A 44,944-nucleotide genomic window follows, 5' to 3' on the forward strand; every position below is an offset into this window, starting at 1 on the left:
GTCGTTAAGCCTCTCTGGGCCAATGGTACTTCGTCTTAAGGCGCGGGAGAGTAGGTCGCCGCCAGGTCTACCAAACGGATGAAGACAACAAACCCTTCAACTCACAATCAAACACCCTGACGCGGGGTGGAGCAGCCCGGTAGCTCGTCAGGCTCATAACCTGAAGGTCACAGGTTCAAATCCTGTCCCCGCACCCAAGGTTCAAAGCAAAAGCCCCCTGGATCACTCCAGGGGGCTTTTGCTTGTCTGCGATCGGCAGCGCCATCGGCCCGAACCCAGGCCTCAAGCGTCCGACATTTCAGGTATTCCGCAGATCAAGTTCGTGGCAACGGACAGTTCTTGGCCGCCGTTTTCTGGAGCTGATCGATGCCGCGAGCCATTGCTTGGACTGTAGCGGTCGTCGCCGCCCTGGCGGGCTGCGCCAGTAGCGACGAGGCCAGGGAAACCGCCGCCTCAAGCCCCAATCGCCAGTGCTTCTTTGCGGCCAGCGCGATGTCGTTCGCGGCTTCCGATACGCGAACGGTCAACGTCCGGGTCGGCGCAAACCAGTCTTTCGGCTCGACCTGATGTCGCCGTGCCGGGACGTGACCTGGTCCACCACCCGGATGAGCTTGTCGTCGCGCGGCAGCACCTCGATCTGCACCGGACCAGCGCTCAACACCAGCCTGGCGACCCGCGGGCCGTCCGGCCAACGCCGCTGCACGGTGAGAAAGGAGGCCCTAGCCTCCCGAGCGCGGCCCTAGGAAAGGCGTTCTGGTCACGGACTTTTTCGACGCAGCCGGGTTTCCGGGCCGCGATCACCCGCCTGCGGGGCTAGACTGAGGCGCGCGGGCAGATTCGCAGCCCACAGCCCGCGACGGAGGCCCGAATGATCATCGCCGGTTGGATTCTCGCGATCCTGGGCCTGGCCCAGGTGGTGTTCGCCGGCACGATTGAGGTCTCGCAACTCACCGAGGGCAACCGACTGATCGGCCTGGCGCCCAGCGTGGTGGCCAATGTCGACCTGGTCGGCCAGCGGGCGATGATCCACACCGGCGGTTGCGCCACCTTCCTGGCGGGAGTGATCTTCATCGGCGCCGCCTATCTGAAGCCGGCGCCGGCGGGACAGGAATCCAAGACCTGGACCGGCATTGCGGCGATCGCGGCTTTGGTGCTGACGGTGGGCGCGCTCGGCGGATTTGGCGGTTTCCTCTACGCGTTGCACGTCCAGAACTCCGACCAGCGGCTGGTCGACGAGATCCGCGCCCGCGAGGCGCGCAACCTCTCGACCGAAGAGCTGATGAAGGAAGCTGACCGGCGGCTGCAGAATGAGGCTGAGGCCGCAGAGGCCGCGCGCTGACGCAAACGCTCTTGCGCTGAAGCTCGACGGCTCTCATGGAGAGGCCATGAGCTCGCCCCTGTTCTTCGACCTTCGCGCCACCCACAACCCGCACCGCTGGTACCTGCCGCTGACGCCCGCCGTATGCGTCGGCTCGCGCGACAATCTCTTCATGTTTGGCGGGGTCGGCATGGCCTCGGCCATCGTCGCGCTGGAGCGCACCTGCGATCGCCCCGTGATCTGGGCGACGGCGCAGTATCTTTCCTATGCCCGGCCGCCGAGCGTCGTCGACCTCGACGTCTGGGTGCCGGCCGCCGGCAAGTACAACAGCCAGGCCCGGGTGATCAGCCACGTCGGCGACAAGGAGATCCTGACTGTCAACGCCGCGCTCGGCGCGCGTCCGAGCGAGCTCTCCAAGCAGTGGCTGGCGATGCCGGAAGTGGCGCCGCCGGAGGACTGCGAGGCGGCCGATCATTGGCGCGGCGGCGGCGATGACCTGCACAGCCGCATCGAGGTTCGCGTGGCCAAGGGCCGCTATGGCGGCACCGATGCCAGCGACGGCGCCGACGACGGCCGGCTGCTGCTCTGGATCCGGCCGCGTGACGGCGTCGCCATCGACGCGGGGATGCTGGCGATCATGGCCGATTTCATTCCCGGCGCGATCGGCAACGCGCTGGGCATGAACGCCGGCGGCAACAGCCTCGACAACACCATCCGCTATCGACGCATCGTGCCGACCGAATGGGCGCTATGCGACATCCGCATCACCGGCGTGCATGGCGGCTTCGGCCACGGGGCGATGTACTTGTTCGCCCAGGACGGCGAGCTGATGGCCACGGCCAGCCAGTCGCTGATCGTGCGCGTCCGCGGCGACAGCTAGGCCAAAGCTTCCAGCAGCGCGACTCGCGCCAGGTCCTTCGGGCGCCCGAAGCGCCGGCAAATCGCCGCCTGTTCGCTAGCTGTCGGCGTAAACAGCGCGCCGGCCCTCCAGGGGATGTGGTGGCGAGTGGCGGGGACCACCGCCGACCAACCGCCGTCCGAGAACGCCTCGAAGCCGGCCATCACCTCGATGGGGATCGGCGCGATCTGAGCCTTGGCGAAGATCGTCGAACGAAAGAGCGGGGAGGGCGCGGCCGGCACGCGCTCGGCGTCCCATAGCTCGATCAAGGTCAGAGCGTCGCGCTCGGACACGATCAGGTCGACGTCGGGCGGCGAAAGGTCGGGCACGCCGACCAACGCCATGCCGGCGCTGCCGAACACCCACCACGGATCGAACAGGCCTGGGCCGCTGCGGGCGATGACGTCGAGCGTCAGTTCGAGCAGCGGATTGATCTGCGGGCTCGCCATGTCGGTCTCCTAGATAGGTTCACGAACCGGCTCAATCGGTTGTAGGGCTAGGCGGGCGCCAAGCGGGGGCGCAGGAGTAGGAGCGCGTCGATGGATATGGTTCGCAAACACGGGCCCTGGGCCCTGCTGGCCATGCTGGGCGCGGCTTCGCTCGCGGTGCTGGCCACCGCGCGCGGCGAGAGCGTCAATGCGCTGTGGATCCTGACCGCCGCGGTCTGCGTCTACCTGGTCGCCTATCGCTACTACAGCCTCTACATCGCCCAGCGGGTCATGCGCCTGGACGGGGCGAGGCCGACGCCGGCAGTCACCCGAAACGACGGCTTGGACTATGTTCCGACCAATCGCTACGTGCTGTTTGGCCACCACTTTGCGGCGATCGCTGGCGCTGGACCGCTGGTTGGCCCGGTGCTGGCCGCGCAGATGGGTTATCTGCCCGGCGTGCTCTGGATCTTGTCGGGCGTGGTGTTGGCCGGGGCTGTGCAGGACTTCCTGGTCCTGGTCATCTCCATGCGCCGCGACGGGCGCTCGCTCGGCGAACTGATCCGCGAGGAGCTGGGCCCGATCCCCGGGGTGATCGCCCTGTTCGGGGCGTTCATGATCATGGTCATCATCCTGGCGGTGCTGGCCCTAATCGTGGTCAAGGCGCTCACCGCCAGCCCCTGGGGAACCTTCACTGTCGCAGCCACCGTGCCGATCGCCATCGTCATGGGGCTCTATATGCGCTTCGTGCGGCCAGGTCGGATCGCCGAGGTCTCGGTGTTCGGGTTCGTCATGCTGATCCTGGCCATCGTCGGCGGGCAGAAGGTGGCGGCCTCGCCCGAGCTGGCCGCCCTGTTCACCTTCACCGGCCTGCAGCTCTCGTGGATTCTGATCGGCTACGGCGCGGTCGCCGCGGTGCTGCCGGTCTGGCTGCTGCTGGCGCCGCGGGACTACCTGTCGACCTTCCTGAAGATCGGCGCGATCCTGGCCCTGGCCATCGGCATCGTCATCATGCGCCCAACCCTGCAGATGCCGGCCATCACCCAGTTCGCGGCCGGCGGCGGGCCCGTCTGGTCGGGGACTTTGTTCCCGTTCCTGTTCATCACCATCGCCTGTGGCGCGGTCTCTGGCTTCCACGCGCTGATCTCGTCGGGCACCACCCCCAAGCTGATCGACAATGAGGTCAACGCCCGCTTCATCGGCTATGGCGGCATGCTGATGGAGAGCTTCGTGGCGATCATGGCGATCATCGCCGCTTCGATCCTCGACCCCGGCGTCTACTTCACGATGAACAGCCCGGCCGCCGTGGTCGGAACCACGGCCGAAAGCGCCTCTGCGGCCGTCGGCGCCATGGGCCACCCGATCAGTGCTCAGCTCATCGAACAAACGGCCAAGGATGTTGGCGAGACGACGATCATCTCCCGCGCCGGCGGCGCGCCGACCCTGGCGGTCGGCATGGCGCACATCTTCTCTCACCTGCTCGGCGGCAAGGCGATGATGGCCTTCTGGTACCACTTCGCCATCCTGTTCGAGGCGCTGTTCATCCTCACCGCGGTCGACGCGGGCACCCGCGCGGGGCGCTTCATGCTGCAGGACTTGCTCGGGACCTTCATTCCGAAGTTCAGGGAAACCGCGTCCTGGACGGCCAACTTGACCGCGACAGGACTCTGCGTCGCGGCCTGGGGCTACTTCCTGCACCAGGGCGTGACCGATCCGCTCGGCGGGGTGAACACGCTCTGGCCGTTGTTCGGGATCTCCAACCAGATGCTGGCGGCGATCGCCCTGATCATGGCGACCGTGGTGATCTTCAAGATGAAGCGGCAGCGCTACGCCTTCGTGACGATCATTCCGGCCGTCTGGCTCTGTATCTGCACCCTGACGGCAGGCTTCCAGAAGCTGCTGTCGCCCGATCCGGCGATCGGCTTCCTGGCCCATGCACGCAAGTATGGCGCGGCCCTGGCAGAGGGGCAGGTGCTGGCGCCGGCCAAGAGCATCGCCGACATGAACAAGATCGTCTGGAACGACCGTATCGACGCGGCGCTCTGCGCGGTGTTCATCGCCGTGGTGCTGAGCATGATCTGGTTCGGAATCGCCGCCTGCCTCAAGGCCTGGCGCACCGACGGCTGGACCGCCAAGGAGTTCAATCCCGACGCAGTGGCGGCGGAGTAGGGCGATGCCGGCGCCAAATCCCTTCGCCCGGTTCGCTCAATGCCTTTGCGACGGCGCGCGGCTGATGGTCGGCGTGCCCAACTACGAGGCCTATGTCGAGCACATGGCCCGCACCCATCCGGGGCAGGCGCCGATGACCCACGCCGAGTTCTTCCGCGACCGGCAGGACGCCCGCTATGGCGGCGGCAAGGGCGGCTTCCGCTGCTGCTGACCTAGACATGCGAAAGGCCGGCGTCGCCGCCGGCCTTTGCTGTACGCGGTACTGAGAGTTTTGAGGCTTAGCGCGCGGCCAGGGTCGAGTTCGACTGGGCCTGAGCGGTGGCGTAGCTGTCCAGGCTGGCCTTGGTGGTGTCCTTCACGCAGCGGGAGAAGGCGTCCATGACCAGGGTTTCGGTGCGGGTGGCGCGGAAGCAGACGGTGCGAGCGGCCTTGGCCACTTCAACTTCGACTTGAGCTTGCGACTTGCCGGCGAGCGGAACGCGGACGGAGCCGGCTTGAGCGGGAGCGGTGACGGCGAGGGCGGCCACGGCGGTCAGAGCAAGAATACGGATCATAATCACTTTTCCCGGAAAGGGGTTGAAACCAACCACCTCCCGGCGTTTCCCTTCAGACGGCGGTTCAAATCTAGTCGCGACCGCTTCGCCTGACTCTCTCCTGCCCTGTGCAGCTCAGGCTTTCAAGCTTTTATGGTGCGGTGCAACCGCGCAGTGCTGCACTGCAACCCGCATGGGCGCCGGGCGCCTCTATGCGAGCAGCACGTCCGCGAGGCTCACCGCCGGGCACGGCGATTGCGGTGGAGAAGCCCGACAGTTCCGGAATGAAACACTTGCCATCTGCGGAGCTTCACTTTTGAGTAACCTTTGTTAACCGCCGAGGCTCCATGTTCCTGACCGTTCTCGCCGCCGCCACTGCGATCGCCGCTTCCTACGCGCACCCGCAGCCCGCGCCTGTCGTCCCGGCGGTTCAGGCCGTGCTCGTCGATTGTCAGATCAGCGGCGCCAATCTCACTGACTGCAAGGCGGTGGACGCCGTTGGCGACCAGGCTGTCGAAGCCGTGAAGCTGGCGGCGCAGGTCGAGGTGTCAGAAGCGTTCGCCCTCGCCAATCCGGGCCGCATCCTCGTCAAGATGAACATCACGCCGTAGGGCCCACTGCGCTTCACCTGGCTGAAAGGCGCTTTAACCAGTTGACCGAAGCCCTGCCGTTGTCGCCTTCTCCCCGGCGGTAATCAGGTGAGGAGCGGCGGATGGATAAGCGTCAACTCGGTGAGTTCGAGGTCTCGGCTATCGGCCTGGGCTGCATGAGCCTTTCTCACGCCTACGGCCCGCCGCCGCCGCGCGAGCAGGCCGAGCGCGTGCTGCTTGGCGCCCTCGACGCCGGCTACACTTTTCTCGACACTGCCGCCGTCTATGGGTTGGGCCACAATGAAACCCTGGTCGGCGAGGTGCTGAGGCATCGCCGCGGCGACTATGTCTTGGCCTCCAAATGCGGCCTGACCAATGGCGACCAGCGCGAACTGAACGGCCGTCCCGAGGTGCTCAAGGCGACCTGCGAGGGCAGCCTGCGCCGCCTGCAGACCGATGTCATTGACCTCTACTACCTGCACCGCTGGGACAAGCGGGTCCCCATCGAGGAAAGCGTCGGAGCGCTCGCCGACCTGGTGAAGGAGGGCAAGATTCGCGCGATCGGGCTGTCGGAGGTTTCTGCGCCGACCTTGCGCCGGGCCCACGCCGTCCATCCGATCACCGCGCTGCAGACCGAGTATTCGCCCTGGACCCGCAATCCGGAGATCGCTGTCCTGGAAGCCTGCCGCGAACTCGACGTGACCTTCGTCGCCTTTAGCCCGGTGGGCCGCGGCTTCCTGGCGGGCGGGGTCATGGATCCGGCGGCGCTCGAGGACGGCGACTTCCGCAAGGCCATGCCGCGGTTCCTGGGGGATGCCTTCGCGGCCAACCTGAAGATGTTCGAACAGTTCGCGGCCCTCGCCACGGAGGCCGGTTGCACGCCCGCCCAGCTTTGCCTGGCTTGGCTGCTGCAGAAGGATGAGACGATCGTGCCGATCCCCGGCACCACCAATCCCGACCACATGCGCGAAAACGCCGGTGCGGCTCCGATCCGGCTGTCGGACGCCGACATGGCACGCGTCGAAGAGCTAGTGAATCCGCAGACCGTCACCGGTCCGCGCTATGCGCCGGCCATGCAGGCCTCGGTCGATACCGAAGACTAGAGGGCTGGGCTTTCAAGGCTGTTGGCGGCCGATCGCAGGGCCGCCTGGGCCATCCGTCGTGCTCGGTCGGCGACTTCGTCGGCCGGCAGGTCCTGCAGGCCTCGCGGCCGCGGCAGGCTGACCTGCACCGTGATCCCATCATCGGTAAGGACGGACACCCCGACGATGGTCGGGCTTACGGTCACGGACGGCGGCAGGGACAGATCGGTCATGTCGAACTCCACATTTCCCACCCGTGCCGGATTTGACCGCCGGTCCTGGGAAAGTCCAGGCACGCTTTTATGAAATCTGGCAGCTGGAACCGGCATTCCTCAATCGCCAGCAAAGCGGAGCCGAGTGCGATAGAAATCGTTGCAAGCGCGACAGTAACCATGGCGAACTATCGGTAGTTTCCCTGATAACGGGTAGATTGTTTCGCCACGACATCGTGATATAAAATTTCCAAGTTCAAATCTCATTGCGTAGCTCAGCTTTTGCGCAGCTCGGATGGAAGCGCCAAAGTGAAGTTAGAACAGTCAAACAACTTCGGGCGTCCGCCGCTCCTGCACAACATGCTTGCCGTATCGTCGCAGTGTGATCGTGACTGCCGAGGAATTGCATCTTCCGCCGGGAACCGGGAAGTCAGGTTTGCGTCTGACCAATGGCCTGTTTGTGGGAGGCCGTTGCGCGCGGCTGAGCGGGCGGCTGTGTAACGCCGCCTGCCCGATATAATCGCGACCTCTGCGAGTGTGAGTATATCGCAGATAGTAAATTTGTTCGTTAGTGATCCAAGCGTTCCGCGGTAGCGTAATGCGGTCGTTTAGTGCGGCCATGGGTGGCCTGGGGCCAAGTGTAGCGTTGGAGATTTACTTTGTGATCGCGGTCGAGTCGGGCTGCGGGGAAGCAGGCTGTTGCGATGTCAGTGTCAGAGTTCGAACGCGGTGTTGTGGACATCATTCCACAGCTGCGCGCCTATGCCCTGGCGCTGACGCGCTCGCGGTTTGAGGCGGACGACCTCGTTCAGGACGCCTTGATGCGCGCCTGGAACTACCGGGGCGCGTTCCAGCCGGAGTACCGGCTGAAGCCCTGGTTGTTCAAGATCCTCCGCACCTGCCTCTACACCAACACCGCCCGGCGCAAGATGATTGTCCAGGACGTCGATGGCCGTCATGCCGGCGAACTGGTCCACCCGGCCGAGCAGGAATGGTTCGTCCAGTATCACGAGCTGCTCGGCGCGCTCGAGGAACTGAGCACGGAGGGGCGTGAAGCCATCCTGCTCGTCCTTGCCGCGGGCCTCACCTACGAGGAAGCGGCCCATGTCTGTTCCTGCCCGGTAGGGACCATGAAAAGCCGCGTGAACCGTGCGCGGACCCAGCTGGTCAACCTGCTTGATCCCGTTTCGAAGACCCCGGCGTCCGGGCCCGAGGGCTCCTCCGACGAGGTCGATCACCTACCCTGGCCCGGCTGACGGTCCGTGGGGGCTCCACCCGTATTGGAGGCACGATGAGCGATGCGCTTGTGAAGGGGTTCTACGTCCGCCTGCTCGCGGGCGGTGTGCTGGCCGCCGTCTGCATCTCTCCCGCCTGGGCGGCCGGCCCGGCTCCGGCCCCGGATCTGGCCCAGATCGAGGCGCGTCTCCGACAGCAGGAAGTGCGGATCGACGAGCAGGAGCGACGCCTCGCCGAACAGGGGCAGGTGATCGAGGCGCAGGGTGCCGAAATCCGCGCTCTGCGGTTCCAGCGCGACGAAGCCCTGGCCGACATCCGGGCAGGCCATGCCGCGGCGCTCGCCGCCGCCGAACCCGGCGCGGCGAGCAGGCCGATGCAGACAGCCGCCCTCCAGGCTCCACCGACCAACGGCCAAGCCCTGCCGAGCAAACCGGTGGGCGAGGCGCCCGCGCAACCTAGCCGCCGCCTCGAGGCGGACGCTGCGGCCTTGCCGCAGGGCATGGGCGTGCTGACGCCGGACGGCAAGCTGATCGTCGAGCCGACCCTGGAGTTCGTCCGCGCCAGCGCCAACCGACTGGTGTTCCGCGGCATCGAGGTCGTACCGGGAGTCCAACTGGGGGTGATCGAGGCCAATGACGCCGATCGCGACTCTGTGGTCGGTTCGCTGGTCGCCCGCTACGGCCTTGGCGGCAAGTTCGAGATCGAGGGACGCATTCCCTACGTATACAGGCACGACCGGGTGACGACCGTCGCCCAGCGCGATGAGACGGTGACCCGCACCATCGACCTGGAGAGCCACGACATCGGCGACGTCGAGGTGTCGGCCCGCTACCAGATCACCAAGGGCATGCCTGGCGATCCGATCTTCGTGGCGGGGCTGAGGGTCAAGCCGCCGACCGGCGATAGCCCGTTCGAAATTCCCTACGACGAGTTCGGAGTCGCGACGGACCTAGCCACCGGCTCGGGTTTCTGGGGGACGGAAGCCAGCATCACCATGCTGTACCCGACCGATCCTGCCGTGATCTGGGGCGGTTTGAGCTACCTGTACAACGTACCCGACGACATCAACAAAGAGATCGGCGACGTCTTCGTCGGCCGCGTCGATCCGGGCGACACCATTGCCTTCAACATCGGCTTCGGCCTGGCGCTGAACCCGCGCTTCTCGATGTCGCTGGGCTATAGCCACAACTTCATCCTGGGCACTGAAACCGAGCTGGGCTCGACGACGCAGAAGTCGAACAGCCTGCAGGTGGGGGCGCTGCAGTTCGGCATGTCCTACCGGCTGACGCCGCGGATCAGCATCCTTAATAGCTATGAGTTCGGTGTCACCAGCGACGCGCCGGACATGCGGATGATGATCCGGGTTCCCTACACCTTCTAGGGTGGGTCTAGGGCGCGGCCGCGTCTCGCAGGGCGATCCGCAAGGCGTCCTGCAGGCGCAGATCAAAAGCCTGCTTGGCGATGTCCTGCTGCATCTGGGTGAAGGCCGGGATGTCCAGGGTTATGTCGGTGGACTGGCGGATGTCGCGATTGTTGGCGTTGTTGATCACCAGATGGGTGATGTGCTCGCTGCTGACCGAGTGAGCGATCGCGGTGACGCCACCGTCGCCGTTGACCACCACGCCTTCCAGGCCAGGGCCGTTGAGGAACACGCCGCCGGCGGCGGCCGCGGTGGTGATGTCCGGGATCGTGGCGCCGTATTCGATCGTCTCGACCGGGCCGGTCTCGGTCCAGGTGAAGCGGGTCTGCAGCACCAGGCTGCCGTCGACAAAGGTGCGCACCACCGCCCCGAAGCCGATGTCGAGACCGTTGGGCGTCTGCAGGCCGCCGCGGACATCCTCCAATTCCTCCACGCTCATGACCTGGCTAGAGGTGAAGTCCTCCGCCTGAACTTGGGCGCTGGGCCAGACCGCCGCGAGGGCCAGGCCTGCGCAAAGGAACATGCGGTGCAAGCGTTGTCTCATTGGAATATCGGATCGAGCGAGATGCGGTCCGTGATCTGGTAGGTTGGCGGCAGCTCACGGGTGAACGACGAAATCGAGATCTCGGCCCGCATGGCTTCGTCCAGCGGCGCGATGGCCCACGGACGCCACTCCTCGGCCAGGTTGAACGTCGAATTCAGCCCGGGCTTGGCATGGATCGCAAAGACGATGCCGTTCCACATCTGCATGAATTCGTCGCGGGTGTAGCGCCTCAGGCCAAGCGCCGGATCGCCGATCAGGACCTTGTCTCCGGTGATGCCCTTCATGACCACGAAGTGGCGATAGGAGCCGGTCTTGATGACCAGGATGGCGGGCACATTCGCCTCAGCGAGTTGTTCGTAGGTAGCGCGGTAGCCGTCGGCGGAGAGGCCGCGGCCGTCGAGATAGCGCTTCATGTCGAGCAGCGAGAAGCCGACCGCCTTGATCTTCTCGTGGTCGCCCTTCTCGTACATGGCCTTGAAGACCTGGCCCTCGCTGACCTGCGTTCCGTAGTGGTAGGTGAGGAGGGTCGCAACCGCAGCCGAGCCGCAGCTGTAGTCGTACTGCTGGCGCACAACCGAGCGGAACGGGATGTCCCGCACCGTCAGGACGTTGAGCTGGTAGATCGCGCCGCCTTGACCGAACATCACCTGCGCGCCGGCCGGGGCGCAGACGAGCGTGGCGGCGAAGGCCGCGCCAATCACTAGGGCGTGGCCTCGCGGCGATTTCATTGCATCGGGCCGGTCACGATGTTGACGCTGATCGAGCCCTGCAGGTTGCTGTTGTTGCCGGTGTTGATCACGAAGTTGCCGATCCCGGCGAAACCGTTGAGCGCCGCCGTAGAGAACGCGACATCGCCGGTTTGGATCGCGCCGCCGGCGATCACGGAATTACCGCTGTTGGTGGCGTTCAGCTGCTGTTCGGTCATCGCCGTGTTGCTGACCCCTTGCCCGCTTTCGGCGGCGAGCATGTCGACCGACATCGGCTCGGGCTCGAAGTTGGCGCTGACGAGATCGGCGGGGGCGGCCTGGATCGCCGCAGGCGCCGTGTCCGGCGTGGCCTGGCTGAGCGCGGGGGCGGCATAGGCCGATAACGTGAGCGCGATGATCGCCGTGAGTATCCTCATGGTGGGCCTCCCCTGGAACAAAGGGACGCCCAGCCTGGCGGGGCCAGGCTGGGTGTCAGGACCTCTTTCTTTCGGTTCTACGGAGCGGAGCCGAAGGAGATGTTCGCATTCGCCGACAGAGCGGTCGCCGCCTGGTTCAGCGAGCCGACGCCGGAGTTGGTCCCGGAGGTCTGGATGCCGGCGAAGCTGGCGAAGGAGCCGCCGTCATAGGTGATGGCGCCGGTGGCGAAGCCGCCAGCGTCGCCTTCAAACGTCACGGTGGTGCCAGTGACGGCCGCGTCGAGAGACTGAGCGGAGAGGGTGACCGTGGTCGTCGTCACATTCGCCTCAGTATAAACTGAGTTATCGGTGTTGTTGGAGTCGTAGGTGTTGCCGGCATCGGTCGTATTGCCGGAGTCAGAGGTATTGTTGGAGTCGTTGACCGAGTTGTCGGTGTTGTTGGAGTCGTAGGTATTCCCGGCGTCGGTCGTATTGCCGGAGTCGTTGGTCGAGGCGTCTGTGTTGTTGGTCGTGTAGGTGTTGCCCGAATCCGCCGTGTTGCCGGAGTCGTTGGTCGAGGCGTCGGTGGTCGTGTAGGTGTTGCCGGCGTCCGTCGTGTTGCCCGAGTCATTGGTCGAGCTATCGGTATTGCCGGAATCTGCGGTGCTGGTGGCTGTATTGGTCGTTGTCGCTGTGCCACCATCGCCTGCCCAGGCTCCGGCGGATCCGTTAGATCCGTCGATTTGCGCGGACGCGGCGCCCGCCAAGGCGACGGCGAACACGAAAGCCGACGCCGACGCCATCAGTTTAATCGTCATGGAACACCCTCCAGGAATCTCTGAACGTTCGGGGACAATTCCCTCCGAAGGCCAGTACCGAGGCGGTCTCATATTGGTTCGGATCACGTGTCCGTGAGGACGAGGGCGAGAGGCTCAGGCTGGCGGAGCGCTCGCTCAGGCGGGTGCGTCAGTCGCGAACAGCTCTTCGTGCTTGGCGCAGATAGCCGGCCACAAGCTGGCGGCCTCGGGGAGGTCGAGGCTGAATTCTTCTCGCAGGATGGCAACCAATTCATCAGCTGTTTCAATAATTTTCGACGTTTTGTGATCTGGAGTCACCTGATTCAGAGTGCGCCCCAGCAGCACACGCACGCCGCCCGGATGGTGGCGGAAGGCCAGCGCAGTCTGGGTGAAGATCGACTCCGGCGAGGTGCGCAGCCAGTGCGACGTCGCTTCGAGCTGGGCCCGTTGCGCCGGCGCGTCCTGGAAGTCGAAATAGGCTGCCCCGCCCTGGGGGTGGTTGTGGAAGCGCAGCCAGCCGTCTTCTAGCTGCTCGATGCGGAAGTCGAACCCGGCGCAATGGTAGTTCCCCGCGCTCAGCGGCACAGGTTCCAACGTGCCGTCGCCGAATCCGACATCGGCGATGTAGGGCTGATCGAGATCCACGCGTAAAACCAGATGGTTGCCATGAGAGCTTTCGCCTCGCTCTGACCGCAGAACGGCGCCGGCCATTTCTGTGACGGTGAAGCCGATCTCGCGCAGCATGGCCGCCAGCAGGCCGTTCATTTCGTAGCACCAGCCGCCCCGGCCGCCGCCGACGATCTTGTCGTAGGCGCGCTGCGGGTCGAGGGATCCTGGCCGGCGCAACTGAACGTCGAAATTCTCGTAGGGGATCGCTTGCAGGTGCCGGCGATGCAGGTCCCGCAACGTCGCTAGGTCCACGCGCGGGATCCCCGCGTAACCGATGCGGTCGAGATAGGCCTGCACGTCCACGCTCGGCTACTCCTTCGGCGGCTGGGCCGCGCCCTGGATCATGGCGACGATCTCGGGCCGGATGTTCTCGGCTCCTTTCTCCATCATATGCGAGACGATGCGCGCGCCGACCGCCGCCCGCGTCTGGGCGGTGAATTCGGTCTTGTTGGCCCGCACCCAGTTCATCGAGGCTTCGCGGTTGACGTTCAGCTGCTGGAAGTGCGGGACCACGTATCGGGCGATCATCTCGTAGGAGCGCTTGGTGTCCTCCCAGCGCGCCCAGTTGTGCGCCATCAGCAGGAAGCAGCCGAAGCCGCCGCTTTCCTCGACCAGTTGCTGGATGCGCTCGATCGCCTCGTCGGGCGTGCCCACCACCGCCTGGCCCAGCGCCAGGTAGGCTTCCACCGGGTCGCCTTTGAAATCGTCAGGCACCATCGGCAGATTGGCGATTTCCTTGAAGTAGTAGATCCACTTCTCCAGCCCGAAGCGCACCTGCTCGATCGCCTTGTCCTTGGTCTCGGCGATGTGCATCTGACCGACCAGCCGCCAGGCGCTGCGGTCCATGGTCTGGCTGTTCTGCTGGGCGATGTCCTCGGCGATGCCCCAGTTGGCGGCCAGCGAGTTGAAGCCGGCGCTGGTGGTGGCGCCCAGCGACAGCAAGCCCAGGCCATGCTTGCCTGCAGCGCGCGCACCGGTGGGCGAGACCTGGCTGGCCACGGCCATCTCCACCGAGGGCCGGGAATAGGGCGACATCTGCAGGCGTGCGTTGACCAGACTGAACCAGTCGCTCTCGTGAGTGACCTCTTCCCCGCGCATCAGCCGGACCAGCACGTCCAGCGCCTCGTCCATGCGGTCGCGCTGCTTGGCGACGGGAATGCCCATCATGAAGGCGTCGGAGGAGAGCGCTCCTGGCCCGACTCCGAACATCACCCGTCCGCGGGTCATGTGGTCCAGCTGGTTGATGCGGTCGGCCAGCATCATCGGGTGGTGGTAGGGCAGGGACGAGACGCCGGTTCCGAGGCGGATATGCTTGGTGCGCTCGCCGGCGGCGGCGATGAACACCTCAGGGGAAGCGATCAGCTCGTAGGCGGCCGAATGGTGCTCGCCGATCCAGGCCTCTTCATAGCCAAGGTGATCGAGGTGCTGCACCAGTTCCAGGTCGCGCTGGATGGCCAGGGTCGGGTTCTCGTCGAGCGGATGGAACGGCGCGATGAACGCCCCGAAACGCAGCTTCTTCCCGAGCATATGAGCCTCCCTGGGCGATTTCCCGGGAGGCTACCTCCCAACCGCAGGGCAATGCCAGACTGACGTACCGTCAGCGCGAGGCCTCCTGCGCAGCTTCGAGGAACCGCAGTACCGACAACTCAAAGGCGCGCGCAGAGCTGCTGGCCTTCAGGGGCAGGGTCCCGCGTTCATAGGCCTCCAGCACCAGCGGATGGATGTAGGAGCCGCGGCACACCGCAGCGGTGTTGCCGAGCAGGGCTGCGGCCGCCTTCACGGTCAGCACCACGCGCCGATGGGCCTCCGCCGCGTCCTTGGCCGGCGGCTGCTCGACCAGTCCGCGGGCCGCGCAGAGCGTGCCAGCCCAGGTGCGGATGTCCTTGGCCGAGAAGTCCTCGCCGATCGCGGCGCGGATGTAGGCGTTGACGTCGGCGGACTCCACCGCGCGCCGTTCGCCGTCGTCGTCGAGATATTGGAACAACCTCTGGCCGGGCAGGTCTTGGCAGGCCTTGACGATCCGGGCCAGGCGCCGGTCTCGTACGCCGGTCCGGTGCACCTTGCCGCTCTTGCCGCGGAACTCGAACACTGCGCCGCCGGTGGTGATTTCCGCGTGCCGGTCGCGCAGGGTGGTCAGGCCGAAGCTCTTGTTGGTCTTGGCGTACTCGCTGTTGCCGACCCGGATCAGGGTCAACTCCATCAGCCGCACCACCGCCGCCAGCACCTTGTCGCGCGGCAGTTCGCGCAGCGCGAGGTCGCTGTCGACCTTGGAGCGCAGCTTGGGCAGGGCGCGGCCGAAAGCGATCAGTCGGTCGAACTTGACCTCGTCGCGGGCCGCCCGCCAGCCATCGTGATAGCGGTACTGCTTTCGCCCGCGGGCGTCCCGGCCGGTGGCCTGGATGTGGCCGCGCGCCGAGGGGCAGATCCAGACATCGGTCCAGGCGGGCGGCAGGACGAGCCCGGCGATCCGTTCCAGGGTGGCCGCATCACGGACCACATGGCCGTCGGCGTCGCGATAGCCAAACCCCGTCGCGCTGGCCACCCGGCGAATGCCCGGCTCGCGATCATCGACATAAGAAAGGCCGCGGGGTGTCGGCTCTAGATCGCGGGGCATGGACCGCCCTTGGGGGACATGGCAGGAAGCGCCGTGCCTCGAACGGGGCCGCCACGCCTCGGTTCCTGCAAGGACAAGCCTTTGAACTACCGCCACGCCTTCCACGCGGGAAACTTCGCCGACCTGGTCAAGCACGCGGCGCTGCTGCAGTTGTTGGCCTGGATGCAGGACGGGGCGCTGGCGGTGTTCGATACGCACGCCGGCCGTGGCCTCTATGACCTGTCGGGCGAGGAATCCCAGCGTTCAGGCGAGGCGCAGGCCGGGATCGTCCAACTGATGCAGGCCAGCGACTTGCCGTCGGCGCTTAATCCACTCCGCGAAGCGGTCTCCAGGTTGAACGGCGGCGGCGAGACCAGGCTCTATCCGGGGTCGCCCCTGCTGGTGGCCGGGGCGTTGCGCAAGGGCGACAGCTATCTTGGCTGCGAACTGCGGCCCCAGGAGCATTCGGCGCTCTCGGACGCCCTGCGCGCCTGGCCGGCCGCGCGCACCGCCTGCGCCGACGGCTATGTGGAGGTCCCAGCCCGCCTGCCGACCGACGGCCAGGCGCTGGTGCTGATCGACCCGCCGTTCGAAAAAAGCGACGACTACGAGCGCTGCGTCGGAGCCCTGCGCGCCATCACCCGCAAGAACCCGCGGGCGGTGGTGATGATCTGGCTGCCGGTCAAGGACCTGGAGACCTTCGACGGCTTCCTGCGCGAAGCCGAGGATTCCTATGAGGGCCCGCTCCTGGTGGCCGAAGCGCGGATGCGGCCGCTGACCGACCCGATGAAGATGAACGGTTGCGCCCTAGTGCTGGCCAACGCGCCGGCCGATTTCCAGGCGTCGCTCGAGGAGATCTGCGCCTGGACCGTGGAGCGGCTGGGACAGGGCGGCAAGGCCCAGGTCTGGACCGCCGACTAGAGCGGATGCTGCGCCCGACTGAAACCGTCATTTTGCGCCTGCGAAAAGCTGGGGTACGGTTTGCTGCATCGCACAAACCTCAGCAGTTTGGAGGCGTCTCATGGCTCTCAGCATCTTTGACGAGGGGCCTTCGTCCCTCGACATGCGCAAGGCGCTCTATGCGCCGCTAGGCGCGGCCTCGCCGCTCTGGTTTCTGTTCGGAGGCGCCGCCTCGGCGGGCCTGGCCTACTGGTGGATGACCCGCTGGACCGACAGGAGCCATCTGGAAGCCATGTTCGGCGCGCCCGCGCCGGCGCCGATGGCCTTCTTAGCCCCCACGACCGTGGCGTTGACGCCCGAGATCGAACCCGAAATCGAACCTGACCCCGCGCCCCAGCCGATCCCGCCGGCCGTCTCCGAGATTCTCTCCGAGGCAGCCGAGATCCTTGAAGGGGTGACCGCCGCCGCCATCGAGGCGGTGGAACAGGCGACGGAGACCCTGCTCGAACCGCTGGCCGAGCCCGCCACCAAGCCGAAACCCAAGGCCAAGCCGCCTGAGGAGCCGCCACCCGGCCTCTAAGCTTGGCGCGGCGCCCGCGCCCGCGGTATGCCTTGCCGATTGCGGACGGCGAGGGGACTGCGGGTGGCCAAACGGGCCTTCGACATGCTGGCGGCGTTCGTCGGACTGATCGCGCTCTCGCCCGTGCTGGCGGTAGTCGCGCTGGCTGTGCGCCTGGATAGTCCCGGTCCCGCTGTGCACTGGTCCAGCCGGGTCGGGCGCTACAATGTGATCTTTAGGATGCCCAAGTTCCGCACCATGCGGCCGGGCGCGCCGAACGTCGCCACCCATCTGCTGAATGACCCGGATGCCTGGATCACCCCGCTAGGCCGCTTTCTGCGCCGCACCAGCCTCGACGAATTGCCCCAGCTCTGGAGCGTGCTGATCGGCGACATGAGCCTGGTCGGTCCCCGACCGGCGCTGTTCAACCAGGACGACCTGGTGGCGTTGCGCACGGCGGCCGGCGTCGACGCCCTGCGCCCGGGAGTGACCGGCTGGGCCCAAATCAACGGCCGCGACGACCTCCCTGTCCCCGAGAAGGCGCAGTTGGACGCCGACTACCTGGTCCGCCAGCGGCTCATCCTGGACCTGAAGATCATCGCCCTGACCTTGGCGATGGCCTTCAACGGCCGCGGCGTGCGGCACTAGCCGGCCCCGCAAGCCAACCGACCCGCCCGTCGCGCGTTCTGGAGTGTCCGGAGCGCAAGTTTGGCAAGCACCAGCCTCAGCATCGGCACCGGCCGCTTCGGCGACTGGGTGCGCAATCATCGCAAAGCGATCCTCTGGACCAGCGGCTCGCTGGTCGCGCTGGTCGGCGGCATCTTCGTGCTGCTGGCGGTGCTCGACTGGAACCAGCTGCGCGGACCGATTTCCCGCTACGCTTCGGCCCGCACCGGTCGCGAGATCGCCATCCTCGGCGATCTGGACGTCAAGCCGCTCAGCCTGCAGCCCAGCGCCACCATCAACCAGCTGCGGATCGGTAATCCGGCCTGGGCGGGCAAGGACCGCATGGCGCAGATCGCGCGCGTCCATGTGCAGATCAAGGCGCTGCCGCTGCTCGTGGGCAAGGTCGACATCGTGCGCCTGGAAATGACGCGGCCTGAGGTCTCGCTCGTGCGCGACGGCCAGGGGCGGAACAACTGGAACTTCTCCAAGGACGATCGCAAGAAGGACAAGCCGTTCAAGCTCCCGCCGGTGCGGCGCTTTGAGGTCGACGATGGCCGGCTGAAGTTCTCCGACGCCAAGCGCAAGCTCACCCTCGACGCGACGATCAACGCCACCGAGGGGGTCGGCGCGGCCAATCGCGGGTTCGTCCTGGCCGGCCGGGGTTCCATCAACCGCGAGCCCTTTGTGCTTGAGGTCACTGGCGGTCCGCTGCTCAACATCGACCCCGACAAGGCCTATCCGTTCGACGCGGACGTCCGCGCCGGGGCCACTCGCATCACCGCCAAGGGCGCGATCCCCAAGCCCTTCGACCTCGGCCGTTTCCAGGCTAACTTCACCGCGCGAGGACCCGATCTGGCCGACCTCTACGAGCTGATCGGCGTGCCGCTGCCCAATACGCCCCCCTATCGGCTCTCAGGCCGCCTGTCGCGCGAGACGCGGCTTTGGAAGGTGCAGGGACTGGGCGGGCGGGTCGGCGACAGCGACATGGCCGGCGCCCTCTCGGTCGACACCTCAGGCGCGCGTCCGTTCCTGCGCGGCGAGCTGCGTTCCAAGCTGCTGGACTTCGATGACTTGGCCGCGGTGTTCGGCGGCGCGCCTTCGGCTGCGCCGGGCGAGACCGCCTCTGCCGAACAGCAGGCCGTCGGACGTCAGATGGCCGCCCAGCGCCGCCTGCTGCCCGACGCCACCCTGAAGGTCGATCGCATCCGGGCCATGGACGCCGACGTGAAGTACAGCGCCGCCAGCGTGCGGGCCCGACGCCTGCCCGTGCGCGCGGCTTCCGTCCACATCAAGCTGAACAACGGCCTGCTGGTGGCCGATCCGCTTCGCTTCGACCTGCCGCAGGGCTCCATCGCCGGCCTAGCTCGGCTCGACGCGCGCAAGTCCGTGCCGGTCAGCAGCATTGACGTGCGCATCTCCCGCGCCCGGCTGGAACAGATCGTGCCGATCCGAGCCGGCGGCGGAATGCCGCTCACTGGCGGGTTGGTCGGACGCATCAAGCTGACCGGGTCCGGGGCCTCGGTGCGCGAGGCCGCCGGCAACGCCGACGGCGAAGCGCTGGTGGTGGTGCCGGGCGGCGAGATTCGCTCCGCGTTCGCTGAGCTGATGGGCATCAATGTCACCAAGGGCCTGGGCCTGCTGCTGTCGAAGGACCAGTCCAAGACCGACCTGCGCTGCGCTGTCGCCCACTTCCAGGCTCGCGACGGGGTGCTGACCGCCGACCGCATCGTCTTCGACACCGAGCCTGTGCTCGGGACCGGGACAGGCCGCATCGACCTGCGCTCCGAGCAGATGGACTTCCGGATCTCCGGCCACCCGAAGGAAGCCCGACTGATCCGGCTGATGGCTCCCGTCACCATCCGTGGGCCGATGTCGAAGCCGACGCTGGGTGTCGAGCCGGGCCGCGCCATCGCGCAGGGCGGGATCGCCGCGGCGCTGGCCACGCTGGTTAGTCCGCTGGCGGCCATCCTGCCGTTTGTCGATCTGGGCCTGGCGAAAGACGCCGCCTGCGGCGCGCTGATCGCCCAGGCCGGCAAGCAGGGGGCGCCGATCCCCAAGTCCGCGCGTCCGGCCGATTGACGCGCATCCAAGCGGCGCCCACACTCCAAAGTAGTTCGTCAAAAGGGGAGGGGCTGATGCCCAGCATCACTGCCAAGACCGCATCGATCGCTATGGTTCTGGCCCTGACCGCGACCGGGGCCATCGCCGCCTCCGCGGCCGAGACGGCGATCGCCACCCGCCAGGCCGGCTACAAAAAGATGGGCGCCGCCTTCAAGGCCATCAACGAGGAGCTCAAGAAGGACGCCCCTGACGCAAAGCTGATCGCCGCGAACGCCAAGGTCGTGAACGCCCAGGCCGCCCAGGTCCCGGGCTGGTTCCCGAAGGGCTCAGGCCCGGAGGCCGGTTTCAAGACCAAGGCCAAGGCCGACATCTGGGCCGATCCCGCCAAATTCGCGACGGCGGGCTCCAACCTGAAGGCCGAAGCCGCCAAGCTGCAGTCGATCTCGGCGGGCGGCGACCTCGCCGCCATCAAGGGCCAGGTTCGCGCTGTCGGCGCCGCCTGCAAGAGCTGCCACGAACCCTTCCGCGCCGAGGACTAGACGTGCCGTTCGACGGAGGGGCCGGTCCCCCACGGCCGCTCTGGGATCTACCGACGCGCCTCGTTCATTGGTCGCTGGTGGTCCTGCTGCTGGTCTCCTGGCTTAGCGGCGGCGAAAACATGCAGTTGCACCGCTGGTCGGGCTATGGCGTGCTCGGTCTGCTGGTCTTCCGGCTTTGGTGGGGCGTGGCTGGCGGCTCGACCGCCCGTTTCGGCCACTTCCTGGCAGGTCCGAAGGCGACGCTCACCTACATGCGCACGCTGGGGCGGCGCGCGCCAAGCGACGCCGGCGGCCACAATCCGCTGGGGGCCTGGAGCGTGTTGGCGATGATCCTGGTCATGCTGGTCCAGGTCGGGCTCGGCCTGTTCGCCAGCGACATCGACGGCCTGGAGTCCGGACCACTGTCGCATCTGGTCGACTTCGACGGCAGTCGTGTCGCCGCCGAGCTGCATGAGACCAGCTTCCGTGTGCTGCAGGCGCTGATCGTCCTGCACATCCTGGCCATCGGCTTCTACTGGTTGTGGAAGCGCCAGAACCTGGTCGGCGCGATGATCACCGGCAAACGCGCCTTCATCGGCGAGGCTCTGCGCCCGGGCAAGCTCTGGAGCCTGCTGGCGGGGGCGGTGCTCGCCATCGGCGTCGCCTGGGCGATCGCGAAGGGATTGAGGTTCTGACTTAGTAGATCCTCCCCTTCTGGGGGAGGCGGATAGGCGCGCAGCGCCGAGACGGAGGGGGACTGCTCTCAAGCTGAGTCAAAGTCCCCCTCAGCCAGCCATTTGGCTGTCAGCTCCCCCAGAGGGGAGCAACTCGTTTCTCTACCCGCCGTTGGCGGCGCCGCGCAGGCAGGTCAGCCAGGCGTCTTCGCGAGCCTTTTCGGCCTGGCGCAGCTTGTCCTCGGCTTCGCGGACGCCGGCGTCATGCTTGCGCCATTCCAGCACCGCGCCCTCACGGGCCGCACGAGCCGCTTCCATGGTCGGGAAGCGCGCCAGCACCGCGCGGACGCTGTAGTTGACGGGCGGGCCCACGGTCTCGCGGTCCGGATAGAAGCCGGTGATCGAGTCCGCCGTCTCGCTCTCGATATGGAAGACGTCGGCCCAGCCCGCGTGGTGGCGCATAAGGGCCCAGGGGCGTTCGATCCGGTCGCTCATGAAAAACTCCTAGAATCCTGTGCCGCAAGCTAACGCGGGTGGGCAGGCGCTTGCTACCCCCACAGCGCCGGACGGCGGTCCTTCCACGGCGCTTCTTTCTCCAACTGCGCCGCAAGGCGGAACAGGGTCGCCTCGTCGGCGAACCGGGCCGTGAACATCATGCCGATCGGCAATCCGCTGTTGGACATCGCCAGCGGCAGCGATAGCGACGGCTGGCCCGAGAAGTTGAACGGCGGCGTGAACGGGAAGGCCTCGCTCTGGCGGCGGTTCATCTCCCGCGGCTCCAAAGTCACCGGGTCCATGTGGCCGACCTCTGGCACCGGCGTGCCCAGCACCGGGCAGAGATAGACGTCCCAGTCCTCGAAGAAGGCCAGGGTCTTGCGGTTCAGCACCCGCAGGTCCTGCCAGCCGCGGAACGCCTGCTCGCCGGTCACCTTGCGGCCGCCCTTCAGCGAGGCCCAGGTCAGCGGCTCGAGCTCATGCTCCGCCGGTTCGCGGCCCAGCTTCTCGATCAGCCGGCCCATCTCGGCCGCGAAGTTGGCGCCCGAGACCGGGGCGCGGGCGGCGTAGAGCGCGCGGTAGTCGATCCCCAGCCCCTTCTCGACCACCTCGTGGCCAAGGCGCTCCAGCAGTTGCGCCGTCGCTTCCAGCGCCGCCTGGATCTCCGGGTCGATCGGCCGCCCTGACGGCGTCTCCGACGACCAGGCGATCCTCAGCTTGCCGGGGCTCTGCTCGATCTCCTCCAGATAAGGGCGTTCCTTGTGCGGCGCCTCGAACGGCGCATCGCTGCGAGCGCCGCCGGTGGCGTCCAGCATCGCGGCGCTGTCGCGGACCGTGCGCGTGACGACGTGGTCGACCGAGAAGCCCATGGCGTAGTGCGGGTCTTCCGAGGCGTTGGGGTTGCGGTCACGGGTGACCTTCATGCCGACCAGCCCGCAGCAGGCCGCCGGAATGCGTATCGAGCCCAACCCGTCGCTGGCGTGGGCCATCGGCACGATCCCCGCCGCCACGGCCGAGGCGGCGCCGCCGGACGAGCCGCCGGAGATGTGGGCCGGGTTCCAGGGATTGCGGCAGGGGCCGAGATAGGCGCCCTCGGTGGTGCCGGTGATGCCGTACTCGGGCGTGTTCGTCTTCCCCAGCAGGACGACGCCGGCTTCGCGATAGCGCTGCGTGAGCGTGCAGTCCTCCGCGTCGACCGTTCCAGCCACGAAGCGCGAGCCTTGGCTACGCGGCCAGCCGGCCACCGGCACGCCCAGATCCTTGATCAGGAACGGCACGCCGCGGAACGGGCCCTCGGGCAGGGCGCCCTTGGCGACCGCGCGCGCCTCGTCGAACGCCTTGTAGACCACCGCGTTCAGGGTCGCGTTGTGCCGCTCGGTGCGCGCGATGGCGGCGTCGACCAGCTCCAGCGGCGTCACCTCGCCCTTGGCGACCAGCCCCGCCAGCCCCACGCCGTCATAGTCGGAATAGTCGTCCATCGTCCTACCTTTGACTGCTTGAGAGGAAGGCCAGCTTTTCGACGGGGGCCAGGCCGGGCGCCTGGCGCTTCAACGCGGCGAAGGCGCCCTCGGCGGCGTTCAGCACGCCGTCGATGTCAGCGTCGGTCATCGCCGCGCAGAGGAACATGTTGTGCCAGGGATGCAGGTAGACGCCGCGCTCCAGCATCTCGGAGGCGAAGCAGAAGCCTTTGCGCAGGTCCGGGTCGTCATCGAACAGATAGAGCGGCATCTGCCCCGGCCCGCTGCTGCGTAGGCCAAAGCCGGCGGCCGTCGCCCGCTCGGTCAGCCCGGCCGCCAGCCGCTCGCCCATCGCCGTGATCCGCTCCAGGTAGTCGGTGGTGCGCGCCAGGCGCAGGGTCTCGAGCGCCGCGGCCATCGGCGCGGCCTGGAACCAGAACGAGCCGGTCACGTAGATCGAGGCCGCCGCCTTGCGCGCCTTCTCCGAGCCCAGCAGCGCCGAGATCGGATGGCCGTTGGCGATGCACTTGCCCCAGGTGGAGAGGTCCGGCTCCACGCCCAGGACCGACCATGAGCAGTCTCGCGCCACGCGCAGCCCGGCCCGCACGTCGTCGACGATCAGCAGCGCGCCGGTCTGGTCGGCCAGCTCCCGGGCGCGGCGGGCATATTCGAGGCTTGGCGGCGCCTGGTCGATGAAGGCGTCGTGCTTGAACGGAGCTGCGAAGATCGCGGCCAGGTCGTCGCCGGCCTGCGCTACGGCCGCCTCCAGGCTGGCGACGTCATTGTAGTCGCAGAACAGCTGGTGAGCGCGGTCGGTGTCGGTGGTGCCGGCTGGGCGGGGCGTGCACCAGGGTGCGGCCCCGTGATAGGCGCCCTTCGCCCGAACGATGGTCTTGCGCCGGGTGTGGGCGCGGGCGGTGACCAGGGCCATGGTGGTGGCGTCGGTGCCGTTCTTACAGAACATCGCCCAGGCCGCGTGGCCGACCATGGCGGTCATTTCCTCCGCCAGCCGCACCATCAGCTCGGTCGGCCCGGTCAGGGTGTCGCCGATCCCGAGCTGGCGCACATAGGCTGCGTCGATCTCAGGATGTGCATAGCCGAACAGGTTCGGCCCATATGCGCACATCAGGTCGAGATAGCGATTGCCGTCCGCGTCCCAGATGTACGCGCCCTCGGCTTTGGCGAAGAACTGCGGGTAGTCGTCGGGCAACAGTCCGGTGGCCTGGTGGCCGTACATCCCGCCGGGGATCACCGCCGCGGCCCGTTCGCGCAGGGCTTTGTCGAGGCTGTTCGGACGCGTCATGGCAGGTCTCTCCGCCGCAGAAGCTCGCGGCTAGACCTTATCCTGCCTCAGCGCGTCGGCAACGGCGTTCAGAACATCCCAAACAGGGTGGCGAAGAAGGCGAGGATCGCCGCCAGGATCGCCTTGGACAGCACTGCCAGCAGCAGGATCGAGAGCACCGCCGCGACCCAGCCGATCAGCGCCGCCACCCCGTCGCGCTCGGCCCCGCCGATGGCGAAGGCGGCGATGGCGAACGAGGGCAGCATGTTTCCGAACGGGATCGGCAGGAACACGATCAGCGACAGCACGAAGCACAGCGCCCCGACCAGCCGGTCGCCGAGGGGGTTGTACATGAAGGTCAGGCGCGGGCGCAGGCGCCGTTCCAACCGCTCGAGATGCGGCTTCAGCTTGGCCGCCAGCGAGCGGAAATCGGCCATGCTCATTGTGCGTGACAGCAGCGCCTTGGGCAGCCACAGGGTCTTGCGGCCCATGGTCCACTGCGCCGTAATGAAGATCAGCGGCGCGCCGAGCAGGGCCGAAACCCCGGGCGGCATCGGCAGCACCAGCGGCGCCGCGAAGACGAACATCAGCGCCCCGAAGGCGCGGTCGCCGAAGGTGTCGAGCAGGTCGCCGACCGAGACCTTGCGCCCCGGACGCTCCGCGATCTGGTCGAGAAGCTCGGTGACGCTGGCGGCTTTCTGGTGCTCGGACATTTCAAGCTTGGCGCTAACACGGCCCGGCGCCGCAGCGGAAGGACAAAGCCGCGCGCGGGGGCGGCATGTCACGGGAATGTTGCCGACGACTCGCACTAGGCAGGGTTCGTCATGTCCCAGCCCGTGCGCCTTGGTCTGTTCTATGCGGCCCTGTTCATCGGCACGGGCGCCAGCTCACCGTACATTCCGGTCTGGTTCGCCTCGCGCGGGCTCTCGGGCGCCGAGATCGGCCTGATCCTGTCCGCCCCGATGCTGGCCCGAGCTGTCACCGCCCCCGGCATCGCCATGTGGGCCGACAGCTTCAAGCTGCGCCGCACGCCGCTGATCCTGATGGGCCTGGCGACGGCCCTGGCCTATGGATTGCTGGCCGCGCCGTTCGGCTTCGCCTGGTGGTTCGGGATCTGGTTCCTGGCCAACACCATCCTCTCGACCATGGTCCCGCTGACCGATGTGATCGTGTTCCGCCGGGCCGGGCGGGACGGCTTCAACTTCGGCTGGCCCCGCGGCATCGGCTCGGTCGCCTACATCGTCGCCAACATCACAGTGGGCGCCCTGCTGGTGAGGCATTCGCCCGAGCTGGTGCTGGTCTGGATCACCGCCGCTGCGATGGTCGCCGCGATCAGCGCGCGCGGCCTGCTGCCAGCCGATCCGGTCCGCGAGGGCGGGGTGGCCAGCAAGCTCGCCGATCGGTTGGCCGGGCTCGGCGACCTGCTGCGCGACAAGCACTTCATGCTCGCGGTGGTGTCGGTCGGCCTGATCCAGTCGGCCCACGCCTTCTATTACTCCTTCTCGGCGCTCAGCTGGAAGCAACAGGGACTGCCCGAGAGTCTAACGGGTCTGCTCTGGGGGCTCGGCGTCGGGGTCGAGGTGCTGTTCATGTGGTTCATGGAGCCGTGGCGGCGGCGGATCGGCCCGCGCAACCTGCTGCTGCTCGGCGGGCTGGCGGCCCTGATCCGCTGGAGCGTGCTGGCCTTTGGCCCGCCGCTCTGGGTCGTGCTGCCCGTGCAGGTGCTGCACACCTTCACCTTCTCGGCGACCTTCCTGGCCTCGCTGCAACTGGTCGAGAAGCTGTCGACCCCGTCCAACGCCTCGGCCGCGCAGACCATCAATTCGGCCCTGTCCGGCGGGCTGCTGATGGGTGCAGCGACCATCGGTTCAGGCTGGCTCTACGACGTGGTCGGCGCCAAGGGCTACCTGGCCATGGCGGCGATGTCGGCGATGGGCCTGGTCGGCGCACTGCGGCTCTACGGGGTCAAGCGCCTGGACGCCTAGCACCCCCTTCCGCCACGACAGTCTTGCAGCCCGGCGCGAAGGGGCGACTATTCCCGCAACGAAAGACGTGGGGAGAGACGCATGCGGGCCTTGGAAGTTTCAGCGCCGTGGGGCCTGGACGCACTGAAGGTTATCGAGACGCCGGACCCGACGCCGGGACATGGCGAGGTGCTGGTGCGCATGCGCGCGGTCTCGCTGAACTATCGCGACATGCTGATGGTGGGCGGGATGTACAGCCGCGGTTCGGCCAATGCCGGCGGCGCCATCACGCCCTTCTCCGACGGTTGCGGCGTCGTCGAGGCCGTAGGGCCGGGCGTGACCCGTGTGTCCGTGGGCGACCGGGTCTCCACCCTGTTCTTCCAGAACTGGGTCGGTGGTCCGCCCAATCTTGAGAAGCTGACCTCAGCCCTGGGCTTCCCGATCCCTGGCGCAGGACGCGAACTGGCGGTGTTCAGCCAGCAAGGTGTTTCCAAGGTCCCCGACTTCCTGACCGACCAGCAGGTGGCGACCCTGCCTTGCGCGGCGCTCACCGCATGGCGCGGCCTCTTCGAGGATGCACGGCTGGAGCCCGGCTCCAGCGTGGTGCTGCAGGGCACCGGCGGGGTTTCGATCTTCGGCCTGCAGTTCGCCAAGGCGGCCGGCTACCGCACGATCATCACCTCGTCCTCGGACGAAAAGCTGGCCCGCGCCAAGGCGCTCGGGGCCGACCATCTGGTCAACTACAAGACCACGCCCGACTGGGCCGCCGAGGTCCGCAAGTTCACGGGTGGGCTCGGGGCGGACTTCATCATGGAGGTCGGCGGCGCCGGCACCATCCAGCAGAGCCTGCGCGCCGTTCGCATCGGCGGGCATATCGCGGTCATCGGCGTGGTGGCCGGGGCGGGCGAGGGGGTGAACCCCGCTGTCCTGGTCGGCAACAGCGCCAAGCTGCAGGGGCTCAGCGTAGGGTCGCGCGAAACCTTCGAGGCCATGTGTCGGGCCATGGAACAGCACCGCATCGAGCCGGTAGTCGACAAGGTCTATCCGTGGACCGACGCGGCCGCGGCGTTTGCAGCCATGCAGGGCGGCGAGCATTTCGGAAAGATCGTACTTCAGTTCTAACCCACGAGGAGCGGGCGATGCATACGACCGGTATCAACCATCTGGCTCTGGTGTGTCGCGATATGCAGGAGACGGTGAAGTTCTACACCGAGATCCTCGGCATGCCGCTCTTCAAGACTGTGCAACTGCCGGACGGCGGCCAGCACTTCTTCTTCGATTGCGGGGGCGGGGACGCCGTCGCCTTCTTCTGGTGGCCTGACGCGCCGCCGGCCGCGCCGGGCATCGCCTCGGTGAAGTCGTTCCCGCACGAACCGAAGTCGGCCATCGGCTCGATGAACCACGTGGCCTTCAATGTCCCCGAGGAGAAGCTGGACGAGTATCGCCAGCGCCTGGTCGACGCCGGTGTGAACGTGCTGCCGAACATGGTGGTCAATCACGATGACAGCCCGATGGGGGTCAGCGCCGACATGCATCCCGGCGTCTTCGTCCGCTCTGTCTATTTCACCGATCCCAACGGCATCATGCTGGAGTTCGCCGCGACGACGAAAACCTTCGGGCCCGATGACATCAGGCACGAGCCCGCCAGCGCCGCTCGCGTGGAGGCGTAGAGGCGTGCCGCGCCTGCGCCAGGTTCCCCGCGCCGAAGCCGACTCCAAGACCGTCCAGCGGACCTATGAGCTGTTGTTCGGCGACCGTGACCCGGTCGCCGAGCCGGGTACCTCGACCGGCACCTCGGGGGACTGGTGGACCGTGTTCGCCAACGTCCCTGACGTGCTGGAGCACTGCAATCGCGGCTTCGCGCTCTATCGCAGCCCGGAGCGCAAGCTCGACCCGGTGCTGCGCGAATTGGCCCAGACCCGGGTGGGGTTCACCAAGGGCAGCCAGTTCGTCTTCTCACAACACTGCAAGTCATTGCGCGGCCTGAACGTGTCGGAGGAGCGGATTGCCGCGGTCCCGCACTGGCAAGTGGCCGATTGCTACAGCACGCAGGAGCGGGCGGTTCTCGCCTATGCCGATTGCCTGTCTTTGCAGAGCGGCCGCACGCCCGAGCCGGTGTTCCAGGCGCTGAAGGCGTTCCTCAGCGACTACGAAATCCTCGAGCTGACCTACATCACCTGCCTGTACGACATGCATGCGGTGATGAGCCGGGCCCTGCGCACCGAGTGGGACGACCGGGACGACCCGGTCGTCGAGGTTGCCGCGCCCGAGGACTTCAGCGGCCGCGACTTCCTGGACATCGGCCGCCGGCCGGAGTGACTCCCAGAACTCAAATGGCATCCTAGAAAGCGCGCAGCATCCCGGTTTGCCCAGCAAACCGGGATGACACTTTGGGCTGGCAAGCCGCCTACTGGGCTGTCGCCGGCTCGGCGGATATCTCTTCGAGTGTCTTGCCGACGGCCTTGGCGCCGTAGTCGAGGGCGACGTCGCCCAGTGACAGGATGCCCGCCAGGCGGCCGGCGTCGTTGTAGACGACCAGACGGCGGACCTGGTGGTTGCCCATCTTGGCCGTGGCGTCGGCCAGGTTGTCCTCGGCCCCGCAGGACTGCACGTCGTCGCTCATGATCTCGGACACCGGGCTGTCGAGCGAGCCGCCCTCGGCGACCACGCGCACCACGATGTCGCGGTCGGTGACCAGGCCGAGCACCTTGCCGTTCTCGGCGATCGGAATGACCCCGCTGTCGATCTCGGACATCGTACGAGCCACCTCCTTGATGGACGTGGTCGGCTTGGCGGTGACCACCTGGGCGGTCATGACTTCGCTGACTTTCAAGACAGCTCTCCTTCCGTGGATGGAGCGGCTTGAACCCCTCCGCCCGGCAACCGTTCCCTCCGCAATCGAGGGTGGCGCGCCGCTGAAAGGTCTGATACTGAAGTCATCACTTAACTAATGAATGGTGTTCCCATGACCCTGAAGCTGCACCAGCACCCGCTTTCCTCGTACTGCCAGAAGGCCATAATCGCCCTCTATGAGAACGGCGCGCCGTTCGAGGCGCTGCACCTGAACCTGGGGGAGGAGACTGAGCGTTCGGACTTTTTGGCCCTCTGGCCGATCGGCAAGATGCCGGTCCTGCAGGATGATGCGAGGGGCGAGACCGTCCCCGAGACCAGCGTCATCGTCGAGTATCTCGACCTGCATTATCCCGGCGCGGCGCGGCTGATCCCGGCCGATCCGAATCTGGCCTGGCGCACGCGGCTGACGGACCGGATCTTCGACAACTATGTTCAGACCCCGATGCAGGCCATCGTCGCCGACCGCATCCGTCCCGACGGTAATACTGACCCGGCCGCGGTCTCAGGCTTCCGCGCCCAGCTGCGCACCGCCTATGACGTTCTGGAGAAGCAGCTGGCAGGACGGACCTGGGCCGTCGGCGAGGATTTCACCCTGGCTGACTGCGCCGCGGCCCCGGCGCTGTTCTACGCTGGCGCGCTGGAGCCGTTCGCGCAGACACACCCGAACCTGGCCGCTTATTACGAGGGCCTGAAGCAGCGCCCGTCGGTCGCGCGGACCTTCGAGGAGGGCCGGCCCTTCCACGCGATGTTCCCAGGCGACGAACTCGCCGCCTAGATCGAGTAGTCGAGCTCGCCTTCCAGCCAGGCCACGATCCGCTCGGCAGCCTCCGCCGCCGACATGGCGGTGGTGTCGACGGTGATCTCGGCGTGCTCCGGCGCCTCATAGGGGCTGTCGATGCCGGTGAAGTTCTTCAACTCGCCGGCCCGCGCCTTCTTGTAGAGGCCCTTCACGTCGCGCTGCTCGGCGACGGCCAGCGGCGTGTTCACATAGACCTCGACGAAATCTCCCTCGGCCTGCAGCTCGCGGGCCAGCCGGCGCTCGGCGCGGAACGGTGAGATGAACGAGACCAGCACGATCAGCCCAGCGTCGACCATCAGCTTGGCGACCTCGGCCACCCGGCGGATGTTCTCGACCCGGTCCTCGTCGGTGAAGCCGAGGTCCTTGTTGAGGCCATGGCGGACATTGTCGCCGTCGAGCAGGTAGGTGTGGCGTCCGTCCGCGTGCAGCCGCTTCTCGACGAGGTTGGAGATGGTCGACTTGCCCGAGCCGGACAGGCCGGTCAGCCAGACCACCCGCCCGCGCTGGCCCTTGAGCGCCGCGCGCGAGGCCTTGTCGACGTCCAGCGCCTGCCAGTGGATGTTCTGGCTGCGGCGTAGGGCGAAGTGCAGCATGCCCGCCCCGACCGTCCGGTTGGAGATCCGGTCGATCAGGATGAAGCCGCCCAGGTCGTGGTTGTCGGCATAGGCGTCGAAGGCGATCGGCGCGTCGAGCGAAAGGTTGCACACCCCGATCTCGTTCAACTCCAGCCGCTTGGCGGCCAGGTGCTCGAGGGTGTTCACATTGACCTTGTACTTGGGCTCGGTGACCTGGGCCGAAACCGTGCGGGCGCCCAGCTTCAGCAGGTAGGGCCGTCCCGGCAGCATCGCCTCGTCGTCCATCCAGACGATGGTCGCCTCGAACTGATCGGCCACCGGCGGCGGCGATCCGGCCGCGGCGATGACGTCGCCGCGCGAGATGTCGATCTCGTCCTTGAGGGTCAGAGTGACCGACTGCCCGGCCACCGCTTCGTCAAGGTCGCCACGGAAGGTGACGATGCGGTCGACCGTGCTCTCGCGGCCTGAGGGCAGGGCCTTGATCTTGTCGCCCGGTCGCACCGTGCCCGATGAGATCAGGCCCGAAAAGCCGCGGAAATCCAGGTTCGGGCGGTTCACCCACTGCACCGGCATGCGCAGCGGCCGCTCGCGCAGGTCGTCCTCGACCGGCAGGGTCTCAAGCAGCGGCATCAGCGCCGGGCCGTCATACCAGGGCGCGGCTTCGCTGCGGCTGGTGATGTTGTCGCCTCGCAGCGCCGACATGGGGATGGCGGTGAAGTGCTTGATGCCGATCTGGGCGGCGAATTCGGCATATTCCTGGACGATGGCGTCGTAAACTTGCCGGTCCCAGCCCACCAAATCCATCTTGTTGACCGCTACGACGACGTGCCGGATGCCGAGCAGGCTGACCAGATAGGAGTGCCGGCGGGTCTGGGTGAGCACCCCTCTGCGCGCGTCGATCAGGATGACCGCGGCGTCGGCGGTCGAGGCGCCGGTGACCATGTTGCGGGTGTACTGTTCGTGGCCGGGCGTGTCCGCGACGATGAACTTGCGCTTGTCGGTCGAGAAGAAGCGGTAGGCGACGTCGATGGTGATGCCTTGCTCGCGCTCGGCCGCCAGTCCGTCGACCAGCAGGGCGAAGTCGATCTCGCCGCCTTGCGTTCCGACCTTTTTGGAGTCGGCTTCGAGGGCCGCCAGCTGGTCCTCGAAGATCATCTTGGAATCGTAGAGCAATCGCCCGATCAGGGTCGACTTGCCGTCGTCCACCGAGCCACAGGTCAGGAACCGCAGCAGGCTCTTGCGCTCGTGCGCGGAGAGGTAAGCCTCGATGTCTTCGGCGATGAGAGCGGACTGATGGGCCATCAGAAGTAGCCCTCCTGCTTTTTCTTCTCCATCGACGCGGCCTGGTCGTGGTCGATCATCCGGCCCTGGCGCTCCGAGGTCGTGGTCAGTAGCATTTCCTGAATGATTTCAGGTAGCGTGGCCGCCTCGGACTCGACCGCGCCGGTCAGTGGATAGCAGCCGAGGGTGCGGAACCGCACCGACTTCTGCATCGGAACCTCGCCCGGGCGCAGCGGCATCCGCTCGTCGTCGACCATGATCAGCGCGCCGTCGCGCTCCACCACCGGCCGCACTTGCGAGAAGTACAGCGGCACGATGGGGATCTGCTCGAGGTGGATGTACTGCCAGATGTCGAGCTCGGTCCAATTGGAGATCGGGAACACCCGGATGCTTTCGCCGGGGTTCTTGCGGGTGTTGTAGAGCTTCCAGAGCTCGGGGCGCTGGTTCTTGGGGTCCCAGCGGTGCTGGGCCGAGCGGAACGAGAAAATGCGCTCCTTGGCGCGGGACTTTTCCTCGTCGCGGCGGGCGCCGCCGAAGGCCGCGTCGAAGCCATACTTGTCGAGCGCCTGCTTCAGGCCCTCAGTTTTCCAGATGTCGGTGTGCAGCGCGCTGCCGTGCTCGAACGGATTGATGTTCCGCTCGACGGCCTCGGGATTCTTGTGGACCAGCAGCTCGAAGCCGAGCTCCTTGGCCATCCGTTCGCGCATCTCGTACATCGCCCGGAACTTCCAGGTCGTATCGACGTGCAGCAGCGGGAACGGCGGCTTGGACGGATAGAATGCCTTGGCCGCCAGATGCAGCATCACGGCCGAGTCCTTGCCGATCGAATAGAGCATCACCGGGCGTTCGGCCTCGGCCGCCACCTCGCGCATGATGTGAATGCTCTCGGCTTCCAGGCGCTGAAGATGGGTCAACGTCTCTGGGGCGATCGCGGGCGCCTTGGCCTGCATCAGGGCTGTACCTTGCACGTGAACCTCGGGCCTCGCCCTGAAATCTAAAGACGAAAAGTCCGCCTGCCGCTCCGGGAGTGCGACATGCAGATTGGCCCTGAGCGACGGCTTACGGGACGGGCGGCGCGATGACGATAGAGTTTTCCTGACAGGCCGACGAGGAAAATGGAGCGGTTCGAATACCGCCAGCCGGTGACTGGCAATGTCCGAAAACCGCGAGACATATCGTGCGCCAGGGTCGAACATCCAAGTCATGGATATGGATGACGACGCCTGCTACCGCGCCTTTCAGATGCGAGACGCCCGCTTCGATGGGCGCATCTTCACCGGCGTGACGAGCACCGGGATCTATTGCCGGCCTATCTGCCCGGCGCGGACGCCCAAGCGCGAGAACATGCGGTTCTTCCGCTCGGCCGCAGCGGCGCAGGAAGCGGGCTTTCGGCCCTGTCTGCGCTGCAGGCCGGAGACCTCGCCCGACCTGGGGTCCTGGCGCGGCACCTCCAACACCGTCTCGCGGGCGCTGGCCCTGATCGAGGCCGGGGCGCTTGACGCCGGCGACGTGGACACTCTGGCCGAACGGCTCGGGGTCGGCGAGCGGCAGCTGCGGCGGCTGTTCCAGCAGCATGTCGGCGCTTCGCCAGTCGCGGTCGCTCAGACTCGGCGGGTGTTGCTCGCCAAGCAGTTGATCCATGAGACGCGGATGCCGATGGCCGAGGTGGCCCTGGCCTCCGGGTTCGGCAGCGTCCGCCGCTTCAACGAGACCTTCCAGCAACTGTTCGCCCGGCCACCGGGCGCGCTGCGCCGCCTGGGCGGGGCCGAGATCGCGGCGGGCGAGGGCGGCGCGGTCAGCATCCGGCTGGCCTATCGCGCGCCCTATGACTGGAACGCGATGATCGCCTTCCTGACCGCGCGGGCGATCCCTGGTGTGGAAACGGTTCGTGACGGGCGATATGCCCGCACCCTGGCGGTCGGCGAAGCGCGGGGCGTGGTGATGGTCGAGCCCGGCGAGGGCGACTATCTCAAGGTCACGCTGAGGTTCCCCAATGTCCAGGCCTGGCCGGCCGTGATCTCCCGGGTGCGGAGGGTGTTCGACCTGGCCGCCGACCCGGCCGTCATCGCCGCCCACCTGTCGGAAGACCCGGACCTGGCGCCGCTGGTGGCGGCCCGGCCCGGACTGCGTGCGCCCGGCGCCTGGGACGGCTTTGAGCTTTCCGTCCGGGCTGTGCTGGGTCAGCAGATCACCGTCCATGCGGCCCGGGTGCTGGCCGGCAAGATCACGGCTGCTCACGGCTCTACGCTGGAGGATGACGCCGCCAACGCCATGGGCCTGACCCACTTCTTCCCGACCCCGGCGCAGCTAGCGCTGTGCGATGTCGAGACCCTGGCGATGCCGCGCGCCAGGGGCCGGGCGCTGGTGGGGCTGGCCGCGGCCGCGGCGGCGGACGCCGAGCTGTTCGGGACCCGGCGCAGTCTGGACGAGGCGGTGGCAGCCCTGCGCGCCCTGCCGGGCATCGGGGAGTGGACGGCGCAGTACATCGCCATGCGAGCCCTTCGCGAGCCCGACGCCTTCCCGAGCGCCGACATCGGCCTGATGCGTGCGCTGGAGACGCCCGAGCGGGTGCGGCCGACCGCGGCTGAGTTGCTGGCCCGCGCCGAGCGGTGGCGGCCGTGGCGCGCCTATGCCGCCTCCCACCTGTGGGCCGCCGATCCGAAGAATCCATCCGAGACCAAACATGCAAAAGCCGCCTGAAGCGCTCTTCCTGGATCGCATGCCGACGCCAGTCGGTGAGGCGTTGCTGGTCACCGACGGCCACGGCTTCCTGCGCGCCTTCGACTGGACGACGCACGAGGAGCGCCTGCTGCGACTGCTACGGCGGCAAAACCCGCCGACCGAGCTGAAGGCGAGCCGCGCGCCGGCCGACATGCGCGCGGCCTTCGACGCTTATTTCGGCGGCGACCTTGCTGCGCTTTCGGCAGTTCCCTGGCGGACCGGCGGCACGGAATTTCAGCGATGCGTCTGGACGGCGCTGTGCACGATCCCGGTCGGCGAAACCTTGACCTACAAGGGCCTGGCCGAGCGCATCGGCAAGCCGGCGGCGATCCGCGCCGTGGGCTTGGCTAACGGCGCCAATCCCGTGGCGATTGTCGTCCCGTGCCACCGGGTGATCGGTTCTGACGGGAGCCTGACCGGATACGGCGGCGGGCTCGACCGCAAGCATTGGCTGCTGACCCACGAAGGGGCCGCGTTCCTGGCGGCGGCGTGACGCGCTAATCGGTCACGCTGACGAAATAGGTATGGTCGTTACATGACTGAAATTTCATGATGCGACACATCGCCCGAACAGCGCGGTCGTCGTATAACGTCGCTCGCCGGAATCGTATCGGACGCACGGGAGAGTTCCGATGCAGACCTTGACCGAGATCGTAGCCGCGGTGGTTGTGTCATCCTCCGCTGCTGCCTATTCGCATTTCGGAGTGACGCTGGACGCCCAGCAGGTTGAAAAACCTGCGCCGGCCGAGCGTACGGTCGCGCGGAGCGTGCCCCGCCGGAGCTCCTCGGCGGCCCCCCGGGTGGTGGTCAAGGCGGCCAAGTCCCCGACACTCGTGCGCGAGATTTGTCCCGACGAAAGAGCGCGCCTATCCAAGGCCTGAGGCGCCTGCGCCAAGTTTCCCTCCGATCAATGCTTTGCGTCGCCGACGTTCGCCGGTAATCCTGAGAACCTAGGCGCAATGGCGGGATGCGCACGCAGAGATGCGTCCGTTTCCGGCAGGGGTGGAAGGCCGCTTACGACGGGCCATGAAGATTAAAAAGCGGCATCAACCTGTTGATTTTAAATCGCTCGACGGCGAACCGCCGGCTGCGGACCCCATGGCCGAGACGGTTGCCGAGGCCGTCGATCCATCGCTGGCCTTCGTGCGGCCGCCCGTCGGCGATCTGACGTTCGAACCCCAGGCCGCAGCCCCGGTCAGCCAGCCGGAGACCAAGCTCGCCGCAGCCGCTCAGCGGCTGGAGGTGACGCGGGCCGCCGATGTCATGCCGCCTGCCTGGCCGATCTATCTCGCCGCGCTGGTGGTGTCGGTGCTGTGGGCCTGCGCCCCGATCGCCTTCGCCTGGGGCTATCGCCGCTCGGTGGCGCCGTTCGATTTCGAGCCGTTCGCCGCGGTGGTGTTTGTGATGTTGGCGGTTGGACCGGCCGCGCTGGTCTGGCTCGTCGCCTATATGGCGCGCCAGGGACAGAAACTCGGCGCCGAGGCCCGCCGCACCAAGGCGCTCGCCGACGAGATGGTCACCCCGGCCATGGCGGCCGGCGCGCAGACCATCGACATGGTTCAGGCGGTCCGCCATGAGATCGCCCAGGCTGGCGCCGCGGCTCAGGAAGCGCGCGACGCCATGGTCGTGCTGCGCCAGTTCCTGGCCAGCGACAGTCAGGAGCTGGTGTCTGCGGCTGCCGAAGCGGCCCGCACTGCCCAGAGCCTTTCGGAGACCCTCGGCCGTGAACGCGCCGAACTGGGCGGACTGGCGCAGACCTTGGACTCCCAGGCGACGGCGGTCGCCGACGCGATCACCCGCCAGGCCAAGATGGTCGGAGAGGCCTCCGACCTGGCCGAGGCGCAGCTGCGTGAGGCCGAAGCTTCGCTTGCCGCGCGCGCCGCCGATCTCGCGGCCGCCGCCGGTGAAACCAGCGACGCGGCGCGCACTGCGTCAGACGACCTCACCCGTCACATCGCCAGGCTGGAAACAGCCGGCCTCGGCGTGACGGAGCAAATCGGCGCCGTGGAGAAGGGCCTGACCGAGCAACGCGCCGGGCTGGTCACCGCCGCCCATGCGCTGCGCGCCGACCAGGAGGCCTTCGCGGCCCAATCCGAGACCCACGCTGCGCAGTTGTCGGAGTTCATCAGCCAGGCCCGCCTGTCGGCCGCCGAGATGGGCGACCGTGCCGTGAAGGGCGGTGAGGCGCTGCGCCAGTTGATGGCCGAGGCCACCGAGCAGTTCCGCGAACTGGCGGAGTCCGCCAAGGCCGAGCGTGACGAATTCGGACAGTCGACCCTGCATTCCGTCGAAGCGGTCGCCCAGGCCGCCGCCGCCGAGCGCGAGCGGATGGAATCCCAGGCCAGGGCGGCGATCGAGGCCATGACTGCGGCTGCCGAGGAGACCCGGCAGGTCGCCGCGCGTCACGCCGAGACGGCGCGTGACCAGGTCGACCAACTCTCCGAGGCGGCGTTCACCGCCGGTCAGAACGCCAACAAGGTCTTCGAAGCGCGTCTGGCGGAAGCCCGCGCCCTGATCGAGCAATCGGCCCAGATGGTTGAACAGGCCGGGGCCGCGACGATCAGCAAGCTCGATGAAGGAGCCCGCGCCGCCCGCGCCACCCTGGACGAACTGACCGCGATGCTCAGCGAGATCGAGGATCGCGCGACCAAACTGCCAGCCGCCGCCCGCGACCGGGCCGAGGAGGTGCGCCTGGCCGTGGCCGAGAGCATCGACGAGCTGATGGACCACGCCCGCCGCACCGCCGATGAGACCCAGGCGATCGACCAGGCCTTCCAGGAACGCGTGCGCCGCAACTACGACATGCTTAGCGACGCCGTGCGGATGATGGGCTCGGTGGCCACGTCCAGCAGTGGGCCGCCGGCTACGCCGGTCCTGCGTGAGCGGCCGCCGCGGGATTCGCTCCGTGCGAGCCTCGCCAAGTCGGCGGAGATAGCTGAGAGCCCCGAGCCGCTGGAAGCCGCCCCACCGCCGGAACCGATTGCGGTCGTTCCCGAGCCCGTCGCCGCGGCGCCCGAACCGCTGTTCGAGGACGACGACTCGGAACTCGAACTCAACGATCCGATCCCGCCGCCACCGATCGAGGAGAAGATCGCCAAGGCTGCGCGCCCGCGGCTGCGCCTGACTCCGACCGCCACCGACGAGGAGTTCGCCACGGTCTTCGAACAGGCCGCTGGCCGTCATGAAGACCCAGGCGGCGACGGCTGGACCTGGAAGGACCTGCTGTCGTCGTTGGAGGAACCCGATGGAGCCGAGCCGGTCCCGCATCCGCCGCTTGAGGAGACACTGGCCGCGGAAATCGGCGCCATGGGCATCGACCCGACCGCCCTCCTGCCGCGCAGCCGGATCCATGAACTGGCCGCCGCGCTGCAGATGCGCGACCTCGAAGGCGCACGGGCGGTAGTGCGCAGGCTGGCTCCCGCGGCGACACGGCGTCTGGCCCGCAAGCTGTTCACCGACGAACAGCTCAAGCGTCAGGTGCTGAGCTATCTCAGCCGCTACCACGACCTGCTGGAGGACGCCGCCGAGCGTGATCCGGAAGGCTTCCTGGTCGAGACCCTGCTGAGCTCAGAAGCCGGACGCACCTACCTGCTGTTTGACGCGGCCGCCGGCGACCTGGCTTGACGAGGCGCCTGACCGTCCGTGACGAACGTTGGCCGCTGGCCAGCGCGTTCGTCATCGCGCGGGGGGCAAAGACCGAGGCTCATGTCCTAGTGGCGGAGATCGCGCAGGACGGCGTCATTGGGCGCGGCGAGGCGGTGCCTTACGCCCGTTATGGCGAGAGCATGGAGAGCGAGCTGGCGCGGGCGGAGAGCCTGCGGGACGCACTTGAGGCCGGGGCCGACCGCGCGGCCTTGCAGGCGCTGGCGCCGGCTGGCGCGGCCCGCAATGCGCTGGACTGCGCGCTCTGGGATCTCGAGGCCAAACTGAGCGGCGTGCCGGCTTGGCGCGCGGCCGGGCGGGTCCGCCTTGATCCGGTGAAGACCTGCTACACCATCAGCCTCGACACCCCGGAGGCGATGGCGCAGGCGGCGCGCGCCTCGGCGCGCCGTCCGTACCTGAAACTGAAGATCGGCGGGGCGGGCGACCTGGACCGTGTGGAGGCGGTGCGCGCCGCCGCGCCCAAGACCCGTCTGATCGTCGACGCCAATGAGGGGCTCAGCTTCGATGAGCTGGTGCGTCTGGCGCCGGAGTTCGCCCGGCTCGACATCAAGATGATCGAACAACCGCTGCGGGCGGGCGAGGACGAGGCTCTAGTGGGCTATCGGAGCCCGGTGATCCTCTGTGCGGACGAAAGCCTGCACACCCGTGCCGATCTGGCGGCCTGCGCGCAGCGTTACGGGGCGGTGAATATCAAGCTCGACAAGGCCGGCGGGCTGACCGAGGCGCTGGCGGTGGTGGCGCAGGCCCGCTCGCTGGGCCTGGAAATCATGGCCGGCTGCATGGTGGCGACCTCGCTGTCGATGGCGCCGGCGATGATCATCGCCCAGGGCGCGGAGGTGGCGGACCTCGACGGGCCGCTGCTGCTGGCCAAGGACCGCGAGCCGGGCCTGCGGTACGACGGCTCACTGATTTTTCCGCCCGCGCCAGAGCTTTGGGGCTAGGCTGGAGCTTTCCCGTAGCGCTGACGTTGATGCGTGATGGCTGAAGACAGAGAAAAGGCTCACAGCGCCTGGCGCGCAGCAGAGCGGATCAAGCGAATCTCCGATCGGCTGATCAGATTGGGGCCGGTCGGCCTGGGCCTCGACGGCGTCCTGGCCTGGGTGCCGGTCGCCGGCACGGTCTATAGCGTCGGGGCCGGTGGTCTGCTGCTGTACCATGGCGTGAAGGCTGGCGCCTCGCTGCCGACCCTCGCCCGCATGGCAGGCTATGTCCTGTTGGACTCCGCAGCTTCGGTGCCGCCAGTGATCGGTTGGGCCGTCGACACGTTGTTTCCTGGACACCTGATGGCTGCAGGCGCGTTGCAGAAGGACATCGAGGCGCGCCACGGGCCTTCCGAGCTTCCGGCCAGCTGGTACGGCAAGGCCAAGCCCGGAAAGGTGGCTTCGGCGCGCAGATAGGAGCCCGCGCCATGTTCAAGCATGTGAAGTTCTCGGGGCTTCCGGTCAGCGACCAGGACCGCGCCATGGCCTTTTATCGCGACGTGCTTGGGCTGATCGTGGCGACCGACCAGCAATACGGCAGCGGCTGGCGGTGGATCGAGCTGGAGGTGCCGGGGTCGCCGACCCGCATCCTGTTCGAGCGCCGGCCGGACGATAAGCCTGGCGAGCAGCCGAGCCTCATCCTCGTCGTCGATGACATAGATTCGGTGTTCGCCGAGTTGAAGGCCAGGGACGTGGTCTTCGATCAGGAGCCGATCGACGCGCCCTGGGCCCCCAAGGAGCGCTACGCCCTGCTGCGAGACAGCGAGGGCAACCTGGTCATGTTGGGCTCGGGCTGAGCCCTCATGCCTTTTCCAGCTGGGCATAGCCCATTTGCTCGTTCAGCCGGTCCATGACTTCGATCGCCGCCTCGGGCACCACCGTGCCAGGGGTGAAGATCGCCGCAACGCCCGCGTCCCGCAGGGCTTGGAAATCCTCGGGCGGTATGACGCCGCCGACCACGACCAGGATGTCGGAGCGGCCGAGCTTGGCGAGTTCGTCCTTCAGCTCCGGCACCAGGGTGAGGTGCCCGGCCGCCAGCGAACTGGCTCCGACGACGTGGACGTTTTCGGCCACCGCCTGGGCGGCGGCTTCGGACGGCGTCTGGAACAGGTTGCCGATATCAACCTCGAAGCCGAGGTCGGCGAAGCCCGAGGCGATCACCTTCTGGCCGCGGTCGTGGCCGTCCTGGCCCATCTTGGCGATCATCACCCGCGGCTTGCGGCCGTCCGCCTGGCGGAAGGCCTCGGTCATCGCCTTGGCGCGATCGGCCTGGGGCGTGGCGCCGGCTTCGCGCAGATAGACCCCCGTCACAGCGAAGGCGTCTGCGGCGTGGCGGCCGAACACCTTCTCCAGGGCCATGCTGATCTCGCCGACCGTCGCCTTAGCGCGGGCGGCGTTGACCGACAGCTCAAGCAGGTTGCCGCCCCCTGCCGCGCCGTTGGTCAGGGCGGTGAGGGCGCTTTCCACGGCGGCCGGATCGCGTTCGGCGCGCAGGCGAGCGAGTTTCTCCAGCTGGCGCTCGCGCACCGCCGAGTTGTCGACCTTCAGGACCGGAATTTCGTCGGCGACCTTTGGCTTGTAGCGGTTGACCCCGACAACGCTCTGGCGGCCGGCGTCGATGCGCGCCTGGGTGCGGGCGCTGGCCTCCTCGATGCGGCGCTTGGGTAGGCCGTCTTCGATGGCCTTGGCCATTCCGCCCAGCGCCTCGACCTCGGCGATGTGCTCCAGGGCGCGCGCGGCCAGATCGGCGGTCAGGCGCTCGACATAGTAGGAGCCGCCCCACGGATCGATCACCCGGGTCTGGCCGCTCTCAAGCTGCAGGAAGAGCTGGGTGTTGCGGGCGATCCGCGCAGAGAAATCAGTCGGCAGCGCCAGGGCTTCGTCGAGCGAGTTGGTGTGCAGACTCTGAGTTTGGCCGCCGGTGGCGGCGATCGCCTCGACCAGGGTGCGGGGCACGTTGTTGTAGACATCGTGCGCGGCCAGGCTCCAGCCGCTGGTCTGGGTGTGCGCGCGCAGGCTGAGCGAGCGCGGGTCCTTGGGGTCGAACTCGTCCTTCATCAGCTTGGCCCACAGCAGGCGGCCTGCGCGCTGCTTGGCGATCTCCATGAAGGCGTTCATGCCAGCGTTCCAGAAGAACGACAGGCGCGGCGCGAACTGGTCGACGGTCATGCCCGCGGCGACGCCGGCGCGCACATACTCGATGCCGTCGGCCAGGGTGTAGGCCAGCTCCAGGTCCAGCGTCGCACCGGCTTCCTGGATGTGATAGCCGCTGATCGAGATCGAGTTGAACTTCGGCATTTCGCGCGAAGTATATGAAAAGATATCCGAAATTATCCGCATCGAAGGCAGGGGCGGATAGATGTAGGTGTTCCGGACCAGGAATTCCTTGAGGATGTCGTTCTGGATCGTGCCCGACAGTTTGGCGTGTTCGACGCCCTGTTCCTCGGCAGCGACAATGTAGAGCGCCAGGACCGGCAGCACGGCGCCGTTCATGGTCATCGAGACGCTCATCTTGTCGAGGGGAATGCCGTCGAACAGGGTGCGCATGTCGAGGATGGAGTCGATCGCCACGCCCGCCATCCCGACATCGCCCTTCACGCGCGGATGGTCGCTGTCGTAGCCGCGGTGGGTGGCTAGGTCGAAAGCCACTGACAGGCCCATCTGACCGGCCGCCAGGTTGCGGCGATAGAAGGCGTTGGAATCCTCCGCGGTGGAGAAGCCCGCATACTGGCGGATCGTCCATGGGTTGGTGAGGTACATGGTCGGATAGGGGCCGCGCACGAACGGCGCTAGGCCCGGATAGCCGGTGGTGAGTCCCTCGATGTCGGAGGGGCCGTAGGATGGCTTGACGTCGATGCCTTCCGGCGTTTCCCAGCGGTCGCCCTTCAGCGGCTTACGCGCCAGCGTCTCGGCGTCAAATGGCAGGGCGGAAAAGTCGGGAAACGAGCTCATCGGGCAGCCTCATGGGACTCGGCGAGGCGGATAGGGCTCAGCGGCGGACAGTGGCCGTCCGGACCCGGCAAGCGCGGCGAAGGCGCATCGACCGCGCTTTGCGCCGCACTCTCGACCTCGACCGGCGCGTCCTGCGTCGGTGGAAAGGCGGTGACCCCGACGATCTTCGGCGGGCCGGCCGAGTCGCGAGCAGCGCGGACAGAGGCGACCTCGGCGGCGATGCGGCCGGTGGCGAGGGCCGCGATCAGGCCGCCCTGGGCCTCTATGGACTGGAACTGCATCCAGGCGGCGCGGGCCATTTCATCGCTCAGGGCCTCGACATAGCCGGAGCCGGCGGCGGGATCGGCCACGCGTCCGAGGTGGGCCTCTTCCATCAGCACCAGTTGGGCGTTGCGGCTCTGGCGGCGGGCGAAGGCGGTCGGCAGGCCGATGGCGTCGGTGAAGGCTCCGAGCACCATGGCGTCGGCGCCGCCGACCGCGGCCCCGAAGGCGGCGGAGGTCAGGCGCAGCATGTTCGTCCAGGCGTCCTGCACAGTGAGCATGCGGCCGGAGGAGCGGGCCTCGATGATGGCCGGGGTGCTGACGCCGCAGGCGGCCGTGACGCGAGCCCAGAGAGCGCGGGCCGCCCGCAGCTTGGCGATGGTGGCGAAGTAGTCGGCGTCGGCCGCGAGGCCGAGTTGAACGGACGCGAAGGCCTGTGGCATCGGCATCCCGGCGCGGACCAGAGCCTTGGCGTAGCTGAGCGCAGCAGCGATAGTGAAGGCCAGTTCGCCAGCCTCGCCGCCGCCCGCCTCATGCACCACGCGGCCGGAGGCCAGGAAGAGGCTCGCTTTCGGATAGGCCTCGGCGAGGCGCGCGCCGACGGTGGCCGCCGAGACGAGGTGGCTCTCCACCGGACCCGGGCTTTCCCCGTTGCGGGCGAACGCACTAAGCGGATCCATATGGAAGTGGAGGAGGGCGGTGGGCGAGCCCTTCGCGGCGGCGGCCAGCCAGTCGGCCGCCTTGGGCCCGTGGAAGCCGGCGTCGAGCGCGATCGACGCCATTTCCAGCATCACGCCTTCGACGGCGCGAGCCATGTCTGCCGCCGACCCGATGGCGGCGCCCTGGTCGCCGGTCGGATCGATGACGAGCAGGCCGGATGCAGCCCCGCCCTCCAGATCGGCGAGCAGGTCGCGATTGGCCCGGCCGACGTCAGGATGGGCCAGAATCGCGCGGACATCCCACGGCCGTTCAGCATCGCGCAGGCTCAGCGGAAAGCCGGCTCCGGTCTGCGCCGCCTCGTAGAGCGGCGCGATCGGAAGGCCTTCCAGGGTCTGGCGTTGCAGGCTCTCGAACGGCGCGTCCTTCAGCGTCTTCTCGACCAAGGCGCGCCAGTCTTCGGCGGTGGCGACAGGGAAGGCCGCGGGCGGGTTGAAAGCGTGGGTCATCGCGCCGTCATTGGGGCCTGTCCGCCGAGCGCGTCAAGTTCACGCGGGGTCACGATCGGGCGTGGCTTGCGTCGGCAAATCGTTTATGTGTACGCTGTAAAAATTAGATCGACGCCACCCATAAGGACGACCTTCAATGGCCCTGCCTCCGATTCTCGCTGAGCGCCTGCGTATTCCCGTCATCGGTTCGCCGCTGTTCATCATCTCCGGTCCGGAACTGGTGATCGCCCAATGCAAGGCCGGCATTGTCGGATCCTTCCCGGCCCTGAACGCGCGGCCCGCGAGCCAACTCGACGAGTGGCTGGCCCAGATCACCGAGGAACTGGCCGATTGGGATCGGAAGAACCCCGACCGGCCCTCGGCCCCGTTCGCGATGAACCAGATCGTCCATAAGACCAATGACCGTCTCGAGCACGACGTGGAGATGGCGGTGAAATACAAGGTGCCGGTGACGATCACGTCGCTGGGCGCGCGCGAAGACGTGAACCAGGCGATCCATTCCTATGGCGGCGTGGTCTTGCACGACGTCATCAATGATCGCTTCGCCCGCAAGGCGGTGGAGAAGGGCGCAGACGGCCTTATCCCGGTCGCGGCTGGCGCGGGCGGCCATGCCGGCCATCTGTCGCCGTTCGCCCTGGTGCAGGAACTGCGCGACTGGTTCGACGGGCCGATCGCGCTGTCCGGCTCGATCGCCAGCGGCGCGGCCATCCTGGGCGCCCAGGCCATGGGCGCGGACCTAGCCTATATCGGCTCGGCGTTCATCGCCACGCGCGAAGCGAACGCCCAGCAGGACTACAAGGACATGATCGTCTCTAGCCGCGGCGACGACATCGTCTACTCGAACCTGTTCACCGGCGTGCACGGCAACTATTTGCGCCCGTCGATCGAGGCCGCCGGCCTCGACCCGGACAATCTTCCGCAGTCCGACCCGTCCAAGATGAGCTTCGGTTCGGGCGGCAATCAGAAGGCCAAGGCCTGGAAGGATATCTGGGGCTGCGGCCAGGGCATCGGCGCGATCAACGACATCCCGAGCGCTGGCGATCTGATCGACCGTCTGGCGGCCGAGTACGAATCCGCCAAGGCCGACCTCGCCCGAAAGACCGCCCTGACCCGGGGCAGCGCCCTGGCCATGGCCGCGGAGTAGGCGAGGCCGCAAAAGAAAACGGCGGGAAGGTTTCCCTTCCCGCCGCCGCCTTTGAACGCTGAGCGTTCGTAGATCTTATCGGAACAGGCCGAGCAGGGTGCTCGACGACTGGTTGGCGATACTGAGGGCCTGAACACCGAGCTGTTGCTTGGTCTGCAGGGCCTGCAGTTTCGCACTTTCCTTGGCGAGGTCGGCGTCCACCAGGTTACCGACACCAGCGTCCAGGGTGTCCTGGAGCTTCATGACGTTGGTCAGGTGGGTGTCGAGCGCCTTGGCGCCCGTACCGATCTTCGACAGCGACGAAGACACGCTCTGGATCGCGGTTTCCAGGTCGGACACGTCACCGGCCGAGACCGTACCGGTGAGGGCGGTCAGGGTGCCG

At 67.3% G+C, this 44,944-nt stretch carries 47 protein-coding genes and 1 tRNA gene; 28 read left to right on the forward strand and 20 right to left on the reverse strand.

Annotation, left to right across the window (positions count from 1 at the left end; genetic code table 11):
* The first annotated feature begins 120 nt into the window (after window positions 1-120).
* The 3 genes from AC1DQJ_RS19795 (at window position 121) to AC1DQJ_RS19805 (ending at window position 2,198) form a co-directional block, all read left to right on the forward strand.
* Window positions 121-197, forward strand: a tRNA-Met gene (locus tag AC1DQJ_RS19795).
* Window positions 198-868: 671 nt separating this feature from the next.
* Window positions 869-1,339 (forward strand): hypothetical protein, encoded by a 471-nt coding sequence (locus AC1DQJ_RS19800; protein WP_477606498.1) that lies wholly within the window; start codon window positions 869-871, stop codon window positions 1,337-1,339.
* A gap of 46 nt (window positions 1,340-1,385) precedes the next feature.
* Window positions 1,386-2,198 carry an acyl-CoA thioesterase gene (locus AC1DQJ_RS19805; protein ID WP_477606500.1) on the forward strand — a complete coding sequence of 271 codons (813 nt, stop codon included), beginning with the start codon at window positions 1,386-1,388 and terminating at the stop codon, window positions 2,196-2,198.
* On the opposite strand, the gene AC1DQJ_RS19810 is transcribed toward AC1DQJ_RS19805, so the two are convergent.
* The gene (locus AC1DQJ_RS19810; protein ID WP_477606502.1) at window positions 2,195-2,665 is read right to left on the reverse strand and encodes a hypothetical protein; all 471 of its coding nucleotides are present in this window, start codon (window positions 2,663-2,665) and stop codon (window positions 2,195-2,197) included. The two genes, AC1DQJ_RS19805 and AC1DQJ_RS19810, sit on opposite strands and share 4 nt — an antisense overlap.
* Window positions 2,666-2,755: 90 nt before the next feature.
* On the opposite strand from AC1DQJ_RS19810, the gene AC1DQJ_RS19815 reads away from it, so the two are divergent.
* Both AC1DQJ_RS19815 and AC1DQJ_RS19820 read left to right on the forward strand, forming a co-directional pair.
* Window positions 2,756-4,813 (forward strand): carbon starvation CstA family protein, encoded by a 2,058-nt coding sequence (locus AC1DQJ_RS19815; RefSeq protein ID WP_477606504.1) that lies wholly within the window; start codon window positions 2,756-2,758, stop codon window positions 4,811-4,813.
* A 4-nt stretch (window positions 4,814-4,817) separates the two neighbouring features.
* Entirely contained in the window at window positions 4,818-5,024 is a 207-nt protein-coding gene (locus tag AC1DQJ_RS19820; RefSeq protein ID WP_477606506.1) for a YbdD/YjiX family protein, read from the forward strand.
* 67 nt (window positions 5,025-5,091) lie between these two features.
* Here AC1DQJ_RS19820 and AC1DQJ_RS19825 read toward each other — a convergent pair whose 3' ends face one another.
* Window positions 5,092-5,367 (reverse strand): hypothetical protein, encoded by a 276-nt coding sequence (locus tag AC1DQJ_RS19825; RefSeq protein ID WP_477606508.1) that lies wholly within the window; start codon window positions 5,365-5,367, stop codon window positions 5,092-5,094.
* Between the two features lie 326 nt (window positions 5,368-5,693).
* Here AC1DQJ_RS19825 and AC1DQJ_RS19830 point away from each other — a divergent pair, with 326 nt between their 5' ends.
* Window positions 5,694-5,957 carry a hypothetical protein gene (locus AC1DQJ_RS19830; protein WP_477606510.1) on the forward strand — a complete coding sequence of 88 codons (264 nt, stop codon included), beginning with the start codon at window positions 5,694-5,696 and terminating at the stop codon, window positions 5,955-5,957.
* A gap of 101 nt (window positions 5,958-6,058) precedes the next feature.
* Window positions 6,059-7,039, forward strand: coding sequence for an aldo/keto reductase (locus tag AC1DQJ_RS19835; RefSeq protein WP_477606511.1), 981 nt, complete (start codon window positions 6,059-6,061; stop codon window positions 7,037-7,039).
* Here the strand turns inward: AC1DQJ_RS19835 and AC1DQJ_RS19840 are convergent.
* Window positions 7,036-7,251 (reverse strand): hypothetical protein, encoded by a 216-nt coding sequence (locus AC1DQJ_RS19840; RefSeq protein ID WP_477606513.1) that lies wholly within the window; start codon window positions 7,249-7,251, stop codon window positions 7,036-7,038. The two genes, AC1DQJ_RS19835 and AC1DQJ_RS19840, sit on opposite strands and share 4 nt — an antisense overlap.
* Before the next feature lie 683 nt (window positions 7,252-7,934).
* Between AC1DQJ_RS19840 and AC1DQJ_RS19845 the strand changes: the two genes are divergently transcribed.
* Together AC1DQJ_RS19845 and AC1DQJ_RS19850 are read left to right on the forward strand one after the other, a co-directional pair.
* Window positions 7,935-8,486 (forward strand): sigma-70 family RNA polymerase sigma factor, encoded by a 552-nt coding sequence (locus AC1DQJ_RS19845; protein WP_477606515.1) that lies wholly within the window; start codon window positions 7,935-7,937, stop codon window positions 8,484-8,486.
* A gap of 35 nt (window positions 8,487-8,521) precedes the next feature.
* Window positions 8,522-9,847 (forward strand): transporter, encoded by a 1,326-nt coding sequence (locus AC1DQJ_RS19850; RefSeq protein WP_477606516.1) that lies wholly within the window; start codon window positions 8,522-8,524, stop codon window positions 9,845-9,847.
* Between the two features lie 7 nt (window positions 9,848-9,854).
* Here the strand turns inward: AC1DQJ_RS19850 and AC1DQJ_RS19855 are convergent, their stop codons facing one another.
* From AC1DQJ_RS19855 to AC1DQJ_RS19885, 7 genes are all read right to left on the reverse strand, one after another.
* Window positions 9,855-10,418 (reverse strand): hypothetical protein, encoded by a 564-nt coding sequence (locus tag AC1DQJ_RS19855; protein WP_477606518.1) that lies wholly within the window; start codon window positions 10,416-10,418, stop codon window positions 9,855-9,857.
* An 8-nt stretch (window positions 10,419-10,426) separates the two neighbouring features.
* Window positions 10,427-11,158: a C39 family peptidase gene (locus AC1DQJ_RS19860; RefSeq protein WP_477606520.1), complete on the reverse strand. Its 732-nt coding sequence runs from the start codon at window positions 11,156-11,158 to the stop codon at window positions 10,427-10,429.
* Window positions 11,155-11,553, reverse strand: a complete 399-nt coding sequence (locus AC1DQJ_RS19865) for a hypothetical protein (protein WP_477606522.1) — start codon at window positions 11,551-11,553, stop codon at window positions 11,155-11,157. The genes AC1DQJ_RS19860 and AC1DQJ_RS19865 overlap by 4 nt, the downstream gene beginning before the upstream one ends.
* 77 nt (window positions 11,554-11,630) lie before the next feature.
* Entirely contained in the window at window positions 11,631-12,350 is a 720-nt protein-coding gene (locus AC1DQJ_RS19870) for a hypothetical protein (protein ID WP_477606524.1), read from the reverse strand.
* A 135-nt stretch (window positions 12,351-12,485) separates the two neighbouring features.
* A complete protein-coding gene (locus AC1DQJ_RS19875) occupies window positions 12,486-13,301 on the reverse strand; it encodes an arylamine N-acetyltransferase family protein (protein ID WP_477606526.1) in 816 nt (271 codons plus the stop codon).
* A 6-nt stretch (window positions 13,302-13,307) separates the two neighbouring features.
* Complete coding sequence (locus tag AC1DQJ_RS19880) at window positions 13,308-14,525, reverse strand: LLM class flavin-dependent oxidoreductase (RefSeq protein WP_477606528.1); 1,218 nt, start codon at window positions 14,523-14,525, stop codon at window positions 13,308-13,310.
* A gap of 70 nt (window positions 14,526-14,595) precedes the next feature.
* Window positions 14,596-15,612 (reverse strand): DNA topoisomerase IB, encoded by a 1,017-nt coding sequence (locus tag AC1DQJ_RS19885; RefSeq protein ID WP_477606529.1) that lies wholly within the window; start codon window positions 15,610-15,612, stop codon window positions 14,596-14,598.
* An 81-nt stretch (window positions 15,613-15,693) separates the two neighbouring features.
* On the opposite strand from AC1DQJ_RS19885, the gene rlmJ reads away from it, so the two are divergent.
* The 6 genes from rlmJ to AC1DQJ_RS19915 all read left to right on the forward strand — a co-directional run bounded on the left by rlmJ (window position 15,694) and on the right by AC1DQJ_RS19915 (window position 20,990).
* Complete coding sequence (gene rlmJ, locus AC1DQJ_RS19890; protein WP_477606531.1) at window positions 15,694-16,512, forward strand: 23S rRNA (adenine(2030)-N(6))-methyltransferase RlmJ; 819 nt, start codon at window positions 15,694-15,696, stop codon at window positions 16,510-16,512.
* Window positions 16,513-16,612: 100 nt separating this feature from the next.
* Window positions 16,613-17,071 carry a hypothetical protein gene (locus AC1DQJ_RS19895; RefSeq protein ID WP_477606533.1) on the forward strand — a complete coding sequence of 153 codons (459 nt, stop codon included), beginning with the start codon at window positions 16,613-16,615 and terminating at the stop codon, window positions 17,069-17,071.
* 63 nt (window positions 17,072-17,134) lie between these two features.
* Window positions 17,135-17,698 (forward strand): sugar transferase, encoded by a 564-nt coding sequence (locus AC1DQJ_RS19900; protein ID WP_477606535.1) that lies wholly within the window; start codon window positions 17,135-17,137, stop codon window positions 17,696-17,698.
* Window positions 17,699-17,758: 60 nt separating this feature from the next.
* Complete coding sequence (locus AC1DQJ_RS19905; protein ID WP_477606537.1) at window positions 17,759-19,795, forward strand: AsmA family protein; 2,037 nt, start codon at window positions 17,759-17,761, stop codon at window positions 19,793-19,795.
* Window positions 19,796-19,851: 56 nt separating this feature from the next.
* A complete protein-coding gene (locus AC1DQJ_RS19910; RefSeq protein WP_477606539.1) occupies window positions 19,852-20,316 on the forward strand; it encodes a c-type cytochrome in 465 nt (154 codons plus the stop codon).
* Between the two features lie 2 nt (window positions 20,317-20,318).
* Window positions 20,319-20,990, forward strand: coding sequence for a cytochrome b/b6 domain-containing protein (locus AC1DQJ_RS19915; protein ID WP_477606541.1), 672 nt, complete (start codon window positions 20,319-20,321; stop codon window positions 20,988-20,990).
* Window positions 20,991-21,131: 141 nt separating this feature from the next.
* On the opposite strand, the gene AC1DQJ_RS19920 is transcribed toward AC1DQJ_RS19915, so the two are convergent.
* From AC1DQJ_RS19920 to AC1DQJ_RS19935, 4 genes are all read right to left on the reverse strand, one after another.
* Window positions 21,132-21,464, reverse strand: coding sequence for a hypothetical protein (locus AC1DQJ_RS19920; RefSeq protein ID WP_477606543.1), 333 nt, complete (start codon window positions 21,462-21,464; stop codon window positions 21,132-21,134).
* 53 nt (window positions 21,465-21,517) lie between these two features.
* Window positions 21,518-22,942 (reverse strand): amidase, encoded by a 1,425-nt coding sequence (locus AC1DQJ_RS19925; RefSeq protein WP_477606544.1) that lies wholly within the window; start codon window positions 22,940-22,942, stop codon window positions 21,518-21,520.
* Window positions 22,943-22,946: 4 nt separating this feature from the next.
* On the reverse strand, window positions 22,947-24,224 hold the full coding sequence (locus tag AC1DQJ_RS19930; protein ID WP_477606546.1) for an aminotransferase class III-fold pyridoxal phosphate-dependent enzyme: 1,278 nt from the start codon (window positions 24,222-24,224) through the stop codon (window positions 22,947-22,949).
* A 68-nt stretch (window positions 24,225-24,292) separates the two neighbouring features.
* Complete coding sequence (locus AC1DQJ_RS19935) at window positions 24,293-24,916, reverse strand: exopolysaccharide biosynthesis protein (RefSeq protein ID WP_477606548.1); 624 nt, start codon at window positions 24,914-24,916, stop codon at window positions 24,293-24,295.
* A 111-nt stretch (window positions 24,917-25,027) separates the two neighbouring features.
* Here AC1DQJ_RS19935 and AC1DQJ_RS19940 point away from each other — a divergent pair, with 111 nt between their 5' ends.
* The 4 genes from AC1DQJ_RS19940 (at window position 25,028) to AC1DQJ_RS19955 (ending at window position 28,486) form a co-directional block, all read left to right on the forward strand.
* Window positions 25,028-26,188, forward strand: coding sequence for an MFS transporter (locus tag AC1DQJ_RS19940; RefSeq protein ID WP_477606550.1), 1,161 nt, complete (start codon window positions 25,028-25,030; stop codon window positions 26,186-26,188).
* 81 nt (window positions 26,189-26,269) lie between these two features.
* A complete protein-coding gene (locus AC1DQJ_RS19945; protein ID WP_477606552.1) occupies window positions 26,270-27,289 on the forward strand; it encodes a zinc-dependent alcohol dehydrogenase family protein in 1,020 nt (339 codons plus the stop codon).
* Window positions 27,290-27,306: 17 nt separating this feature from the next.
* The gene (locus AC1DQJ_RS19950; protein WP_477606554.1) at window positions 27,307-27,837 is read left to right on the forward strand and encodes a VOC family protein; all 531 of its coding nucleotides are present in this window, start codon (window positions 27,307-27,309) and stop codon (window positions 27,835-27,837) included.
* Window positions 27,838-27,841: 4 nt separating this feature from the next.
* Window positions 27,842-28,486, forward strand: a complete 645-nt coding sequence (locus tag AC1DQJ_RS19955; protein ID WP_477606556.1) for a carboxymuconolactone decarboxylase family protein — start codon at window positions 27,842-27,844, stop codon at window positions 28,484-28,486.
* Between the two features lie 88 nt (window positions 28,487-28,574).
* On the opposite strand, the gene AC1DQJ_RS19960 is transcribed toward AC1DQJ_RS19955, so the two are convergent.
* Window positions 28,575-29,000, reverse strand: a complete 426-nt coding sequence (locus AC1DQJ_RS19960; RefSeq protein WP_477606558.1) for a CBS domain-containing protein — start codon at window positions 28,998-29,000, stop codon at window positions 28,575-28,577.
* A 132-nt stretch (window positions 29,001-29,132) separates the two neighbouring features.
* Here AC1DQJ_RS19960 and AC1DQJ_RS19965 point away from each other — a divergent pair, with 132 nt between their 5' ends.
* A complete protein-coding gene (locus AC1DQJ_RS19965; RefSeq protein ID WP_477606560.1) occupies window positions 29,133-29,795 on the forward strand; it encodes a glutathione S-transferase family protein in 663 nt (220 codons plus the stop codon).
* Here the strand turns inward: AC1DQJ_RS19965 and cysN are convergent.
* Together cysN and cysD are read right to left on the reverse strand one after the other, a co-directional pair.
* The gene (gene cysN, locus AC1DQJ_RS19970; RefSeq protein WP_477606562.1) at window positions 29,792-31,696 is read right to left on the reverse strand and encodes a sulfate adenylyltransferase subunit CysN; all 1,905 of its coding nucleotides are present in this window, start codon (window positions 31,694-31,696) and stop codon (window positions 29,792-29,794) included. The genes AC1DQJ_RS19965 and cysN overlap by 4 nt on opposite strands.
* Complete coding sequence (gene cysD / locus AC1DQJ_RS19975; RefSeq protein ID WP_477606585.1) at window positions 31,696-32,625, reverse strand: sulfate adenylyltransferase subunit CysD; 930 nt, start codon at window positions 32,623-32,625, stop codon at window positions 31,696-31,698. Before cysD ends, cysN begins: the two co-directional genes overlap by 1 nt.
* A 253-nt stretch (window positions 32,626-32,878) precedes the next feature.
* On the opposite strand from cysD, the gene AC1DQJ_RS19980 reads away from it, so the two are divergent.
* From AC1DQJ_RS19980 to AC1DQJ_RS20010, 7 genes are all read left to right on the forward strand, one after another.
* Window positions 32,879-34,375, forward strand: a complete 1,497-nt coding sequence (locus AC1DQJ_RS19980; RefSeq protein ID WP_477606564.1) for a DNA-3-methyladenine glycosylase 2 family protein — start codon at window positions 32,879-32,881, stop codon at window positions 34,373-34,375.
* On the forward strand, window positions 34,359-34,889 hold the full coding sequence (locus AC1DQJ_RS19985; RefSeq protein ID WP_477606566.1) for a methylated-DNA--[protein]-cysteine S-methyltransferase: 531 nt from the start codon (window positions 34,359-34,361) through the stop codon (window positions 34,887-34,889). The genes AC1DQJ_RS19980 and AC1DQJ_RS19985 overlap by 17 nt, the downstream gene beginning before the upstream one ends.
* A gap of 139 nt (window positions 34,890-35,028) precedes the next feature.
* Window positions 35,029-35,277, forward strand: coding sequence for a hypothetical protein (locus AC1DQJ_RS19990; RefSeq protein ID WP_477606568.1), 249 nt, complete (start codon window positions 35,029-35,031; stop codon window positions 35,275-35,277).
* Window positions 35,278-35,494: 217 nt separating this feature from the next.
* Window positions 35,495-38,020: a coiled-coil domain-containing protein gene (locus AC1DQJ_RS19995; protein WP_477606570.1), complete on the forward strand. Its 2,526-nt coding sequence runs from the start codon at window positions 35,495-35,497 to the stop codon at window positions 38,018-38,020.
* The gene (gene dgcA, locus AC1DQJ_RS20000) at window positions 38,017-39,000 is read left to right on the forward strand and encodes an N-acetyl-D-Glu racemase DgcA (protein ID WP_477606571.1); all 984 of its coding nucleotides are present in this window, start codon (window positions 38,017-38,019) and stop codon (window positions 38,998-39,000) included. The genes AC1DQJ_RS19995 and dgcA overlap by 4 nt, the downstream gene beginning before the upstream one ends.
* A 36-nt stretch (window positions 39,001-39,036) precedes the next feature.
* Window positions 39,037-39,456, forward strand: coding sequence for a DUF4112 domain-containing protein (locus AC1DQJ_RS20005; protein WP_477606573.1), 420 nt, complete (start codon window positions 39,037-39,039; stop codon window positions 39,454-39,456).
* An 11-nt stretch (window positions 39,457-39,467) separates the two neighbouring features.
* Complete coding sequence (locus AC1DQJ_RS20010; protein ID WP_477606575.1) at window positions 39,468-39,836, forward strand: VOC family protein; 369 nt, start codon at window positions 39,468-39,470, stop codon at window positions 39,834-39,836.
* Window positions 39,837-39,840: 4 nt separating this feature from the next.
* Here the strand turns inward: AC1DQJ_RS20010 and scpA are convergent, their stop codons facing one another.
* Both scpA and AC1DQJ_RS20020 read right to left on the reverse strand, forming a co-directional pair.
* A complete protein-coding gene (scpA, locus tag AC1DQJ_RS20015; RefSeq protein ID WP_477606577.1) occupies window positions 39,841-41,991 on the reverse strand; it encodes a methylmalonyl-CoA mutase in 2,151 nt (716 codons plus the stop codon).
* The gene (locus AC1DQJ_RS20020; protein ID WP_477606579.1) at window positions 41,988-43,418 is read right to left on the reverse strand and encodes a methylmalonyl-CoA mutase family protein; all 1,431 of its coding nucleotides are present in this window, start codon (window positions 43,416-43,418) and stop codon (window positions 41,988-41,990) included. The genes scpA and AC1DQJ_RS20020 overlap by 4 nt, the downstream gene beginning before the upstream one ends.
* Before the next feature lie 136 nt (window positions 43,419-43,554).
* On the opposite strand from AC1DQJ_RS20020, the gene AC1DQJ_RS20025 reads away from it, so the two are divergent.
* Complete coding sequence (locus AC1DQJ_RS20025) at window positions 43,555-44,562, forward strand: NAD(P)H-dependent flavin oxidoreductase (protein ID WP_477606581.1); 1,008 nt, start codon at window positions 43,555-43,557, stop codon at window positions 44,560-44,562.
* 75 nt (window positions 44,563-44,637) lie between these two features.
* Here AC1DQJ_RS20025 and AC1DQJ_RS20030 read toward each other — a convergent pair.
* Window positions 44,638-44,944, reverse strand: a 307-nt coding sequence (locus AC1DQJ_RS20030) for a flagellin (protein ID WP_477606583.1), incomplete at its 5' end; no start/stop codon positions are given.

This window comes from Phenylobacterium sp. P4_E10, from assembly GCF_056401675.1.

What these genes read in the sequence shown, in the direction of transcription:
- AC1DQJ_RS19800 (WP_477606498.1), top strand. Translation starts at nt 869, where the DNA reads ATGATCATCGCCGGTTGGATTCTCGCGATCCTGGGCCTGGCCCAGGTG.
- AC1DQJ_RS19805 (WP_477606500.1), top strand. Translation starts at nt 1,386, where the DNA reads ATGAGCTCGCCCCTGTTCTTCGACCTTCGCGCCACCCACAACCCGCAC.
- AC1DQJ_RS19810 (WP_477606502.1), bottom strand. Translation starts at nt 2,665, where the DNA reads ATGGCGAGCCCGCAGATCAATCCGCTGCTCGAACTGACGCTCGACGTC.
- AC1DQJ_RS19815 (WP_477606504.1), top strand. Translation starts at nt 2,756, where the DNA reads ATGGATATGGTTCGCAAACACGGGCCCTGGGCCCTGCTGGCCATGCTG.
- AC1DQJ_RS19820 (WP_477606506.1), top strand. Translation starts at nt 4,818, where the DNA reads ATGCCGGCGCCAAATCCCTTCGCCCGGTTCGCTCAATGCCTTTGCGAC.
- AC1DQJ_RS19825 (WP_477606508.1), bottom strand. Translation starts at nt 5,367, where the DNA reads ATGATCCGTATTCTTGCTCTGACCGCCGTGGCCGCCCTCGCCGTCACC.
- AC1DQJ_RS19830 (WP_477606510.1), top strand. Translation starts at nt 5,694, where the DNA reads ATGTTCCTGACCGTTCTCGCCGCCGCCACTGCGATCGCCGCTTCCTAC.
- AC1DQJ_RS19835 (WP_477606511.1), top strand. Translation starts at nt 6,059, where the DNA reads ATGGATAAGCGTCAACTCGGTGAGTTCGAGGTCTCGGCTATCGGCCTG.
- AC1DQJ_RS19840 (WP_477606513.1), bottom strand. Translation starts at nt 7,251, where the DNA reads ATGACCGATCTGTCCCTGCCGCCGTCCGTGACCGTAAGCCCGACCATC.
- AC1DQJ_RS19845 (WP_477606515.1), top strand. Translation starts at nt 7,935, where the DNA reads ATGTCAGTGTCAGAGTTCGAACGCGGTGTTGTGGACATCATTCCACAG.
- AC1DQJ_RS19850 (WP_477606516.1), top strand. Translation starts at nt 8,522, where the DNA reads ATGAGCGATGCGCTTGTGAAGGGGTTCTACGTCCGCCTGCTCGCGGGC.
- AC1DQJ_RS19860 (WP_477606520.1), bottom strand. Translation starts at nt 11,158, where the DNA reads ATGAAATCGCCGCGAGGCCACGCCCTAGTGATTGGCGCGGCCTTCGCC.
- AC1DQJ_RS19865 (WP_477606522.1), bottom strand. Translation starts at nt 11,553, where the DNA reads ATGAGGATACTCACGGCGATCATCGCGCTCACGTTATCGGCCTATGCC.
- AC1DQJ_RS19870 (WP_477606524.1), bottom strand. Translation starts at nt 12,350, where the DNA reads ATGACGATTAAACTGATGGCGTCGGCGTCGGCTTTCGTGTTCGCCGTC.
- AC1DQJ_RS19880 (WP_477606528.1), bottom strand. Translation starts at nt 14,525, where the DNA reads ATGCTCGGGAAGAAGCTGCGTTTCGGGGCGTTCATCGCGCCGTTCCAT.
- AC1DQJ_RS19885 (WP_477606529.1), bottom strand. Translation starts at nt 15,612, where the DNA reads ATGCCCCGCGATCTAGAGCCGACACCCCGCGGCCTTTCTTATGTCGAT.
- AC1DQJ_RS19895 (WP_477606533.1), top strand. Translation starts at nt 16,613, where the DNA reads ATGGCTCTCAGCATCTTTGACGAGGGGCCTTCGTCCCTCGACATGCGC.
- AC1DQJ_RS19910 (WP_477606539.1), top strand. Translation starts at nt 19,852, where the DNA reads ATGCCCAGCATCACTGCCAAGACCGCATCGATCGCTATGGTTCTGGCC.
- AC1DQJ_RS19920 (WP_477606543.1), bottom strand. Translation starts at nt 21,464, where the DNA reads ATGAGCGACCGGATCGAACGCCCCTGGGCCCTTATGCGCCACCACGCG.
- AC1DQJ_RS19925 (WP_477606544.1), bottom strand. Translation starts at nt 22,942, where the DNA reads ATGGACGACTATTCCGACTATGACGGCGTGGGGCTGGCGGGGCTGGTC.
- AC1DQJ_RS19930 (WP_477606546.1), bottom strand. Translation starts at nt 24,224, where the DNA reads ATGACGCGTCCGAACAGCCTCGACAAAGCCCTGCGCGAACGGGCCGCG.
- AC1DQJ_RS19935 (WP_477606548.1), bottom strand. Translation starts at nt 24,916, where the DNA reads ATGTCCGAGCACCAGAAAGCCGCCAGCGTCACCGAGCTTCTCGACCAG.
- AC1DQJ_RS19940 (WP_477606550.1), top strand. Translation starts at nt 25,028, where the DNA reads ATGTCCCAGCCCGTGCGCCTTGGTCTGTTCTATGCGGCCCTGTTCATC.
- AC1DQJ_RS19945 (WP_477606552.1), top strand. Translation starts at nt 26,270, where the DNA reads ATGCGGGCCTTGGAAGTTTCAGCGCCGTGGGGCCTGGACGCACTGAAG.
- AC1DQJ_RS19950 (WP_477606554.1), top strand. Translation starts at nt 27,307, where the DNA reads ATGCATACGACCGGTATCAACCATCTGGCTCTGGTGTGTCGCGATATG.
- AC1DQJ_RS19965 (WP_477606560.1), top strand. Translation starts at nt 29,133, where the DNA reads ATGACCCTGAAGCTGCACCAGCACCCGCTTTCCTCGTACTGCCAGAAG.
- cysN (WP_477606562.1), bottom strand. Translation starts at nt 31,696, where the DNA reads ATGGCCCATCAGTCCGCTCTCATCGCCGAAGACATCGAGGCTTACCTC.
- cysD (WP_477606585.1), bottom strand. Translation starts at nt 32,625, where the DNA reads ATGCAGGCCAAGGCGCCCGCGATCGCCCCAGAGACGTTGACCCATCTT.
- AC1DQJ_RS19980 (WP_477606564.1), top strand. Translation starts at nt 32,879, where the DNA reads ATGGATATGGATGACGACGCCTGCTACCGCGCCTTTCAGATGCGAGAC.
- AC1DQJ_RS19985 (WP_477606566.1), top strand. Translation starts at nt 34,359, where the DNA reads ATGCAAAAGCCGCCTGAAGCGCTCTTCCTGGATCGCATGCCGACGCCA.
- AC1DQJ_RS19990 (WP_477606568.1), top strand. Translation starts at nt 35,029, where the DNA reads ATGCAGACCTTGACCGAGATCGTAGCCGCGGTGGTTGTGTCATCCTCC.
- AC1DQJ_RS19995 (WP_477606570.1), top strand. Translation starts at nt 35,495, where the DNA reads ATGGCCGAGACGGTTGCCGAGGCCGTCGATCCATCGCTGGCCTTCGTG.
- AC1DQJ_RS20005 (WP_477606573.1), top strand. Translation starts at nt 39,037, where the DNA reads ATGGCTGAAGACAGAGAAAAGGCTCACAGCGCCTGGCGCGCAGCAGAG.
- AC1DQJ_RS20010 (WP_477606575.1), top strand. Translation starts at nt 39,468, where the DNA reads ATGTTCAAGCATGTGAAGTTCTCGGGGCTTCCGGTCAGCGACCAGGAC.
- scpA (WP_477606577.1), bottom strand. Translation starts at nt 41,991, where the DNA reads ATGAGCTCGTTTCCCGACTTTTCCGCCCTGCCATTTGACGCCGAGACG.
- AC1DQJ_RS20020 (WP_477606579.1), bottom strand. Translation starts at nt 43,418, where the DNA reads ATGACCCACGCTTTCAACCCGCCCGCGGCCTTCCCTGTCGCCACCGCC.
- AC1DQJ_RS20025 (WP_477606581.1), top strand. Translation starts at nt 43,555, where the DNA reads ATGGCCCTGCCTCCGATTCTCGCTGAGCGCCTGCGTATTCCCGTCATC.